This window comes from Actinorectispora metalli (assembly GCF_056323685.1).
On sequence record NZ_JBREYE010000001.1, the window covers coordinates 798516 to 854348 of the forward strand.

54 protein-coding genes, 2 pseudogenes and 1 riboswitch (1 of these 57 cut by a window edge) are annotated in these 55833 nt (G+C 69.3%); of the genes and pseudogenes, 25 read left to right on the top strand and 31 right to left on the bottom strand.

Features of this window, described 5'->3' with window-relative positions:
- Positions 1-326, bottom strand: the 5' portion of a protein-coding gene (locus tag ACU6XJ_RS03700) for an MOSC domain-containing protein (protein WP_476306881.1). It extends 316 nt beyond the left edge of the window; 326 of the gene's 642 nt are visible here — the first part of the coding sequence; its start codon is at positions 324-326; its stop codon lies off the left edge, out of view.
- 79 nt (positions 327-405) lie between these two features.
- On the opposite strand from ACU6XJ_RS03700, the gene ACU6XJ_RS03705 reads away from it, so the two are divergent.
- Positions 406-1854, top strand: a complete 1449-nt coding sequence (locus ACU6XJ_RS03705) for an amino acid permease (protein ID WP_476306882.1) — start codon at positions 406-408, stop codon at positions 1852-1854.
- Positions 1855-1909: 55 nt separating this feature from the next.
- Here ACU6XJ_RS03705 and ACU6XJ_RS03710 read toward each other — a convergent pair whose 3' ends face one another.
- Positions 1910-2971 (bottom strand): NAD(P)H-dependent flavin oxidoreductase, encoded by a 1062-nt coding sequence (locus ACU6XJ_RS03710; RefSeq protein ID WP_476306884.1) that lies wholly within the window; start codon positions 2969-2971, stop codon positions 1910-1912.
- A gap of 293 nt (positions 2972-3264) precedes the next feature.
- Here ACU6XJ_RS03710 and ACU6XJ_RS03715 point away from each other — a divergent pair, with 293 nt between their 5' ends.
- Positions 3265-3498, top strand: coding sequence for a hypothetical protein (locus ACU6XJ_RS03715; RefSeq protein ID WP_476306885.1), 234 nt, complete (start codon positions 3265-3267; stop codon positions 3496-3498).
- Between the two features lie 6 nt (positions 3499-3504).
- Here the strand turns inward: ACU6XJ_RS03715 and ACU6XJ_RS03720 are convergent, their stop codons facing one another.
- Positions 3505-3861 (bottom strand): Uma2 family endonuclease, encoded by a 357-nt coding sequence (locus ACU6XJ_RS03720; RefSeq protein ID WP_476306886.1) that lies wholly within the window; start codon positions 3859-3861, stop codon positions 3505-3507.
- A gap of 104 nt (positions 3862-3965) precedes the next feature.
- A complete protein-coding gene (lepA, locus tag ACU6XJ_RS03725) occupies positions 3966-5813 on the bottom strand; it encodes a translation elongation factor 4 (protein WP_476306887.1) in 1848 nt (615 codons plus the stop codon).
- A gap of 693 nt (positions 5814-6506) precedes the next feature.
- Between lepA and ACU6XJ_RS03730 the strand changes: the two genes are divergently transcribed.
- Positions 6507-7103, top strand: a complete 597-nt coding sequence (locus ACU6XJ_RS03730) for a class I SAM-dependent methyltransferase (protein WP_476313793.1) — start codon at positions 6507-6509, stop codon at positions 7101-7103.
- A 60-nt stretch (positions 7104-7163) separates the two neighbouring features.
- Here ACU6XJ_RS03730 and ACU6XJ_RS03735 read toward each other — a convergent pair whose 3' ends face one another.
- Complete coding sequence (locus ACU6XJ_RS03735; protein ID WP_476306888.1) at positions 7164-7547, bottom strand: VOC family protein; 384 nt, start codon at positions 7545-7547, stop codon at positions 7164-7166.
- 244 nt (positions 7548-7791) lie between these two features.
- Between ACU6XJ_RS03735 and ACU6XJ_RS03740 the strand changes: the two genes are divergently transcribed.
- The 3 genes from ACU6XJ_RS03740 (at position 7792) to ACU6XJ_RS03750 (ending at position 10013) form a co-directional block, all read left to right on the top strand.
- Entirely contained in the window at positions 7792-8706 is a 915-nt protein-coding gene (locus ACU6XJ_RS03740; protein ID WP_476306889.1) for an SPFH domain-containing protein, read from the top strand.
- 7 nt (positions 8707-8713) lie between these two features.
- Positions 8714-8917, top strand: coding sequence for a type II toxin-antitoxin system antitoxin (locus ACU6XJ_RS03745; protein WP_476306890.1), 204 nt, complete (start codon positions 8714-8716; stop codon positions 8915-8917).
- A 145-nt stretch (positions 8918-9062) separates the two neighbouring features.
- Complete coding sequence (locus tag ACU6XJ_RS03750; RefSeq protein ID WP_476306891.1) at positions 9063-10013, top strand: hypothetical protein; 951 nt, start codon at positions 9063-9065, stop codon at positions 10011-10013.
- Between the two features lie 295 nt (positions 10014-10308).
- Here the strand turns inward: ACU6XJ_RS03750 and ACU6XJ_RS03755 are convergent, their stop codons facing one another.
- The gene (locus ACU6XJ_RS03755) at positions 10309-11115 is read right to left on the bottom strand and encodes a TSUP family transporter (protein ID WP_476306893.1); all 807 of its coding nucleotides are present in this window, start codon (positions 11113-11115) and stop codon (positions 10309-10311) included.
- Positions 11116-11332: 217 nt separating this feature from the next.
- Here ACU6XJ_RS03755 and rpsT point away from each other — a divergent pair, with 217 nt between their 5' ends.
- The 3 genes from rpsT (at position 11333) to ACU6XJ_RS03770 (ending at position 12790) form a co-directional block, all read left to right on the top strand.
- Positions 11333-11593 (top strand): 30S ribosomal protein S20, encoded by a 261-nt coding sequence (rpsT, locus tag ACU6XJ_RS03760; RefSeq protein WP_476306894.1) that lies wholly within the window; start codon positions 11333-11335, stop codon positions 11591-11593.
- Positions 11594-11944: 351 nt separating this feature from the next.
- Positions 11945-12346 carry an SSI family serine proteinase inhibitor gene (locus ACU6XJ_RS03765; protein ID WP_476306895.1) on the top strand — a complete coding sequence of 134 codons (402 nt, stop codon included), beginning with the start codon at positions 11945-11947 and terminating at the stop codon, positions 12344-12346.
- A 48-nt stretch (positions 12347-12394) separates the two neighbouring features.
- A complete protein-coding gene (locus ACU6XJ_RS03770) occupies positions 12395-12790 on the top strand; it encodes a subtilase-type protease inhibitor (RefSeq protein WP_476306896.1) in 396 nt (131 codons plus the stop codon).
- A gap of 743 nt (positions 12791-13533) precedes the next feature.
- Here the strand turns inward: ACU6XJ_RS03770 and holA are convergent.
- Entirely contained in the window at positions 13534-14517 is a 984-nt protein-coding gene (gene holA, locus ACU6XJ_RS03775) for a DNA polymerase III subunit delta (protein ID WP_476306898.1), read from the bottom strand.
- A gap of 108 nt (positions 14518-14625) precedes the next feature.
- A riboswitch (SAM riboswitch) is annotated at positions 14626-14756 on the top strand.
- Between the two features lie 11 nt (positions 14757-14767).
- Here holA and thrC point away from each other — a divergent pair.
- The gene (thrC, locus tag ACU6XJ_RS03780; protein ID WP_476306899.1) at positions 14768-16024 is read left to right on the top strand and encodes a threonine synthase; all 1257 of its coding nucleotides are present in this window, start codon (positions 14768-14770) and stop codon (positions 16022-16024) included.
- Between the two features lie 358 nt (positions 16025-16382).
- Here the strand turns inward: thrC and ACU6XJ_RS03785 are convergent, their stop codons facing one another.
- From ACU6XJ_RS03785 to rsfS, 7 genes and pseudogenes are all read right to left on the bottom strand, one after another.
- The gene (locus tag ACU6XJ_RS03785) at positions 16383-17090 is read right to left on the bottom strand and encodes a class I SAM-dependent methyltransferase (RefSeq protein ID WP_476313795.1); all 708 of its coding nucleotides are present in this window, start codon (positions 17088-17090) and stop codon (positions 16383-16385) included.
- A 121-nt stretch (positions 17091-17211) separates the two neighbouring features.
- Positions 17212-19599 (bottom strand): annotated as a pseudogene (locus ACU6XJ_RS03790) (ComEC/Rec2 family competence protein); the annotation flags it as partial.
- Positions 19596-20378 carry a ComEA family DNA-binding protein gene (locus ACU6XJ_RS03795; protein ID WP_476306900.1) on the bottom strand — a complete coding sequence of 261 codons (783 nt, stop codon included), beginning with the start codon at positions 20376-20378 and terminating at the stop codon, positions 19596-19598. The gene ACU6XJ_RS03795 and the pseudogene ACU6XJ_RS03790, both read right to left, overlap by 4 nt.
- 271 nt (positions 20379-20649) lie before the next feature.
- A complete protein-coding gene (locus ACU6XJ_RS03800) occupies positions 20650-21498 on the bottom strand; it encodes a DegV family protein (protein ID WP_476306901.1) in 849 nt (282 codons plus the stop codon).
- Positions 21499-21568: 70 nt separating this feature from the next.
- Complete coding sequence (octT, locus tag ACU6XJ_RS03805; RefSeq protein ID WP_476306902.1) at positions 21569-22276, bottom strand: diglucosylglycerate octanoyltransferase; 708 nt, start codon at positions 22274-22276, stop codon at positions 21569-21571.
- Positions 22273-22887, bottom strand: a complete 615-nt coding sequence (locus ACU6XJ_RS03810) for a histidine phosphatase family protein (RefSeq protein WP_476306903.1) — start codon at positions 22885-22887, stop codon at positions 22273-22275. The genes octT and ACU6XJ_RS03810 overlap by 4 nt, the downstream gene beginning before the upstream one ends.
- Positions 22884-23273, bottom strand: a complete 390-nt coding sequence (gene rsfS, locus ACU6XJ_RS03815) for a ribosome silencing factor (RefSeq protein WP_476306905.1) — start codon at positions 23271-23273, stop codon at positions 22884-22886. The genes ACU6XJ_RS03810 and rsfS overlap by 4 nt, the downstream gene beginning before the upstream one ends.
- A gap of 167 nt (positions 23274-23440) precedes the next feature.
- Here rsfS and ACU6XJ_RS03820 point away from each other — a divergent pair, with 167 nt between their 5' ends.
- The gene (locus tag ACU6XJ_RS03820) at positions 23441-23758 is read left to right on the top strand and encodes a hypothetical protein (protein ID WP_476306907.1); all 318 of its coding nucleotides are present in this window, start codon (positions 23441-23443) and stop codon (positions 23756-23758) included.
- Here the strand turns inward: ACU6XJ_RS03820 and nadD are convergent.
- Positions 23740-24339 carry a nicotinate-nucleotide adenylyltransferase gene (gene nadD / locus ACU6XJ_RS03825; RefSeq protein WP_476306909.1) on the bottom strand — a complete coding sequence of 200 codons (600 nt, stop codon included), beginning with the start codon at positions 24337-24339 and terminating at the stop codon, positions 23740-23742. The genes ACU6XJ_RS03820 and nadD overlap by 19 nt on opposite strands.
- Positions 24340-24690: 351 nt before the next feature.
- Between nadD and ACU6XJ_RS03830 the strand changes: the two genes are divergently transcribed.
- Positions 24691-25317 (top strand): nitroreductase family protein, encoded by a 627-nt coding sequence (locus tag ACU6XJ_RS03830; RefSeq protein WP_476313797.1) that lies wholly within the window; start codon positions 24691-24693, stop codon positions 25315-25317.
- Here the strand turns inward: ACU6XJ_RS03830 and ACU6XJ_RS03835 are convergent.
- Complete coding sequence (locus tag ACU6XJ_RS03835; RefSeq protein ID WP_476306911.1) at positions 25314-25820, bottom strand: MarR family winged helix-turn-helix transcriptional regulator; 507 nt, start codon at positions 25818-25820, stop codon at positions 25314-25316. The genes ACU6XJ_RS03830 and ACU6XJ_RS03835 overlap by 4 nt on opposite strands.
- Before the next feature lie 90 nt (positions 25821-25910).
- On the opposite strand from ACU6XJ_RS03835, the gene ACU6XJ_RS03840 reads away from it, so the two are divergent.
- A complete protein-coding gene (locus tag ACU6XJ_RS03840) occupies positions 25911-27266 on the top strand; it encodes an MFS transporter (protein WP_476306912.1) in 1356 nt (451 codons plus the stop codon).
- A 133-nt stretch (positions 27267-27399) separates the two neighbouring features.
- Here the strand turns inward: ACU6XJ_RS03840 and ACU6XJ_RS03845 are convergent, their stop codons facing one another.
- Positions 27400-28677 (bottom strand): glutamate-5-semialdehyde dehydrogenase, encoded by a 1278-nt coding sequence (locus ACU6XJ_RS03845; RefSeq protein WP_476306913.1) that lies wholly within the window; start codon positions 28675-28677, stop codon positions 27400-27402.
- Between the two features lie 79 nt (positions 28678-28756).
- Here ACU6XJ_RS03845 and ACU6XJ_RS03850 point away from each other — a divergent pair, with 79 nt between their 5' ends.
- On the top strand, positions 28757-30868 hold the full coding sequence (locus ACU6XJ_RS03850; protein ID WP_476306914.1) for a RecQ family ATP-dependent DNA helicase: 2112 nt from the start codon (positions 28757-28759) through the stop codon (positions 30866-30868).
- Between the two features lie 4 nt (positions 30869-30872).
- On the opposite strand, the gene ACU6XJ_RS03855 is transcribed toward ACU6XJ_RS03850, so the two are convergent.
- Positions 30873-31019 carry a hypothetical protein gene (locus ACU6XJ_RS03855; RefSeq protein WP_476306916.1) on the bottom strand — a complete coding sequence of 49 codons (147 nt, stop codon included), beginning with the start codon at positions 31017-31019 and terminating at the stop codon, positions 30873-30875.
- A gap of 343 nt (positions 31020-31362) precedes the next feature.
- Between ACU6XJ_RS03855 and ACU6XJ_RS03860 the strand changes: the two genes are divergently transcribed.
- Positions 31363-32316, top strand: coding sequence for an FAD-dependent oxidoreductase (locus tag ACU6XJ_RS03860; RefSeq protein WP_476306918.1), 954 nt, complete (start codon positions 31363-31365; stop codon positions 32314-32316).
- Positions 32317-32926: 610 nt separating this feature from the next.
- Here the strand turns inward: ACU6XJ_RS03860 and proB are convergent.
- The 4 genes from proB to rplU all read right to left on the bottom strand — a co-directional run bounded on the left by proB (position 32927) and on the right by rplU (position 36183).
- Positions 32927-34048, bottom strand: a complete 1122-nt coding sequence (proB, locus tag ACU6XJ_RS03865; protein WP_476306919.1) for a glutamate 5-kinase — start codon at positions 34046-34048, stop codon at positions 32927-32929.
- Complete coding sequence (gene obgE / locus ACU6XJ_RS03870; protein ID WP_476306920.1) at positions 34045-35502, bottom strand: GTPase ObgE; 1458 nt, start codon at positions 35500-35502, stop codon at positions 34045-34047. The genes proB and obgE overlap by 4 nt, the downstream gene beginning before the upstream one ends.
- Before the next feature lie 100 nt (positions 35503-35602).
- Positions 35603-35860: a 50S ribosomal protein L27 gene (gene rpmA, locus ACU6XJ_RS03875; protein ID WP_476306922.1), complete on the bottom strand. Its 258-nt coding sequence runs from the start codon at positions 35858-35860 to the stop codon at positions 35603-35605.
- A 14-nt stretch (positions 35861-35874) separates the two neighbouring features.
- Entirely contained in the window at positions 35875-36183 is a 309-nt protein-coding gene (gene rplU / locus ACU6XJ_RS03880; protein WP_476306923.1) for a 50S ribosomal protein L21, read from the bottom strand.
- A 410-nt stretch (positions 36184-36593) separates the two neighbouring features.
- On the opposite strand from rplU, the gene ACU6XJ_RS03885 reads away from it, so the two are divergent.
- Positions 36594-37565 carry a lysylphosphatidylglycerol synthase domain-containing protein gene (locus ACU6XJ_RS03885; protein ID WP_476306924.1) on the top strand — a complete coding sequence of 324 codons (972 nt, stop codon included), beginning with the start codon at positions 36594-36596 and terminating at the stop codon, positions 37563-37565.
- Positions 37566-37697: 132 nt separating this feature from the next.
- Here the strand turns inward: ACU6XJ_RS03885 and ACU6XJ_RS03890 are convergent, their stop codons facing one another.
- The 3 genes from ACU6XJ_RS03890 to ACU6XJ_RS03900 all read right to left on the bottom strand — a co-directional run bounded on the left by ACU6XJ_RS03890 (position 37698) and on the right by ACU6XJ_RS03900 (position 43490).
- Positions 37698-40403 carry a translation initiation factor IF-2 N-terminal domain-containing protein gene (locus ACU6XJ_RS03890; RefSeq protein WP_476306925.1) on the bottom strand — a complete coding sequence of 902 codons (2706 nt, stop codon included), beginning with the start codon at positions 40401-40403 and terminating at the stop codon, positions 37698-37700.
- Between the two features lie 181 nt (positions 40404-40584).
- The gene (locus tag ACU6XJ_RS03895) at positions 40585-41478 is read right to left on the bottom strand and encodes a TIGR03936 family radical SAM-associated protein (RefSeq protein WP_476306926.1); all 894 of its coding nucleotides are present in this window, start codon (positions 41476-41478) and stop codon (positions 40585-40587) included.
- A 53-nt stretch (positions 41479-41531) separates the two neighbouring features.
- On the bottom strand, positions 41532-43490 hold the full coding sequence (locus ACU6XJ_RS03900) for a TIGR03960 family B12-binding radical SAM protein (protein WP_476306927.1): 1959 nt from the start codon (positions 43488-43490) through the stop codon (positions 41532-41534).
- Between the two features lie 25 nt (positions 43491-43515).
- Here ACU6XJ_RS03900 and ACU6XJ_RS03905 point away from each other — a divergent pair, with 25 nt between their 5' ends.
- Entirely contained in the window at positions 43516-44058 is a 543-nt protein-coding gene (locus ACU6XJ_RS03905) for a 6-carboxytetrahydropterin synthase (RefSeq protein WP_476306928.1), read from the top strand.
- Positions 44055-44780 carry an SDR family NAD(P)-dependent oxidoreductase gene (locus ACU6XJ_RS03910; protein ID WP_476306929.1) on the top strand — a complete coding sequence of 242 codons (726 nt, stop codon included), beginning with the start codon at positions 44055-44057 and terminating at the stop codon, positions 44778-44780. The genes ACU6XJ_RS03905 and ACU6XJ_RS03910 overlap by 4 nt, the downstream gene beginning before the upstream one ends.
- A gap of 3 nt (positions 44781-44783) precedes the next feature.
- Here the strand turns inward: ACU6XJ_RS03910 and ACU6XJ_RS03915 are convergent, their stop codons facing one another.
- Genes ACU6XJ_RS03915 through ACU6XJ_RS03925 form a run of 3 tightly spaced genes read right to left on the bottom strand, consistent with a single transcriptional unit; the run spans position 44784 to position 47382 of the window.
- Positions 44784-45635 (bottom strand): ABC transporter permease, encoded by an 852-nt coding sequence (locus ACU6XJ_RS03915; RefSeq protein ID WP_476306930.1) that lies wholly within the window; start codon positions 45633-45635, stop codon positions 44784-44786.
- Positions 45635-46450 (bottom strand): ABC transporter permease, encoded by an 816-nt coding sequence (locus ACU6XJ_RS03920; protein WP_476306932.1) that lies wholly within the window; start codon positions 46448-46450, stop codon positions 45635-45637. The genes ACU6XJ_RS03915 and ACU6XJ_RS03920 overlap by 1 nt, the downstream gene beginning before the upstream one ends.
- Positions 46450-47382 (bottom strand): ABC transporter ATP-binding protein, encoded by a 933-nt coding sequence (locus ACU6XJ_RS03925; RefSeq protein ID WP_476306933.1) that lies wholly within the window; start codon positions 47380-47382, stop codon positions 46450-46452. Before ACU6XJ_RS03925 ends, ACU6XJ_RS03920 begins: the two co-directional genes overlap by 1 nt.
- Before the next feature lie 143 nt (positions 47383-47525).
- Between ACU6XJ_RS03925 and ACU6XJ_RS03930 the strand changes: the two genes are divergently transcribed.
- Both ACU6XJ_RS03930 and ACU6XJ_RS03935 read left to right on the top strand, forming a co-directional pair.
- On the top strand, positions 47526-48176 hold the full coding sequence (locus ACU6XJ_RS03930) for an LppX_LprAFG lipoprotein (protein ID WP_476306934.1): 651 nt from the start codon (positions 47526-47528) through the stop codon (positions 48174-48176).
- A gap of 2 nt (positions 48177-48178) precedes the next feature.
- Positions 48179-49699, top strand: a complete 1521-nt coding sequence (locus ACU6XJ_RS03935; RefSeq protein ID WP_476306936.1) for an MFS transporter — start codon at positions 48179-48181, stop codon at positions 49697-49699.
- Here ACU6XJ_RS03935 and ACU6XJ_RS03940 read toward each other — a convergent pair.
- From ACU6XJ_RS03940 to ACU6XJ_RS03950, 3 genes are all read right to left on the bottom strand, one after another.
- Positions 49655-50230 (bottom strand): GNAT family N-acetyltransferase, encoded by a 576-nt coding sequence (locus tag ACU6XJ_RS03940; protein WP_476306938.1) that lies wholly within the window; start codon positions 50228-50230, stop codon positions 49655-49657. The two genes, ACU6XJ_RS03935 and ACU6XJ_RS03940, sit on opposite strands and share 45 nt — an antisense overlap.
- Positions 50231-50311: 81 nt before the next feature.
- Positions 50312-50722, bottom strand: coding sequence for a nucleoside-diphosphate kinase (gene ndk, locus ACU6XJ_RS03945; protein ID WP_476306940.1), 411 nt, complete (start codon positions 50720-50722; stop codon positions 50312-50314).
- A 276-nt stretch (positions 50723-50998) separates the two neighbouring features.
- Positions 50999-52525, bottom strand: a complete 1527-nt coding sequence (locus tag ACU6XJ_RS03950; RefSeq protein ID WP_476313799.1) for an alkaline phosphatase D family protein — start codon at positions 52523-52525, stop codon at positions 50999-51001.
- A 206-nt stretch (positions 52526-52731) separates the two neighbouring features.
- On the opposite strand from ACU6XJ_RS03950, the gene ACU6XJ_RS03955 reads away from it, so the two are divergent.
- The 5 genes and pseudogenes from ACU6XJ_RS03955 (at position 52732) to ACU6XJ_RS03975 (ending at position 55799) form a co-directional block, all read left to right on the top strand.
- A complete protein-coding gene (locus ACU6XJ_RS03955) occupies positions 52732-53406 on the top strand; it encodes a S1 family peptidase (RefSeq protein WP_476306942.1) in 675 nt (224 codons plus the stop codon).
- Positions 53407-53498: 92 nt separating this feature from the next.
- Complete coding sequence (locus ACU6XJ_RS03960; RefSeq protein ID WP_476306944.1) at positions 53499-54182, top strand: S1 family peptidase; 684 nt, start codon at positions 53499-53501, stop codon at positions 54180-54182.
- 332 nt (positions 54183-54514) lie between these two features.
- The gene (locus ACU6XJ_RS03965) at positions 54515-55186 is read left to right on the top strand and encodes a S1 family peptidase (RefSeq protein WP_476306945.1); all 672 of its coding nucleotides are present in this window, start codon (positions 54515-54517) and stop codon (positions 55184-55186) included.
- A 246-nt stretch (positions 55187-55432) separates the two neighbouring features.
- A pseudogene (locus tag ACU6XJ_RS03970) lies at positions 55433-55507 on the top strand (trypsin-like serine protease); the annotation flags it as partial.
- Positions 55508-55547: 40 nt separating this feature from the next.
- Positions 55548-55799: a hypothetical protein gene (locus tag ACU6XJ_RS03975; RefSeq protein WP_476314109.1), complete on the top strand. Its 252-nt coding sequence runs from the start codon at positions 55548-55550 to the stop codon at positions 55797-55799.
- The last annotated feature ends 34 nt before the right edge of the window (positions 55800-55833 follow it).

Sequence of the window (55833 nt, forward strand, 5' to 3'; positions counted from 1 at the left end):
ACATCGCCGATCCGCCAGCGCTCGCCCACCACGGTGTCGCCCGCGTCCAGACCGGAGATCGTCAGGTTCTCGCCGAATTTGCCGGGCTCCAGCGGCCTGCCCAACTCCTCGGACCACTCCGCCAGGTCCTCGACGCTGTAGGCGTAGACGGCGCGCAGGTCACCGCCGTGGTGCTTGGTGTCCTTGATGCGGTCACCGGCAAGACCCAGCGGACCGACCTCGACGGGGCCGGGCACCGGCCGCTTGTCGATCCCGGTGCTGCCCTGCTTGCCCACCCAGTCGGCCGTGATCAGCCTCGCGACATTCACCGATTCGACGCGTCCCATGGCATGACGCTAGCGAGGCCCGTCAACTGATTTGTCGGTTAACGTTCTGGCCGCAACCGGGGAACTACAGGAGGGCAGCGTGGCCATCTCTGAAGGCAATCCGAGCCTGTCCGGCGGGACGGGCATCTTCCGGCGCAAACCGATCGGCGAGATCGATCCGGCGAGCAGCGACGACCGGCTCAGCAAGACCCTGGGGCTGTGGCAGCTCACGGCGATCGGTATCGGCGGCATCATCGGCGCCGGGATCTTCTCCCTGGCCGGTGCCGTGGCGAACAAGACCGCGGGGCCCGCGGTGCTGGTCTCGTTCCTGATCGCGGGTGTGGCCAGCGCGGCGGCGGCGTTCTCCTACGCCGAGTTCGCCGGGCTGATCCCCAAGGCGGGCTCGGCCTACACCTACGGCTACGCGGCGCTCGGCGAGATCGTGGGCTGGTTCATCGGGTGGGACCTGCTGTTGGAGTACACCGCGATCGTGGCGGTGGTCGGCATCGGCATCTCCGGCTATTTCGGCTTCCTGCTGGGCCAACTCGGCATCGACCTTCCACTGTGGATGCTCGGGGCGCCGGGCACCGAACCGGCGGGCGTGCCGTCGGGCAGCTACAAGGTCGACCTGTTCGCCGCGTTGCTGTGCCTGTTCATCGCCTACATGCTCAACCTCGGCATCCGCAATGCGGCGCGTTTCGAGACCATCGTGGTGGTGCTCAAGGTCGCCGTGGTGCTGGTCGTGATCGTGGTCGGCTTCTTCTACATCAAGGGCAGCAACTTCCAGCCGTTCTTCCCGCCCGAGTTCGGCATCACCGGCGCCTTCACCGGCGCCGCCACGGTGTTCTTCGCAGTGTTCGGCTATGACGCGATGAGCACCGCCGCCGAGGAGTCCAAGGACGCCCAGCGGCACATGCCCAAGGCGATCATCTACTCGCTCGCCGTATCGATGGTGCTGTATGTGCTGGCCTGCCTGGTGCTCACCGGCATGCAGCACTACACGCAGATCGACCCGCGCAGCGGGTTCTCCTCCGCCTTCGCCTCGGTGGGGCTGTCCAGCCTGGCCACCGTGATCGCGGCCGGTGCGGTGATCGGCATCCTGACCGTGATGTTCACCTTCATGCTGGGCGTCACCAGGGTGTGGTTCGCGATGAGCCGGGACGGCCTGCTGCCCCGGTGGTTCGCGGGTGTGCACCCCAAGCGCCAGGTACCGCACCGCGTCACCTGGATCGCCGGTGCCGCCTCCGCGGTGATCGCGGGTTTCCTGCCGATCAACGAGGCGGCCGAGCTCACCAATATCGGCATCCTGCTGGCGTTCGTGGTGGTCTGCGCCGCGGTGATCGTGTTCCGCTACCGCCGCCCCGAGCTGCCCCGCACGTTCCGCTGCCCCGGCATGCCGGTGGTGCCGATCATCGGCATCGTGTTCTCGATCTGGCTGATCACCTTCCTGACGCCCACCACCTGGCTCCGCTTCGCGGCGTGGTTCGCGCTCGGTCTGGTGATCTACTTCGCCTACAGCTACCGCCGCTCCGCGCTCAACCGGAACTGACGCGTTCGGCGACCAGGGCTGCCTCCGCGCAAGCCCTGGTCGCCGAACCGCGTGGTCAGGTCTCCGCGGGGCCGAAGCGCTTGGCGGCCCTGCCGACGGCCGAGCGCAGCTGCTCGTCGAGGCGTCGCACGATGTCCGCGGCGGGCAGCGCTCGCGTCAGCGGGTAGGTCTGGCCCGCCCACAGGTGGACGGCTTCCGGGTCGCCCTCCTCGGCGGCGGCGACGCGGACCGGTTTGGTCAGGTGGTGCACCTGCGGGTATGCCGCGGGGGCGAGCTCCGAGTAGTCGCTGAGCAGGTCGTTGACCAGGCCGCGCGCCGGTTTTCCAGTGAAGGCCCTGGTGAGCGCGGTGCCGCGGTCCTCGGCCAGCGCGGCCCGGTGGATGGGACTGGTGCCCGCCTCAGTGCTCGCCAGGAAGGCGGTGCCCAGCTGCGCGGCGACCGCGCCGGCGGTGAGCACGGCGGCGATGTCCGCGCCGTGCGCGAGTCCGCCCGCGGCGATCAGCGGGGTGTCCACCGCGGTGGAGACCAGCCGCAGCGCGGCCAGCAGCCCGTAGAGCGGGCCGCCGCCCTCGGACTCCTCGTCGTCCTCGAACACCCCTCGGTGTCCGCCCGCCTCCAGCCCTTGGACGCAGAGCAGGTCGGCGCCGGTGGCCGCGGCCTGCCTGGCCTCCTCGGGGGTGGTGACGGTGATGACCACCTCGGTGCCGTTGTCCTGCAGCCGCCGCACGGTGTCGCGATCGGGACAGCCGAAAACGAAGGACACCACCGGCACCCGCTCGGCGAGCACCAGCTCCAGCTTCGCCGGGTAGCCGTCGTCCTCCCAGCGCGGATAGCCCAGCCGCACGCCGTAGACCCGGGCCAGCGGCTTGAGCAGATCGCGGTAGTCGGAAACGTCCACAGAGGTCTGCTCACCCGGCACGAACAGGTTCACACCGAATGGCCGGTCGGTCAGCGATCGGGTCTCGCGAATCCCCTCGGCAAGCGCTTCCACCGACACATATCCGCCGGGAAGGAAGCCGAAGGCACCGGTTTCGCTTACCGCGGCAACCAGTTGAGGTGTGGAAACCCCGCCTGCCATGGGTGCTGCCACGATCGGAATCCGCAGCTCGCTGATCATGATTCCCGACCCTACCCTCGCGGGATGCCGATGGGCACCCAATGCAAGTTTCGCCACGAAAGCCTTGCGATCGATCTTTTCGTTCTTCTCATTTGCGCCATATTGTTATGACCGGCATTCAGGTCATTGGCGCTGCCTCGGTTCGGTCCAACAGCCCCAGGACATGCCAGGTACTGTGTGTGTCTGCGACGCCGGGAAAAGTAGTTCCACCGGGTGGTTGGGCCGGTGGCCTCTTCCCTGGCGGGGACAGGGTCGTCAAGCTCAACGGATACGCACGAGCAGTAGGAGCACCATTGTCCGGTCCCGACCTCCCCGAGCCAGATGAGCCGTTCACGGCCGAGGTATGGACGCACCGTTGGCCGACCTCCGCGGAGAAGACGGAGCTCATCGACGGTGTCCTGCTGTTCCAAGGCGAGTTCGACGAACGTGACGTCGAGATCGCCGAACGCACCTACCCCGGCCGCGCCGTCGTCCTCAGCCAGTTCGGCCTGGAGATCCGCCCGGCGGGCCGCCACCGCGTGCGCTAACTTCGATCATTCGCGTCGGGACCTGCCGAGAAGTCGCCCCGGCGGAATGCGCACGGGGAAGGGCCGCTCGGTTTCGAAGCAGTCGTCAGCCTTGAACTCCCCGACCCGCACGTAGGTTCCGTCCTGGCCCAGGTCGAACACCGTGAGCTGAAGTTCCTGGGAATCGATCACCCAGTAGCTGGGCACGCCCAGCCGCTGATAAGCGGCCTTCTGGTTGTTGAGCAACATCACCTGGTGCGCCCAGCCCGGCACGGGGCTGACGAGGAGTGCCCCGTCGATAAGCTCGTAGCGACGCCCGTCCTCAGGCGTCCCCTCAAGGTCATGAACCGTGAAGGGACGGCTGCAATCAACATCCACTGCCATGTCGTGCCTCCAGTCGAGTCCGCGCCAACCCTGGCGGGCGGGAGCGACAAAAACGGGAGAAACTGGCGGCCGTCAGTCTGCGATCACTCGATCGAACGAATCGGCTACTTCTTGCCCTTGTTTTTGTCCGGGGACTCGTCGGTGGACAGGGCGGCGACGAAGGCCTCTTGAGGGACCTCGACGCGGCCGACCATCTTCATCCGCTTCTTGCCTTCCTTCTGCTTCTCCAGCAGCTTGCGCTTGCGGCTGATGTCACCGCCGTAGCACTTGGCGAGCACGTCCTTGCGGATGGCGCGGATGGTTTCGCGGGCGATTACCCTGGCGCCGATGGCGGCCTGGATGGGCACCTCGAACTGCTGCCTCGGGATGAGTTCCCGCAGCTTGGTGGCCATCTTGGTGCCGTAGGCGTACGCGGCGTCCTTGTGCACGATCGCGCTGAAGGCGTCCACCGGCTCGCCCTGCAGCAGGATGTCCACCTTGACCAGCTCGGCGGCCTGCTCGCCGGACTCCTCGTAGTCCAACGAGGCATATCCCCTGGTCCGCGATTTCAGAGCGTCGAAGAAGTCGAAGATGATCTCGCCGAGGGGCAGTGTGTAGCGCAGCTCGACGCGGTCCTCGGACAGGTAGTCCATGCCGCCAAGCTGGCCGCGCCTGCTCTGGCAGAGCTCCATGATGGTGCCGACGAAGTCCGCGGGCGCGATCACGGTGCACTTGGTGATCGGCTCGTACACATCGGCGATCTTGCCCTTGGGCCAGTCCGATGGGTTGGTGACGATCTGCTCGGTGCCGTCGTCCATCGTGACCCGGTACACCACGTTGGGCGCGGTGGAGATCAGGTCGAGGCCGAACTCGCGCTCAAGGCGGTCGCGGGTGATCTCCAGGTGCAGCAGGCCGAGGAAACCGCAGCGGAACCCGAAGCCCAGCGCCGCCGAGGTCTCCGGCTCGTAGGCGAGCGCGGCGTCGTTGAGCCGCAGCTTGTCCAGCGCCTCGCGCAGTTCCGGGTAGTCGGAGCCGTCCATCGGGTAGAGGCCGGAGTAGACCATCGGCCGCGGCTCGCGGTAGCCGGCCAGCGGTTCGGTGGCGCCCTTGCGTTCGGCGGTGACGGTGTCGCCGACCTTGGACTGGCGGACGTCCTTCACACCGGTGATGAGGTAGCCGACCTCGCCGACGCCGAGGCCGGTGGTGACCTTGGGCTCCGGGGAGATGATGCCGACCTCGAGCAGCTCGTGGGTGGCGTTGGTGGACATCATCCTGATGCGCTCGCGCGGGGTGATCTTGCCGTCCATCACCCTGATATAGGTGATGACGCCGCGGTAGGTGTCGTAGACCGAGTCGAAGATCATCGCGCGGGAGGGCGCGTCGGCGTTGCCGACGGGCGCCGGGACCTTGCGGACCACCTCGTCGAGCAGCTCGCGGACACCGAGGCCGGTCTTGGCGGAGACGCGCAGCACCTCGTCGGGCTCGCAGCCGATGATGTGCGCGAGCTCGGCGGCGTACTTCTCGGGGTCGGCGGCAGGTAGGTCGATCTTGTTCAGCACCGGGATGATCGTGAGGTCCCGTTCCAGCGCCAGGTACAGGTTCGCCAGGGTCTGGGCCTCGATGCCCTGCGCGGCGTCGACCAGCAGGATCGCGCCCTCGCAAGCCTCCAGCGCGCGGGAGACCTCATAGGTGAAGTCGACGTGGCCAGGGGTGTCGATCAGGTGCAGGACGATGTCGGTGTCGTCCAGCTTCCAGGGCAGCCGGACGTTCTGCGCCTTGATCGTGATGCCGCGTTCGCGCTCGATGTCCATCCGGTCGAGGTACTGGGCGCGCATCAGGCGGTCCTCGACCACACCCGTGAGCTGCAGCATGCGGTCGGCCAGGGTCGACTTCCCGTGGTCGATGTGCGCGATGATGCAGAAATTCCGGATCTGCTCCGGGGGCGTGAAGGTGGTGTCGGCGAACGAGCTCATCAAGTCCCTTGGTGAAACGAACGAGTGACGCCCTATAGTCCCATGCCACCCGGCGTGCTCGCCGAGCCCTTGGTCGTACGGTCCGTGCTCCGACCCAAAGGCGGCATTTGTCCGGCGTTGACCTCCACAAGCCGGGTTTGCCCGGACTGGGCAGGCGATCGAGGGCGTCACGATCACGTCAAAAACGACGCCGGAAACGGCATACGTCACGGTGAGTTTACCCGCTGTACGCCTAACCTCGATCAAGCCGAGTCCTCTCGGCGTGATCGCAACCGAGATGAACGGAAGTGAGGTGAGCGGCACATGACGAGTGACAGTTGCAGTCGATCACGTCGGCCGCTTGCCCGCCGCCCGGTTGTGCACTGATCTTGTCGGTGCCCGGTATCGGGCAATCGGCTGATCGACCTCTTCCCTCGTTTGTGCGCGCACCCCTCCGCTGAAGGAGGAGGACGTGTGATGGTCAACCACGCCCGGAATTCGGACCGACTGCGTGCTCGCTGGGTGGTGTGCTGGGACCCTCGGGACGCCGCCGGTTGGAGATGCGGTGGGAGAGCCGGTCGGCGGGTGCCGACCGGCCCGCGGCTTAGCGCCGACGACCGTGAGGTGCGGGGCAGCCCGCACCTCACGGCGATTTTCGGGGGAAACCCCGAGGCGGGTGATCCCGGAGCGTGCTGTGCTGGTGGGGTGCGCGAGATGATGATGCGGGTGTTGGACGCGGCCTTCTCCCGGCCGCGGGGGCTGGTCGGGCGGATCGGCGGCGCGGTGATGGCGCGGATGAACGAGGAAGCCGAGCTGTACGTGGTGGCACTCGCGCAGCTACAGCCGACCGATCAGGTGCTGGTCGTCGGGTTCGGCCCCGGGGTAGGGGTCTTCGCGGCGGCGGAGAAGGTCGCCCAGGGCCGGGTTGTCGGCGTCGACCCGTCACTGGTGATGCGTGACGTGGCCGCCGATCGCTGTGCGGCCATGATCCAGGAGGGCCGGGTCGAATTGCGCGACGGCTCCGCCGCGGACACCGGCGCCGCGGAAGCGTCGGTGGACAAGGTGATCTCGGTGAACAACGTGATCTTCTGGCCGGACCGCGCCGCGGGCTTGGCGGAACTGCACCGGGTTCTGCGGCCGGGCGGCAGGCTGGTGCTGTCCATGCATGAGCGTGGCCTCCGGTTCGCCGAGATCACCGCCGATGAGCTGCATGCGGAGGTGCGGGCGGCGGGCTTCGACCAGGTCGTCGTGTCCCGCCGCGAGTTCACCGGCAAGGTGGGGCCCGCGATCCAGGTCACCGCGGTCCGGTGACCGACGCCTGCTTCCTGAGGTTCTCCGCCGCCTTCGGTCGGTCAACACCGCAGGCAGCGGTCACGTCGGAGGCCGGAGGTCCTTGCGGATGGGGTGGTCCTCGGGGATCTGCACCAGCACGATCCGCAGGCCGTCGGGGTCGGCGATCCAGGCCTCGAGCAGCCCCCAGGGCTCACGCCTGGCCTCGCGGAGCACCGTGACTCCGCTGGCGGACAGTTCGGCCATCGCCGCGTCGAGGTCGCGCACCTGCAGCCAGAGTTCCACCGCGCCGTTGGGTTGGGCCGATCCGCGCCCCGAGACCTCCAGCAGACCCTGGCCCGTGAAGAACACCGTGCCGCCGGGGAACTCGCGGCTGATCGCCAGACCGAGCACGTCGCGGTAGAACTCGGTGGCCCGCTGCGGGTCGGGCGAACGCAGGATCACACGGCTGCTCAAGAACTCCATGCGTTGTTCCTAACCCGCGCCTGCCGGGTCAGGCCAGTTCCGACACGGCCATCAACCCGATGTCTTGTGCTTCATTCCCACCCGAACCGCAGGCGGCGGTGGTGGTAAGCCCAGCTCAGATCGCGTGATCTGCTGAAACGGGCTGCGAGGACACGGTTTGACGGCTTGCTGGCTCGTGGCCGGAAAAAGTGATATCACTTTGATAGTAGCCACGATGGCGTGGCTCCAGGGGAGGGAGACAGCCATGACCGAAGCGATCACCACGGACCTGCCCAGGCCCATCACGCCCGGGGTGTCCGAGCGCGACGCGTTCGCCGTCGCGGGTATCCCGATGTTTCTGTTCGCGCTGGCCGCAGTGGTGGGGGGAGCACTGCTCTTCGTGTTCGGCATCACCAACGACGGAGTGGTCCAATTCATCGTCGGTCTGGTGATCATGGTGGGAGGCCTCATCACCTTCGCGGGTCTCACCATGGTCGCGCCGGGGCAGGCCAGGGTGGTGCAGTTCCTCGGTCGCTACGTGGGCACCGTGCGGGAGCCCGGCCTGCGCTGGGTGAACCCGCTGACCACCCGCAAGGCGGTGTCCACCAGGATCCGCAACCACGAGTCCGCGGCGCTCAAGGTCAACGACGCGGACGGCAACCCCATCGAGATCGCCGCGGTCGTGGTGTGGCAGGTCGCCGACACCGCGCAGGCCAGCTTCGAGGTGGACAACTTCGTCACCTTCGTCGAGGTGCAGACCGAGACCGCGGTGCGGCACATCGCCAACACCTACCCCTACGACAATCACGGCGAGACCGGCCTCTCGCTGCGGGAGAACGCCGACGAGATCACCGAGAAGCTGTCTGCCGAGATCACGCTGCGCGTGCGGGCGGCGGGCGTCCGGGTCATCGAGTCCCGGTTGACCCATCTCGCCTACGCACCGGAAATCGCGCAGGCGATGCTGCAGCGGCAGCAGGCCAGTGCCGTGGTGGCCGCCCGAGCACGGATCGTGGAGGGCGCCGTCGGCATGGTGGAAATGGCCCTGCAACGCCTAGCCGAGCAGGACGTGGTGGAACTGGACGAGGAGCGCAAGGCGGCGATGGTGAGCAATCTGCTGGTGGTGCTGTGCGGTGATCGGTCGACGCAGCCGGTGGTCAACGCGGGCTCGCTCTACCACTGAGCCGGACATGCCTGATCGCAAGAGCTTCCTGCTGCGGCTGGACCCGGCCGTGCACGATGCGCTGACCCGCTGGGCGAACGACGAGTTGCGCAGCGTCAACGCCCAGATCGAGTTCCTGCTGCGGCGGGCGCTGGCCGAGAACGGCAGGCTGCCCGCCAAGGCGACTCCCCCGCGTCGGCCCGGCCGTCCCCGCAAGGACGAGAACGGCTAGGCGCACGGTCAGCTCATCCGAGGTTCGTCCGTCCTTCAATGTTCTGATATCGCAGCGATAAGCAGGCTTCATAGTCTCCCGTTGTCGCGTCGATTCTCCGGTGACGCGCATTCGGTGAATTTCCCTATTCACTCGGGAGACTCGTGTGCCTGCGACAAGAAAGCTCGGCCTGCTTTCCGCTTTCCTTCTCGCACTGACATCGGTCGTGGCCTCGCCGCTGCCCGCGGCGGCCGCGACCGATGCGGAGCTCGCGCAGTACTGGGCTCCGGTGCATTATCAGGACACCGACAGTTCCGATTACGACGCCGACTACGTCAGCACAGTCGATTTCGACGCCGAGTGGAACACGCTCAACAACTGGGAGCACCAGGACGACAACCCGGCCTGGCTGAGCGGCACCGTCTACTACTCGGTGGTGGAGACCTCGACACACTGGTTCGTGGTGTACGGCTACTACCACCCGCGGGACTGGGAGGACGTCTCCGACCCGTTCAACCTCTACACGCACGAGAACGACATGGAGGGCGTGCTGCTCACCATCCGCCGCAACGGCACCACCTACGGCGCGTTCGAGGCGATGGTCACCGTGGCGCACAACGACTTCTACTCCTACACCCCCGCAGGCAGCCCTTACCAGGGTGGCCAGGAGAACATCGACGGTTCGGTGCCGATGCGGTCTTACGGCGGCCACGCGCGACCGACCACGCGGCAGGAGGCCAAGGGCCACGGCGTGTACGCGTGGGACGGCGCGGGCTTCCCCGGCGGGGACGGCGTCGTCTACTACCCCAGCGGGACCGCGGAGGTCCCCTCCAGCGGCACCGACACCTTCGTCGGGTATCGACTGGTGAACATCTTCGACGCGGGCGGCATGTGGGCCCGCCGCTTCAACACCGAGACCTTCGCGAGTTTCGGCACGTTCCGCGGGGACAACGGCAAGGACAACGCCGCCAACGCCCCGTGGGGCTGGGACGACCAGAACGACGGATCGGCCCTGCAGCGCGGTCTGCTGGCCACCGTCCCGGCGAAGCTGGTGTCGATCTACTTCGCCAACGAAGGCGCCTTCTCGCTGTCCTACACCCGCAACAGCTACCGGTAGCGCTGTCAGTCCGGCCGCTCGGCGCCACGATCCGCCTGGGTCGTGGCGCCGAGCCGCCACAGCGTGCTCCGGCACAGCGCAGTCGCCTGGAGCTCCATCGACATCGGCCCAGCGGGGTCAGCCAGTCCAGCCCCCGAGGGACGCGGCTCGCTTTGGGCAGACATCACGACAGTCCCTGGGGCCGTCGCGGCGCGTCGAGACGACGAGCGACGCTCCGTGGCGGCATTCCGCGGAAGGCACCCCGGCCCACTGTGCTCGATCGCGTCGGTGTTGAGCCTTCGCCGTACCGCCTGGGTCAGCTTCCGGTCAGGAGGCGGACACCGAGGGTGGCACCGAGGCCTGCGACCACGGTGAGGAAGACCTTGCGCACGAAGGCGGAGCCGCGGCGCACCGCCACCGAGGCGCCGAGCACGCCGCCGAGCAGGTTGAACACGCCCATCAGCAGGCCGAGGCCCCACAGCACCTTGCCCTGCGGCACGAAGTAGAACAGCGCACCCAGATTCGTGCCGATATTCGCGATTTTCGCGGTCGCTGAAGCGGACAGGAAGCCGTAGCCGATCAGTCCGACCAGGAAGAACACCAGGAAGGACCCCGTGCCCGGCCCGGCGATACCGTCGTAGAAGCCCAGGACCACGCCGCCCAGCGCCATCAGCAGCAGTTGGGTCGGCCCGGAGTAACGCATCGTCTCGGTCATGCCGAACTGCGGTTGCCGCCAGGTGTAGAGGCCGACCACGACCAGCGCGGCGAGCACGATCATCAACAGCACCCGGGGCGGCAGCAGGTCGGCGACCCAGGCCCCGGCGAAGGAGCCGCTCAGCGCGGTGACCGCCATCGGCACCGCCACCCGCCAGTCGATGGTGGTGCGGCGGGCAAAGGTCGCCAACGCCGCCGAGGTTCCGGTGATCGAGGACAGCTTGTTCGTGGCCAGCGAGTACACCGGCTCGCCACCGGGCATGAACAGGAACAGCGCGGGCAGCTGGATCAGGCCCCCACCGCCGACGATCGAGTCGATCAGGCCCGCCGCGAACGCGGCGGTGATCAACACGAACAGAGCGAGCATCGACAGATCGGCGAAGCCAGGCCACCCCAGTGCGGTTGTCACGAGGAAACCCTAGGTTCGAGCTTAACCCGATCGGGTGACAAGAGACGCAGGTGACAGCCTTGCGGACCGCCGCGCATAGCTCATCCGGCCTGCTGTTAGCATTTGCGGTCAGTACCGTGCGGCATTCCGTCATGGAGGAAAGCCGTGCCTGCCGGTCGGCGGGCGCGGAGCCACTACGGCGCGGTGCGAACCCGACTCCTTCGAAAGAGGCATTGGCATGGCCAATATCAAGTCCCAGCAGAAGCGGATCAAGACCAACGAGAAGGCGCGACTCCGGAACAAGTCCGTGAAGTCCGCTGTCAAGACGGCCGTCCGCAAGTTCCGTGAGGCCGCTGCCGCCGGTGAGAAGGACAAGGCGATCGAGCTTGGCCGCGCCGCCAGCCGCGCGCTGGACAAGGCCGCCACCAAAGGCGTGATCCACGCCAACCAGGCCGCCAACAAGAAGTCCTCGATCGCTCAGCAGGTCAACAAGCTCTGACGTTCCAGCTTCGCGAAATGCCCCGTCATCCGACGGGGCATTTTTTGTAGGTGCAGACGTTTTTCCGCCGAACTCGCACGGTGACAGCCTCTGTTGCAGAAATCCGCCCTGAAGTCTGCTTTCCGGGCTCCGTGGCTCACCCTGCGCTGACCTCCGTGAGCCCGAACACACATTTCCCCCGTGCACTTACACCGTGTGGGTGCCTACCCACAAGCGTTACTGCGTGCACAGGATTACTCCTATGAACGTCCTCACTGTAAGTACAAGGCGATTCATACGTACCCCTCGTGAGGCGCTCACAAGCGCCGAGGAACACACTCCTTACGACGATCTCGAAGGGACGCATTCACCATGCTTCGCGCTAAGCTGCTGGGCCTTGCGCTGCTCGCGGCAGCAGGCACCCTCATCTCGGGTGTGCCGGCGTCGGCCGCGGCCGAGCAGGACACCTCGCTGGTGCTCACCGTGACCGAGGACTACGCCGAGCCGGCCACCACGCAGGTCTTCAGCCTGACCTGCGACCCCATCGGCGGGCAGCACCAGCAGCCCGGCCGTGCCTGCCGCGAGTTGGCGAAGGTCGACGGTGACTTCACCAAGCTGGAGGTCGCGCAGACCAGCGGCGGTTGCCCGTTCATCCTGTGGCCGATCACGGTCACCGCGAACGGCACCTGGAAGGGCAAGCCCGTCTCGTACCGGGAGACCTTCGCCAACTCCTGCGTTTTGGAGTACCACACCGGCCCGGTCTTCCAGCGCTGAATCCACTCCCACCAGCCTCCCGACTTCCACGCCTTGGAAAGGACGATCATGTACGCCAAGAAACTGCTGGGAATGGCCTTCATCGCCGCCGTCACGCTGACTCCCGCGATCGCCGCACCCGCCGCCGCGGCACCGGCCTCACAGCTCAGGTTGACCGTCAGCGAGGGCGAAAAGCCCGGGCAGAACGCCAAGCACGCCGTACTGCACTGCAAGCCCAACGGCGGCAACCACCCGAACCCGGCCGCGGCCTGCGCTGAGTTGGCCAAGGTCGCGGGCGACATCTCCAAGATGGATGTCGAGCCCGGCACCGCCTGCACGATGCAGTACGAGCCGATCACGGTGACCGCTCGCGGGCGCTGGGAAGGCAAGCCGGTCGAGTTCGTGAAGACCTACGGCAACCCGTGTGTGCTGCGCACCGCCACCGGGCCGCTGTTCTCCTTCTGAGACCCGCACCACAGCTACGAAAAAAATCGGATACCGGTGTGAGCACCGAGCGGCTCATCCGTACTGAACTACGGAGCGCAACGTACGACGGGCTGTTGCAGGGACAGTTCCGTTCGGAAAGCGCTCGGCGGGCGTTTCTCCTGCGCCCGCGATGGCCGCACAGGGAAAAACGAGGGCGGAAAGAGTTGGAGCTTGGGATGACTGCGTATTGCAGGGATACCCGGTCGGAAGTCCGTTAGCTTCACCACCGCTCGACTCGGGGTGTCTCGCTGGGGCAGGGCCAGCGAGGCACCCCGTTCCTGTGTGGTCCACCCTCCAAGACCCCCGGACGCCGCCGCCCCGTCTCGGTAGCGTGCACCGCCCGCGCGGCGATCTGTTTCCGTGCGGCCCGCTGCCAAAGCCACTCGAACGCGACCGTGACCTGCCCAGTTGTCGTCGTCACAAGCGTCAGTGATCTGTTTCGTGCGGCCTGCCGTCCAAGGCCCACCCGGAACGTGACCCTGCCTGTTCGGGTGCCGTGCTCATACCCGTCGGCGATCTGGTTCTGCGGGTCCGCCCCGACGACTCGGGTGCGGCCCGCTTCCATCGCCGTTGTTGCAAGGGTCAGCTACTTGTTCCCGTAGTCCTCTCGAACGCGGCCGTTATGCGAGCGTTGGCGATCTGCTTTCGGCGGGAAAGCGCCTCCGTGCGCGTTTCAGACCGCGCCCCGCACACCCGCGGACGACCCTGTATCGAAGGCTTGCTCAGTTGCTGTTGTTGCGAGCATCGGCGATCTGAAACACGGCGCGTTCCAGCGCGTAGTCGGCATTCGCGGCGACGCCCTTGACATCGGCGTTGAGCGCCGCGACGACCTGCATGGCTGCGGCGATGCCCGTCGGCGACCAACCACGTGACTGACCCTGCGCCTTCTTGATCTTCCAGGGCGGCATGCCGAGTTCACTGGACAGCCGGTAGGGGTCCGCGCGGCCAACCGCCGACACCCGCCCGATCGTGCGGACCGCATCGGCCAGCGCGTCAGCGATGAGCACATGCGGCACGCCGGACTGCAGCGCCCAGCGCAACGCCTCCAGTGCGGCAACCCGGTCGCCGGTGACGGCCTTCTCCGCCACGACGAAACCGGTAACCTCGGCCCGGCCGCGGTGGTAGCGGCGCACCGCGGCCTCATCCACCTTTCCGCCGGTGTCGGCGACCAGCTGGGACGCGGCGGAGGCCAACTCACGCAGGTCCGATCCGATGGATTCGATCAACGCGCCGACCGCGGCCGGTTCGACCTTGCCTCCCGCGCGCCGCACCTCGTTGCGGACGAAGTTCTCCCGATCCGACTGCTTGGTGACCTTCGGGCACTCGGTGACCTCGGCTCCCGCCTTGCGCAACACGCCCGGCAGATCCTTGGCCGCCTTGGAGCGTCCGCCCCCGGAGTGCACCACGACCAGCACGACCCCGTCGGCCGGGTTCTTGCTGTAGGCCAGCACCGCCTCTGCCAGCTCCTTGCCGATCTCGTGAGCGCCGTCCAACACGATCACCCTGCCCTCGGCGAACAGCGAGGGACTCAACAACTCGGCCAGCTCCGCAGGGGTGATGTCACTCACCTTCACCCGGCGCAACTCGGCCGCGGAATCAATCACCCGGGCGGTGCCGAGCGCGTCCGCGATCACGCGCTCCACCAGCAGCTCTTCCTCGCCGACAATGAGCTGGAGCTGACTCTGACGCACGGTTGGAGCGGTCACGCCGGACATCCTTTCACGTCGCGGGTCGGATCCCGTGGAAGCCGATGCGACTGTTGGCGGTGGCCATCCATATGGGTGTGCCGTAGCGTGAACGCCACAACCGAATATTGCTCATCCAGAGGGGTAGAGGGATCGGCCCTACGACACCCCGGCAACCGGCGCTGACGAATCCGTGTTTCTCACGCGAGGCCCAGCGATCACGGTGCCAAATCCGGCCCGCCGCGCGGGAAAGATGAGGAGAGACCTCGCGATGACGACTGTCCTAGAGACCCACTCGACCTTCGACCTCGGTCCGGCCCGTGCCCTGTCCTGTCGGGAGTGCGGTCACGAGATTCCCCTTGCCGCCGAGTTCGCGTGCTCGGAGTGCTTCGGTCCCCTCGAGGTGGCCTACGACTTCGGCAAGATCAGCCGCGAGGACATCGAGGCCGGTCCGCGGTCCATCTGGCGCTACCGCGGCCTGCTGCCCGTACCGTCCGATGTGGACTCCCACCCCAACACCCAGCCCGGCCTGACCCGCCTGGTGAAAGCCGACCGTTTGGCGCAGACACTGGGCGTGAAGAACCTGTGGGTCAAGGACGACACCGGCAACCCGACGCACTCGTTCAAGGACAGGGTGGTCGCGGTGGCTCTCGGCGCCGCCCGCCAACTCGGGTTCCGGGTGCTCGCGTGTCCCTCGACCGGCAACCTGGCCAACGCGGTCGCGGCGGCCGCCGCCCGCGCGGGTTGGGAGTCGGTCGTGCTGATCCCGTCCTCTCTGGAGCGGGCGAAGGTGCTCACCACCGCCGTGTACGACGGCGCGCTGCTCGCGGTGGACGGCAACTACGACGACGTGAACCGCCTCGCCACCGAACTCGCGGCGGAACACGAAGACTGGGCGTTCGTCAACGTCAACGTCCGCCCGTACTATGCGGAAGGCTCCAAGACACTGGGCTACGAGGTCGCCGAGCAACTCGGCTGGCGGCTGCCCGACCAGGTCGTGATCCCCATTGCCTCGGGCTCGCAGCTGACCAAGGTGGACAAGGCCTTCCGCGAGTTCACCCAGCTCGGCTTGGTCGACGAGCGGGCGTACAAGGTCTACGGCGCCCAGGCGACCGGCTGCTCCCCGGTGTCGGCGGCGTTCAAGTCAGGCCAGGACGTGGTGCAGCCGGTGCGGCCGGACACCATCGCACGCTCGCTGGCGATCGGCGCCCCCGCCGACGGCCCCTACGTGCTGGATGCCGTGCGTCGCACCGGCGGCGCCATCGAGGACGTCTCCGACGAGGAGGTCATCGAGGGCATCCGTCTGCTGGCCCGCACCGAGGGCATCTTCGCCGAAACCGCAGGCGGCGTCACGGTGGCGACCTTCAAGAAGCTGGTCGAAACCGGTCAGATCGACACCGACGCCGAAACGGTCCTGTTGATCACCGGCGACGGCCTCAAGACCCTGGACCCGCTGCAGGACCGCATCGGCCCCAAGGCCACCGTGGCCCCCACAGCCAAGGCGGTCCACGAGGCACTCGGCTTCTGACCCACCACCGGGCGGGCAAGACCCGAACCTCCAGGTCGGGGGTGCGAGGTCGGAGCCGCTGGGCTCCCCTCCCACCCTCGGCGCTGGTTCCACCAGCGTCCCGACGTTCGGCGCGGGTGATCCGTACTTGAACAGCCAAGTCGGACAAGCGCGGTGCGGATCTTGTCGGCCCGATGACGCAGGGCACCAGGCCATCGGAACCTCTCCGCCGGCATGGCGAGCCGTTCATGGGCTCACCGAAGGCGCCATCGGAAAATGATCTCCGTCAACGCGGAAACCTTGGCCACAAGGCGGTGGATCATCCCTGCCCACGGGACTTCGTCGTTCGCCCGATGTGGCGTTGCGGGTGTGGCGTTGGTCAGCGCTGGGTGAAGAAGAGCATGGGGTTGTCGCGGCCGGTGTGGACGTGCCCGGTCAGCCCCAGTTCCTCCTTCAGTGCGGTCAGCCTGCGGTTGACCGAGTGGGCCGCGGCGCGGGATGGCGTGAAGTAGCCGATCCCGCGGTCGGCCAGCCAGTTCAGCAGGACCTTGCCCTCGCTGATCGGCCAGGGCCGCCGGTGGTGGAAGACGTCGTGCACGCTGACCGGAGCGCCCGCGGGCACGGTCGGGAACAGTTCGGCCGTGTACCAGCGGGCGAAGCTGGTCGTGTGCGCGGCGTCCACGTACAGGTAGTCGATCTTGTGGGGGTGGTCGGCGAGCGTCTCGCGGGCGTCTCCGTGCACGAAGGTCCACCGGCCCTCGGCGAGTTCGGCGGGCACGTTCCGCTCGGCGTTGTCGATCAGGTCGTGGGTGAAGAGATGACCGGTCCCGTTGTCCCGCAGCGCCCGCAACATCCACGTGGTCGACCAGCCGTGCAGGGAGCCGATCTCCACCACCGTCTCCGGGCGGTGCTCCCGGATGAGCAGATAGGTGATCTCCGCTTCGAGGTCGTCCAGCTGCGCCTTCATCGTGGGGCGGGTCGCCCGCATCGCGCGCTGCTCCTCGCGCACGGTGCGTAGATCGTCGGCGAACCTCCGGTACAGGTCCTCGATGTGGTCGACGGTGAACTCGTCCGCTCCGGAAGTCATGCCTCAGCTCTACCCGCTCGCCTGGTTCGTCCCTGCTGGTGAACGCCGACGATACTGGACCGAATCCGCTCGGCGGTGCTCGTGCTCCGTGCCGTCTGCCCGCCCTGGGACCGGCTCTGGCCACCTCCATTCCCTTGTCGGTCGACAGCACCGCCACCGAGCCGTCGACGTCGGTTCGCAACACCATGGCGCCCAAGCCCTGCAAGGCGCCCACCACCAACGGGTTGGGGTGGCCGTACCGGTTCCCCGCACCGACGCTGACCAGCGCCACCCTCGGCCGCACCGCCGCCAGGAACTCCGGTGCGCTGTACCGGGAACCGTGGTGCGGCACCTTCAATACCTCCGCTCTGATGTCCACGGCCGAGCTCAGCAGCGCGGCCTGTCCCGCCAGTTCCACATCGCCGGTCAGCAGCACCCGCCCAGCCGCGGTGTGCGCCCGCACCACCAGCGAGGCGTCGTTGATCAGCGTTCCGTCCTCCCCTGTTCCCTCCCGTGCCCGCCGCGCCGGTTCCGGGCCGGGCCCCAGCACCTCGACCAACAGGCCTGGAAGCTGCATCCGCTGGCCAGACTGAAACTCGGTCAGCTGGATCCCGGCCGCAACCGCGAACCGCTCGACCTCCTCGGCGGCCCAGCGCGGCTGCCGAATCCCGCCGGTGGCGAGCACGCCCACCCGCCTGCCTTCCGCGACTCCTGACAGCCCTCCTATGTGATCGGCGTGCAGGTGCGTCAAGATCACCAACGGCACCGAGGTGATCCCCGCGTGCCGCAGGCAGGTATCGATCGCCAACGGCTCCGGGCCGGTGTCCACGACCACCGCCTGACCGGGGTGACCGGTCGCGAGCAGCACCGCGTCTCCCTGTCCCACATCGCAGGCCAGCACCGCCCAGCCGGTGGCGGGCCACGGCACGAGTGCCTGCCGGACCGGTACCAGCAGCAGAGCGACCACCAGCGCGAGCAGCGACAGCAGCCGCACCCGCGGGCTGCGCATCGCCAGCACCAGCGCCGTCAGCAGCACGGCCATGGCCAGCCCGCCGCCCACCCCGCCCGGCCACGGCACCTGGGTGCCGGGCACGGCCGCCACCCGGCGGGCCACCGTGATCAGCCAGCGCAGTTCGGGTTCAGCCAGCCTGACGAGCAGGCCTGCCATGCCCTCGTGCACACCCGCGGTCACCGTGGCCAGCACGCCGAGCACGGTGGCCGGTGCCACCACCGGCACCGCGACCAGGTTGGCGACCACCGCGAGCACACCCAACTGCCCGGTCATGCCCACGATCAGCGGTGCGGTCACCAGGAACGCGACCAGCGGCGCGACGAGCAGTTCGGCCAAGCCCACCGGCACGCCACGGTCCCGCAGGCGCTGCGCCCAGTTCGGGGCCAGCACCACCAAACCCGCGGTGGCCACCACCGACAGCGCGAAGCCGAGGTCGACACCGAGTCCCGGCTCCACCAGGAGAAGCACGATCACCGCACCCGCCAGCGCGGGCAACGCCGACCGCCGCCGTCCCAACACCAGCGCCAGCAGGGTGATGCCGCCCATCACCGCCGCCCGCAGCACGCTGGGCTGCGGTCTGGCTATGATCACGAACCCGACCAGCACCATCGCCGCCACTACCGCGGCCAGACGCGGGCCTGTGCGCAACATCCGGCCGAGGAGCAGCACGGCCCCGCACACGATCGCCACATTGGCACCGCTGACCGCCATCAGGTGCGACAGTCCCGAAGCTCGGAACTCCTCGATCAGCCTGGGCGAGAGGCCGCTGGTGTCCCCGACCACCAATGCGGGCAGCAGGGCTGCGGGCTCCGGAGGCAGGACCGCCGCGGCTCGCACGAGGCCTGCGCGGAGGTCACCGGCCCAGCGTTGCCACCACGGAGGGCGGTCCAGCAGCGTCGGCGGGCCGCGTACCCGCAGCACCGCGACGGTGAGGTCGCCCCCGCGAGCCGGTGCAGGCGCCGCACGGGCACGCACCAGCTGGCCTGGCAGCAGGCCCTGCCAGCCGACGGTCGGAGTCAGCAGGAGTGCCTCGGCGCGGCGGCTCACCACCCGCCCGTTGACGTCGGCTCTCTCCACGACCACCGGCACCGCGAGCGTGACGGCACCACCGGGACGGGAGCCGTAGCCCGCCGCCTGGAGCGCACGTGGGTCGTCCCGCACCCTGGCCTCCACCGTGACCTGGTGGCCGCGGCTGTTCTCGGTGGCTGCGTCCTCGGCCGCGGTGCGCAGTGGGTGGGTGGCCGACCGCCAGGCCACGGTCGCGGTGACGGTGCCAGCCGCGGCGGTCAGCGCCAACACGATCAGCAGACCCGCGGTCGGGCCGCCACGTGGTCCGCTCGACCATCGGTGCCAGGTCAGCAGCAACACCGTCACCAGCACGGCCGAGAAGGCAGCCGGTATGGCTGCGAGCGACCAGCCGCCGAGCAGGCCACCCAGGGTCACCGCCCAGACCGAGAGAGCCGCCGGGATCAGTCGCAGATCGGTCCGGCCGCGGGGCGACCTGATGGGGCCGGTCATACCGTCACCAACTCCCTGAGCTTGGCGAGCTTGTTCTCGCCGATTCCCTCGATCTCGCGAAGCTGGTCCACCGTCCGGAATCGCCCGTGCCGAGTCCGCCAGTCGACGATGCGCTTGGCGGTGACCGGGCCGATGCCGGGCAACGCGTCAAGCTGTTGTGCGGTGGCCGTGTTCAGATCCGCCTTGGCCGGGGTCGCCCCCGTGCCGTCCGACTCGGCGGCCGCCGCCGGTGCGGGAACGCCGACATGCACCTGCTCGCCGTCGGCGAGACGCCGTGCCAGGTTGAGTGAGCTCAGGTCGGTGTCCGGCAACGCGTTTCCGGCCGCCTGCACGGCGTCCGCGACCCGCGCGCCAGCCGCCACCGTGACCAGGCCGGGTCGGGCGACCCTGCCCACCACGCTGACGACAAGCTCGTTGGTCGGTGTGCTCGGCGGGCTCACGGCCGACGTCAGCGCGACCGGCACGGCCGCGGCCACCGGGGTGACGGGTTCACCGCCAGAGCCCCTGGGCCACAGCGTGATCGCGACGATCGCGATCACCACCGCGGCGAGTGCCGAGGCGGCGGCAGCGCTGGTCCGGCTTGGTGCGAAACGTGTCTCCGGGCGCCAGCGCTGGGTCAGACGGGCAAGCCAGCCTGCCGAACATGCCGTGGCGGGCGGCGGATCGCCTGGTGGGCTTTCCGCCTGCTGTTTCTCGGATCTGGCTCGGGCCATCATGCCTGCGAGCCTGCGCTGGGCTTGGTCGGTGGGAACGTCGGAGATTCCGGGGTGTCTGCTCATGTCCACGACGCTAGGACCGACGGGGGGCCTCCGCCTCCCTTCAAGATCAACTTGTGGAGAACGGGGTGTCTTGTGGACAACTTCGAGGCCGAAGGCCATGTCTCGACACGTTTCCGCAGGTGAATGCGTTGGGGCGGTTGGCAAATGCGGTGCATGTTGCGCCGAACGCGGGTAAGCATCGGACATAGGGACACGCCGGGTGTGCGAAACACCGGCGTTCAGGCCGGAAGTCTTTGTGCGATCGGGGGATCGCCGGGGCGGTCCGATGCGGTCAGTAACCGCCGGGGAGGATGACCACGCCGAGCATGCCCGGGCCGGTGTGCGCGCCGATCGCGGCGCCGACCTCGGAGACGAGGCAGCCGCCCGCGGCGGGCAGCCGCTCGTCGAGTTTGGTGGCCAGGTCGGCCGCGCGCTGCGGTACCCCGAGGTGATGCACGGCGATCCCCACCCGCGAATCCGACTCCGCGGCTTGGGCGGCCAGGTCCACCAGTCGCAGCACGGCACGGCTGGATGTGCGCACCTTCTCCAGCGGCTCGATGCGGCCCTCGTGGACGTGCAGCACCGGCTTCATGGCCAGCGCGGTGCCCAGCAGTGCCGCCGCGGCGCCGATCCGACCGCCGCGCCGCAGGTGCTCCAGTGTCTCCAGGCAGAAGTACGCCTTCGCCCGCTCCGCCACCGCGGCCGCCACCGCTTCGACATCGGCGGGCGCGGCGCCGTCCTCGGCGGCGGAGGCGGCGGCCAACACGGCGAAGCCGAGTCCCATCGCGGCCGAGCGTGAGTCCACCACCCGGACCCGGTCGGTGCCGATCTCCTCGGCGGCCAGCACCGCGGCCTCCCAGGTTCCGGAGAGCTTGCTCGAGATGTGCACGCCCACCACACGGTCGGCGTCGGCGAGCGCCTCCCGGTATACCGCGCCGATCTCCGCGGGCGTGGGCCGCGAGGTCGAAACCGTTCTGTGCTCGCGCATCGCCGCGGCCAACTCGGCGGAACCGAGGTCAACGCCGTCGAGCCTGGTCTGGTCGTTGACGGTGACATGCAACGGCACCACCCTGATCCGGTTCCGGGCGGCGAAGCCCTCCGGAAGGTAGGCGGTGGAGTCGGTGACCACTGCGACGCGCACGGTGGACGAGCCTAGATCCGACGACTGCGGGGACGGCACCGGGGAGAGCTCCTAACCTGCACCGAAACGATTACGACGCGCTGATCCGCACGAGCCCGGCGAGTGCCTCCCCAACCGCCTCGTGCGCCTGCCATCCCCAGTGCATACCGTCCGGATTGCCCTCGCCCGCGCGTATGTGCGCGCCGACCAGCAGCGGCAGGTCCAGCAGCGGGACATCCCGCGACCGTCCCCATTCCACCACCGCGGCGACCGCCCTGGCGTGTCCGGTGTGGACGAATCCGTACTCGGCGCTGTGGTGCACCGAGGGCACCACCCCGACCACCGGCAGATCGGGGCGCACGCCCCGCAACGCGGCCAGCGACCGGTCCAGGTAGTGCACGGTCAGTTCCGCGGGCAGCGCCACCGGATGACCACGCAGCATTCTGGACAGCGCGGGCAGCATCGCGAGGTAGGCGTTCCTGGCCCACCGCCGCAGGCCGTCGGGACGCAGGTAGCGCAGGCCTTCCCGCAAGTAAGTGGGCAGCGGTGAGGGCAGCGTGTCCATGCTTCCCGTGGCGAGCACCACGGCGTCGACCTTCGGCATCAGCGCCCACACCCGTGGGTCGCGGGTGATCGCCCACCAGGCGTCCCGCGCCGTCCAGCCGAATCCGGCGACGATCTCGGCGCTGCCGCCGAGGCGGTTCGCGGCGACCTGCGGCCACAGTCGTGGATCGTCGGCGGGGCGGGCGTCGGCGGGGCCGTGAAAGGTCAGCGAGTCGCCGACGACCAGCAGCCTCAACCCTCGATACCCGCGTTATGCGAGATCAGCCGCCATTGGGGCTCGTCGGCGGAGCGCCGGGCGAGCACCGTCCACCGGCAGTTGCCGGGGCCGGAGAAGTTCGGCCAGCACTCGACCGGAAGCCCGAGCAGCCTGCAAGTCAGCCCCATGATCAGGCCGCCGTGCGCGCACAGCAGCGCGGTGCCCTCGTACAGCAGGTCCAACTCGGCGACGACCTCCGCCGCACGGGTGGCCACATCGATCCTGGCCTCGCCGCCGGGCGGCGCCCAGGTCGGGTCCGCCCGCCAGGTTGCGATGCCGCCCGGCCAGCCCAGTTCGACCTCGTCATGGGTCAGGCCCTGCCACTTGCCGACGTGGGTTTCCCGCAGCCGCTGGTCGAAGGCCACCGGGATGCCGGTGGCCTCGGAGAACGCCGCGGCCGTGGCGGACGCCCTGCGCAGGTCGGAGCTCAGCACCACGGTGGGCTCGAAGATGGCCAGCACCGGGGCGGCCAGCCGCGCCTGGTCGATGCCGACCGCGGTGAGCTCGGAGTCGAGATGCCCCTGGATGCGGCCCGCCGCGTTGTGATCGGTCTCGCCGTGCCGCCATAAAACCAACCGTCGCAGGGTCACTCTTCGCTGTCCTCGTCGGCCGGACCGCCCTGGTCGGTGAACTCGATGCGGGGGCAGTCCTTCCACAGCCGCTCCAGGCCGTAGAAGCTGCGTTCCTCGTTGTGCTGCACGTGGACCACCACGTCGACGAAGTCCAGCAGCACCCACCGGCCCTCGCGCGCACCCTCCCTGCGCACCGGTTTGGTGCCCGCGTCGCGGAGTTTCTCCTCGACGTTGTCCACGATCGCCTGCACCAGCCGCTCGTTGGGCGCCGATGCGATCACGAAGCAGTCGGTGATGACGAGTTGATTCGACACGTCGAGCACGACGACGTCCTGGGCCTTCTTGTCGGCGGCCGCTTGCGCCGCGACCAACGCCAACCGGCGCGCCTCGTCGGTGGCTGTCACCTTTCTCCTCCCCGCGCGGGACCGTGAATGGACCCACACGAGTCAGAGAGCCTACTCGGGAGTCGGACGAGCGCTGTGGTACGGCCCGTGGGGTGCGGCAAAGGTCGTTCGACAACCAGGACGAAAACATGACCGGGATGAAATGTTGCGGTCGGAACATTTAAGACATGAGTTCTTCCGAGGACAACCTGGAGCCCGACGACAGCCACCTCTGCTGGAGATCGGCGGGCATGGTCGAAACCTGTCTCAGCTCGGCGCCTGAAACCGTTCTGGTGCAGGCGGAGTACCATGAGTTCCCGGGCAGCCCGCCTGCTTGTTACGTCACCGTCTCGCGGGTCGTGGACGGCCGGGCGCAGGACCCGATCCTGCTGGCTCCCTCGGCGGCTCGAAGCCTGGCCCGGCTGCTGCTCGACACCGAGGAGAAGGCCGCGCAGAACAACTGCCTGTGCGACCGGCGCGGCGGGGCTCAGTCCTCCGCGGCCTGATACAGGCTGCGCTTGTTGATGTACTGCACCACGCCGTCGGGCACCAGGTACCAGACGGGTTCGCCCGCGGCGACCCTGGCCCGGCAACTGGTCGAGCTGATCGCCATCGCGGGGACGTCGACCAGCGAGACCGTCCCCGCGGGCAGGTGGTCGCCGTCGAGGTGGTAGCCGGGGCGGTTCACCCCGACGAAGTGGGCGAAGTCGAACAGCTCGTGCACGCGGTGCCAGGACAGGATCTCGGCCAACGCGTCCGCGCCGGTGATGAAGAACAGCTGCGCGTCGGGGTGCTGGGCGTGCAGGTCCTGCAGCGTGTCGAAGGTGTAGGTCCGGCCGCCACGGTCGATGTCGACGCGGCTGACGGAAAACCGCGGGTTGGACGCGGTGGCGATGACCGTCATCAGGTAGCGGTCCTCGGCTGGGCTGACCACGCGGTCCGGCTTGTGATAGGGCTGGCTGGTGGGTACGAAGATCACCTCGTCCAGCTCGAATCGGGTCTGGACCTCGCTTGCCGCGACGAGGTGTCCGTGGTGGATGGGATCGAAGGTTCCGCCCATCACGCCGATTCGCCGCCCGTCAGCCATAGCTGATCAGCCTAAACGAACGCAGGGACCGCGGGGTGCCCACGTGCTGGGGGCCACGTCGGGCGCCCCGCGGTTTCCAGGGAGGTGCCCGGCGGACAAGGGAGGCGTCCGCCGGGCGTTGGGCCGGAACCCATTTCGCGAAGAAGAGACGCCTTCGTCCCCAACGCATGACGGCAGGACGAAGTGACGTGGCGCACTGTTCGATTACCGAACATGTTCGTGCGAATAATTGTGTCCGAAGCCTTCAGTTCGCCACACGGCGTCGGCATACTCGATCGGGTGACGAACGCGACACAGTGGAAGCCGATCCACGGGCAGCCCTACGAGCCGGTGCCCTACCACCCGCCCCGGATGCCGGTCGAGGAGTCGCTGGCGACCGCGGCCCGGTTGCGCGAGCGCATGGACGAGCGCCGCACGGTGCGGATGTTCTCCCCCGACCCGGTGCCCGAGCAGGTCGTACTGGACGCGATCGCGGTGGCCGCCACCGCACCCAGCGGCGCGCACCAGCAGCCGTGGACGTTCGCGCTGGTCAAAAACCCCGACGTGCGCCGGGCGATCCGGGAAGCCGCGGAGGAAGAGGAGCGCATCTCCTACGCCGGGCGACTCGGCGAGGAATGGCTGGGCGCGTTGCGGCCGCTGGGCACCGACGACGTCAAGCCTCACCTGACCGACGCGCCCTGCCTGATCGTGGTGTTCCAGCAGCGGTTCTTCATCGAGCAGGACGGCACCACCCACAAGCACTACTACGTCGACGAGTCGGTGGGCATCGCGGTCGGCATGCTGCTTACCGCGCTGCACCTCGCCGGTCTCGCCGCGCTCACGCACACCCCGTCACCGATGCGGTTCCTCGGCGAGGTGCTCGACCGACCGCGCAACGAGAAGGCGTTCGCGGTGATCCCGGTCGGTTATCCCGCCGAGGATTGCGTGGTGCCCAACCTGGTGCGTAAGTCCCTGGACCAGGTGATGGTGACCGTCTAGGGCTCTCGCGGCAGCGTCACGTGCGCAGTCTCGGCCATGATCTCCTCGATCGGCTGGGTGAAGCGGTCGAGCAGCCGGGCGAACTGCTCGCGGTCCTGCGGGCTCCAGCCCGCCATCAGCCGTTCGAAGTAGGAGTAGCGGTACTCGCCCATCGTCTCGGCGAGCTTTTCGCCCTTGTCGGTCAGGCGTAGGCAACTGCGCCTGCCGTCCTGCTGGGAGGCCACCCGCTCGACGTAGCCCGCCTCGATCGCCGAGCTCACCTTGCGGCTGGCCCGTGACTGGTCGCAGCCCAGCAGCGCGCCGATCTCCCCGACGCTGATCTCGGTGGCGGGGTCGCGGCGTGATTCCCTGCTGAGCACCCAGACCACGCCGAGGTCCTCCGCGAACACCCGAGGTCCGCCGTTGAGTACCGCCCAGCGGGCCGCGGTCTGCCTGGTCTTGCTGCGGAAGATGCGCAGCAAGGCCACATCGATCAGGTTCAGCAGCGCCCGGTCCGTGCTCACGAGGCCAAGAATATCGCTCGACGCATGTCATCGGCACTTATATGCTCACAGCATTCATTTTCTTGATGCTGGGGGCTTTGAGTGACAACCGTGACGCAGCGCCAGGACAGCAGCCGGATGGTCGTTTTCGCAGGTCTGCTGGTGGCGATGCTGCTGACCGTGCTGGACACGCAGATCATGGCGAGTGCGCTGCCGACGATCGTCGGCCAACTCGGCGGGCTCGACCAGTACTCCTGGGCCACCACGGTGTACTTCCTGGCCTCCAGCGTGACCATGCCGATCTACGGCAAGCTCGGCGACCAACTCGGCCGCAAGCGTGTCTTCCTCTTCGCGGTCAGCACGTTCCTCATCGGTTCGGCGGCCTGCGGCTTCGCCGACTCGATGTGGCAGCTAGTCGTCTTCCGCATCGTCCAGGGCATCGGTAGCGGTGGGTTGATCGTCCTGATGTTCGCGATCATGGCCGACCTGTTCGAACCGCGGGAGCGGGCGAAGTACCAGGGCTACAGCTCGGTCGTGCTGCTGGTCGGCAGCCTGCTCGGGCCACTGCTGGGCGGAGCGCTGACCGACCACGTCGGCTGGCGGTGGATCTTCTGGATCAACATCCCGCTTGGCGTCCTGGTGCTGGCCGTGGTCACGCTGAACCTCAAGGGCAGGCAGGAGATCACCCGCAAGGCCATCGACTACGCGGGCGCGGGGCTGATCGCAGGCTCGGCAGGCTCCCTGCTCGTACTCACCAACCTGAGCTGGGACTCCCCAGAGGCGTTGGTGATGCTGGTGGCCACCCTCGCACTCGGCGCGGGCTGGCTCTTCTCGGCGGGCCGAGCCGCCGATCCGGTGCTGCCGCTGCGGCTGTTCCGCAACCGGGTGGTCGCGCTCGCCACCGCCATGGGCTTCCTCAACGGTTTCACGACGCTGGGCCTGCTGTCCTTTCTGACGTTGTTCGCGCAGGTGGTGCTCGGCTCCTCTGCCACCGGTTCGGGGGCGGCGCTGCTGCCGATGGCGGTTGCCATGACGGCCGCGTCATCGCTGGCGGGGCGGGCGATGTCCCGCACCGGCGACTACCGCTGGTACCCCATTGCCAGCGCGGGCGCAGGCCTCACCGCGGTCCTGCTGCTGTCCACCGCGGGTCGTGGTGACTGGGGGATCGTGATCACCGCGCTGCTCCTGCTCGGTTCCTCGGCAGGCCTGTCGAACCAGGCGCAGTTGGTCGCGACGCAGAACGCGGTGCCGAAAGCTGACCTCGGGGCGGCGACCGGGCTGGCCACCTTCGGCAGGCTGCTCGGCGCCACGCTGGCCACATCGCTGCTGGGTGTCGTGCTCACCGTGGGGCTGCGACACGGTGATCAGACCGCCGCACTGTCCTGGGTGTTCCTGGCGGCCGCGGTGCCCGGCGTGATCGCGCTGGTCACCACGTTCTTCCTGCGCCCCGCACGATTGGCGGCGTGAGCTCGGCCGATCCACCCCGGGTGAGCGCTCGGCGGTCTACTGACAGCCGGGGTTCCCACCCGCGTGCCTGGGTTCGGCACGCCCGAAAGGCGGTGCCGGGGCTCAACGCGATCGTGCTGGTCGGCGGGCGCGGCTAGGAGGCGGAGCGGACGTGCCCGTCGCCCCACACGATCCACTTGCTGGAGGTGAGCTCCGGCAGTGCCATGGGCCCGCGGGCGTGCAGCTTCTGGGTGGAGATGCCGATCTCGGTGCCCATGCCGAACTCGCCACCGTCGGTGAACGCGGTGGAGGCGTTGACCGCGACTGCCGCGGCGTCGACCCTGGCGGAGAACCGGCGGGCCGCGGCGACATCGTTGGTCACGATGGCCTCGGTGTGACCCGACCCGTGGCGGTCGATGTGGGCGATGGCGTCGTCGAGTGAGTCCACCACCGCGGCGGCGATGTCCATCGACAGGTACTCGGTGTCCCAGTCCTCGTCGCGGGCGGGCACCACCGGGCACATCGCCAGCGCGGCCGCGGCGAAACGCTCGTCGGCGTGCACGGTGACCCCGGCCGCGCCCAGTTCGCGAGCGGCCTCGGGGATGAAGTCGGCGGCGATGTCGGCGTGCACCAGCAGCGTCTCCGCCGAGTTGCACACGCCGGGCCTGCGCACCTTGGAGTTCAGCAGGATGCGCACCGCGGTCGGCACATCTGCCGCGCGGTCGACATAGACGTGACAGTTGCCGACACCCGTCTCCAGGGTCGGCACGGTGGCGTGTTCGACGACGGCCGCGATCAGTCCCGCGCCGCCACGCGGGATGACCACATCGACCAGCCCCCGAGCGGTGATGAGGTACCGCACGGAGGAGCGGTCCTCACACGGCAGCAACTGCACCGCGTCGGCGGGCAGCCGAGCGCTCTCCAGGGCGTCGCGCAGGATGGCGGTCAACGCGGTGTTGGAGTGCTGCGCAGAGGAGGATCCCCGCAGCAGCGCGGCGTTGCCGGACTTCAAGGTCAGGCCCGCGGCGTCCACGGTGACATTGGGGCGCCCCTCGTAGACCATGCCGACCACACCCAGCGGAACCCGCACCTGCCGAAGCTCGAGGCCGTTGGCGAGCACGCCGCCGCGCAGGACCTCGCCGATCGGGTCGGGCAGACCCGCGACGGTGCGCAGGCCGTCGGCGATGCCGTCCAGCCGGGACTCGGTGAGCGTCAACCTGTCCAGCAGCCCGTCGGACATGCCGTCCGCTCGGCCCGCTTCGACATCGCGCTCGTTGGCTTCCAGGATCTCCTTGGCCCGGTCGAGCAGCGCCTGCGCCATGGCCGCCAGGCCCGCGTCCTTCTGCTCGCGGGTGGCCTGGGCGAGGTCGGCGGCGGCGATGCGGGCCCGGCCCGCCGCCTCGTGCACCTGATCGCGGATCTCGGTCGTCACAGGGCAAGCCTACGGGTGCGCGCCAGGCCGTTTTGCTCCCCGCCGCGAAGTTGTCAGAGCCATGCGGCAGGGTGGGGGCATGACCCAACTCGCCCTGCGTGAACTGGCGGAAGAGCGGCTGCGGGCACTCGCCGGGAGTGATGCCAAGCTGCGCGAGGACCAGTGGACGGCGATCGAGGCGCTGGTGGAGCAGCGCCGCAGGGCGCTGGTGGTGCAGCGCACCGGGTGGGGCAAATCGGCGGTGTACTTCCTGGCCACCGCCCTGCTGCGAGCCCAAGGCGCCGGGCCCACGGTGATCGTCTCGCCGCTGCTGGCGTTGATGCGCAACCAGGTCGAGGCGGCGGCGCGGGCCGGTGTGCACGCGGCGACGATCAACTCGGCGAACATCGGCGAATGGGACGGCATCCAGCAGCGGGTCAACGACGGTGCGGTGGACGTGCTGCTGGTCAGCCCCGAACGCCTGAACAACCCCGACTTCCGGGACCAGGTGCTGCCGAAGCTGACCGCGTCGGCGGGGATGCTCGTGGTGGACGAGGCGCACTGCATCTCCGACTGGGGCCACGACTTCCGCCCCGACTACCGGCGGTTGCGCACGTTGCTGGCCGAGTTGCCTGACGGCGTTCCGGTGCTGGCCACCACGGCCACCGCGAACGACCGGGTGGTGCATGACGTCGCAGAGCAGTTGGGCATCGGCGACCAGGCGGCGCTGGTGCTGCGCGGCACCCTGGACCGGGAGAGCCTGCACCTGGCGGCGCTGCGGCTGCCGTCGGCCGAGCACCGGCTGGCCTGGCTCGGGGAGAAACTGGCAGAACTGCCGGGTTCGGGGATCATCTACACGCTGACGGTGGCCGCGGCCGAGGAGATCGCGGGATTCCTGTCCTCCCAGGGGCATCCGGTGGCGTCCTACACCGGGCGCACCGACGCCGCCGAACGGGAGCAGGCGGAGGCCGACCTGCTCGCCAACCGGGTCAAGGCGCTGGTCGCCACCTCGGCGTTGGGCATGGGGTTCGACAAGCCGGACCTCGGGTTCGTGGTGCACCTCGGTGCCCCGAACTCGCCGATCTCCTACTACCAGCAGGTGGGTCGCGCGGGCCGTGGGGTGCGGCGGGCGGAGGTGCTGCTGCTGCCGGGTCGGGAGGACGCACAGATCTGGGCGTACTTCGCCTCCTTGGCGTTCCCGCCGGAGCAGGTGGTCCGCACCCTGCTGGCGGTGCTCGCCCAAGCGGACCGCCCGCTGTCGACGGCGGCGTTGGAGCCGCATGTGGAGCTCAACCGCACCCGCCTGGAGGTGGTGCTGAAGGTGCTCGACGTTGACGGCGCGGTCCGCAGGGTGCGCGGCGGCTGGGAGTCCACGGGGCGGGAGTGGAGCTACGACGAGGCGCGCTATGGGCGGATCGCGGTGGCGCGCAAGCAGGAGCAGCTCGCCATGCTGTCCTATGTGGACACCGAACGCTGTCGGATGGAGTTCCTGCGGTCGCAGTTGGACGATCCGGAGGCGGCGCCCTGCGGGCGGTGCGATAACTGCACGGGACGCCGCTGGTCGGAGGAGGTGTCCCAGCAGGCACTGGACGCGGCCAGGCAGTGGCTTGGCCGTCCTGGAGTGGAGATCTCGCCGCGCAAGCAGTGGCCGAGCGGAATGGACGCGCTGGGAGTGCCGGTGTCCGGCCGCATCTCGGCGGACCACGCGGCGCAGCCGGGTCGTGCGCTGGGCAGGCTGACCGACGTCGGCTGGGGCAACCGGCTCCGTGACCTGCTGGCGTCCGACGCACCGGACCAACTGGTGTCCGATGAGCTGTTCACCGGATGCATCCAGGTGCTGGCCAAATGGGACTGGGAGCAGCGGCCCGCGGCGGTGATCGCGCTGGACTCACAGCGCAGGCCGAAGCTGATCGGCAGCCTGGCCCAGCGGTTGGCCGAGATCGGCAGACTTCGGTTCTTGGGCACGGTCGGCTACGCCGGGCCGGACGGGGTGCGCGGCGGCTCGGCCAACTCGGCGCATCGGGTGGCCGCGGTGTGGTCGGCGTTCCGGGTCGACGAGGAACTCCGCGCCCGGTTGGCCGAGGTCGACGGGCCGGTGCTGCTGGTGGACGACTGGGTGGACACCGGGTGGACCATGACGGTGGTGGCCAGGCGACTCCGGGAAGCGGGCGCGACCGCCGTGCTTCCCTTCGTGCTGGCCACCACCGCCTAGCGGGTCAGCGCATACCCCGACCGCGGTAGTTGGTGTTCTTCGCCGACACCTGGGAGGCGCGGCGGGACTGGGCGGCGTTGCCGCCGTTCTTGTTCGCCATGGCCTTGGCCCAGTACGGCGGTACGGCGGAATCCTTTTTCTTGGCAGGCATGAGTCCTCCTCGCGGGAATGTGCGGCGCGAGCCGCGAAGCAACGGGCGATGCGAGTAGGTGAGTTCGAATGTGAATCACCGCGTGCGGCCTGCTGGCAGCGCACACCTGATGAGCGTCAACTAGACGCTGGGAAGCCCGACCGGCTCAGAGAAAAAGCAAAGTGCCCATGGACTGCATGGTAGAGGGCGGACGGCGGGGGCGCATCCGATTTAACGGTTCGCCGTCACGGCCGAGTTCGAGTGGCGACTCGCCCCGGCTTCGGCGGTCGGCCCGCGGGGTGCCGCAGTGCGGGTCGGCGAGGGCAGGTGTCGCCGTCCGGGGCCGGTGACTACCGTCGGGCGGGTGACGATCGGAGAGCGGGACATCATCGTTGTCGGCGCGGGCGTCATCGGCCTGACCACCGCGATCACCCTGGCGGAAGCAGGTGAGCGGGTGCGCGTGCTCAGCGCGGACCCTTCCAGGGACACCACCTCTGCGGTGGCGGGCGCGGTGTGGGGCCCGGTGTTCGCCGAACCTCACGACAAGGTGATGAAGTGGGCGCGGCAATCGCTGCGTGAGCTTCTCGCCCAGGCCGAGGAACCCGGCACGGGCGTCCGACTGGCGGGCGGCATCGAGGCGGCCCGCACGTATGGCGTCGAGGCTCCGCCCTGGCTGGCCGACCTGGGGTCGGTCACCACCTGCGCGCCCGAGGATCTGCCGCCAGGTTTCGTCAGCGGGTACCGGTGCGTCGCGCCCGTGGTCGACATGCGGCGGTATCTGGACCACCTGGGCGAACGGCTACGGGCCGCGGGTGGGCACATCGAACAGCGGCGGCTGACCGGTCTTGCCGAGGTTGCCCACGAGGCGGCGGTGGTCGTGAACTGCTCCGGTCACGGGGCCCGCGCCCTGGTGCCGGACCCGGAGGTCGATGTGCTGCGCGGCCAGCACGTGATCGTGGAGAACCCGGGGCTGACGGAGTTCTTTGTGGAGAACCCGGCGGTATCGGAGTGGATCAGCTTCTTCCCGCATGAGGACCGCGTGGTGCTGGGCGGCATCGCGCTGCCCGGCGAGTGGGGCACCGAGCCCGACCCGGCCACGGCGGAGCGGATCCGACGGCGCTGCGCGGAGGTCGAGCCGAGGCTGGCGGAGGCGAAGGTGCTCGCCGACGAGGTCGGTTTCCGTCCCGTGCGGCCCTCGGTTCGGGTGGAGGCGACGCGGCTCAACGGCAGCACGCTGATCCACAACTACGGCCACGGCGGCGCGGGCGTCAGCCTCGCCTGGGGCTGCGCCGCGGAAGTGGCGGGTTTGCTGCCGTGAGAACGCACCGGGAGACCACAAGCCCGCCGACTCCGCGAAACCGCATCATGTCGCCGGCGGGGCGCGTCATGTCGCCGCGGGGGCGCATGATGTCGACCTGGGGCGACATCATGGCGACTGGTGTGCAGGCGCCCCCGAATCGAGCCTAGAGGCACGGCGGGGAGCGGAGATGGATCGGCACGCGGAAGCTGACTCGCGGTCCTGTGTCGCCCGTTGCCGGTAGCCGGCCGAGTTGCGGATCATCGACGGCGCGATCGCCCGCCCGCGCCGTCGCGCCCACCGCACCCGGGTGCACGAGGCGGATCTCGGTTACCGCCGCCCAGCGCTGTGCGCCACCATGGCCGCCACCAACCGCTACGCCACTAGGAAATCGGGACCGAGTGCCTCCAACTGGCGCAGAAGCCCTCACTCCGGCCCGTACGCATCACAGGCAGGCCCGGTCCCGCCGGCGGGTGGGCGGGCGATGCAAGAGCGGGCGTCAGCATGCGGGGCGGCGGTTGGTGGAAGGGCGAGACGGTCAGCGCACAGGTCGCAAGCAGGGCGAGGGCGCGAATGGGGAAGGCGGCATCTCAGGCGAATCACCCCGCGCCCCGGTGCACGGGCGAGGCGGTCAGTGAAGGGGGACGAGGTCGTCGGCGTGGACTACCTCGCGGCGTTGGTCTTCGGGGAGTTGGTGGGTGGAGCGGCCGATGAGGTCGGGGAGTTCGACCGCGTCGAAGGCCACCACTCCCCTGGCCACGACGGTGCCCGTCGGGTCGAGGAGGTCGACCACGTCGCCTGCTTCGAAGTCGCCGTCGAGGCCGACGATGCCCGCGGCCAGCAGGGAGCGGCGGCGGGCCACTACGGCCGAGACGGCGCCGTCGTCCAGGCGGAGGCGGCCTGCGGCGCCCGCTGCGTAGCCGAGCCAGAAGCGGCGGGCGGACATGCGGCGGCCGGTGGTGGCGAAGGCGGTGCCCAGGTCGGCGGTGGTGAGGGCCTTGGCCGCGTCGGCGGCGGCGGCCAGCAGGACCGGGATGCCCGCGGAGGTGGCCAGGCGGGCGGCGGCCAGCTTGGTGGCCATGCCGCCGGTGCCCAGGCCTGCCGCGCCCGCGCTGCCTGCGTTGACGCCGTCCACCTCGGACCAGTCGGTGACCTCGGGGATGCGCTGGGCGCCGCCGCGGCGAGGGTCGCCGTCGTAGAGGGAGTCCACATCGGACAGCAGGACCAGGGCGTCGGCGCCGACCAGGTGGGCGACGAGGGCGGCGAGGCGGTCGTTGTCGCCGAAGCGGATCTCGTCGGTGGCCACCGTGTCGTTCTCGTTCACCACCGGCACCGTGCCCAGGGCCAGCAGTCTGGAGAACGTGCGCTGGGCGTTGCGGTAGTGCGCGCGGCGCACCACGTCGTCGGAGGTCAGCAGGATCTGGCCGACGGTGAGCGAGTAGCGCGCGAACGAGGACTGGTAGGCGTGCGCGAGTTGAAGCTGGCCGACGCTGGCGGCGGCCTGCTGGCTGGCCAGGTCACGCGGTCTGCGGAGCATGCCCAGCGGGGCGAGGCCCGCGGCGATGGCGCCGGAGGAGACCAGCACCACCTGGCTGCCCGCGGCGACCCGCGCGGCGACCGCGTCGACCAGCCCGCCTAGCCGGTCCGGGTCAAGGCCGCCTTCCGCCGTGGTCAGCGAGGAAGATCCGACCTTCACCACGATCCGGCGGGCGGCGCTCACCGCTGCCCGCGTGGGAGAGAGCGGCTGGCTCATTGCTCCTCGTCATCCTCCTGCACGTCCAGACCGCGTCGGGCCCGGTGGGCCGCTTTGCGGTCCGCGGCGCTCGGCCGGTGTGCCAGGCCCGCGCCCTCCAGCCGGGGATCGCTGCCCCTCCCGGTCATGGTCATCGCGATGCCCGCCGGTGTCGACGGTTCCCAGTCGAATGTGACCGGGCCGATGGTGACCGGGCAGCCGGGTTGGGCGCCCATCTCGGCGAGCACGTCCTCCACGCCGAGCCTGGCCAGCCGGTCGGCGAGGTAGCCGACGGCCTCGTCGTTGCCGAAGTTGGTCTGCCGCACCCAGCGCTCCGGCCGGGAGCCGCGCACGATGAAGCCGCCCTCCTGCTCGGGGTCGGCCTCGACGGTGAAGCCCGCCTCGTCCACGGCGGTGGGGCGGAGCACGACCCTGGTCGCCTCCGGGGCGGGCTGCGCCGCCCGATGCGCCTCGACGATCTTGGCCATCGCGAAGGTGAGCTCGCGCAGGCCCTCGCGGGTGGCGGTGGACACCGCGAACACCGGCAGGCCGCGAGCCTCGAAGTCGGGGCGGACCAGGTCGGCGAGGTCGCGGGCGTCCGGCACGTCGATCTTGTTGAGGACCACCATTCGCGGGCGGGAGGCCAACTCACCGCCCAGCGACGGCGTGTAGCGAGCGAGTTCCTCCTCCAATGCCTCGAAGTCCGACACCGGGTCGCGGTCGTTCTCGTAGGTGGCGCAGTCGATCACGTGCACCAGCACCGCGCAGCGCTCGATATGCCGCAGGAAGTCCAGGCCGAGGCCCTTTCCCGCGCTGGCGCCGGGGATCAGGCCGGGCACGTCGGCGACGGTGAACACCGCCTCGCCCGCGGTGACCACGCCCAGGTTGGGCACCAGCGTCGTGAACGGGTACTCCGCGATCTTGGGGCGGGCCGCGGACAGCACCGAGATCAGCGAGGATTTGCCCGCAGACGGGAAGCCCACCAGGCCGACGTCTGCCACCGACTTGAGCTCGAGCACCAGGTCGCGGGCCTCGCCCGGCTCGCCGAGCAGCGCGAAGCCGGGCGCCTTGCGGGCCTTGGAGGCCAGCGCGGCGTTGCCGAGCCCGCCGCGGCCGCCTTGGGCCGCGACGAAGCGGGTGCCCGCGCCGACCAGGTCGGCCAGCACCTCGCCGTCCTCGGTGAGCACCACGGTGCCGTCGGGCACTTTCAACTCCAGAACGTCACCGTTGGCGCCATCGCGGTTGGCGCCCTGGCCTTGGCGGCCGTTCCCACCGGCGGCGTTGGGCCGGTAGTGGAAGTCCAGCAGCGTGTGCACGCCGGGGTCGACGACCAGCACGACATCACCGCCGTTGCCGCCGTTGCCGCCGTCCGGGCCGCCCAGCGGCTTGAACTTCTCCCGGTGCACCGAGGCACACCCGTTGCCACCCGCGCCTGCGGCAACGTGGATCACTACCCGGTCCACGAATCGGGACACCGGTCCTCCAAAGTTTCTGTGCTGAAAAAGCGGCGAGGGGCGGGTACCGGATGACCGGTCCCGCCCCTCGCCGGGGTCTAGCAGAGCGTTCCGGGCCGGATCAGGCCTCGGCCGGAACGATGTTGACGGTCTTGCGCCCACGCTTCACGCCGAACTCGACCGCGCCGGGGGCGAGGGCGAACAGCGTGTCGTCACCGCCGCGGCCGACGTTGACGCCCGGGTGGAACTTGGTGCCGCGCTGCCGGATCAAGATCTCGCCCGCACTGACGACCTGACCGCCGAAGCGCTTCACACCGAGGCGCTGGGCGTTGGAGTCACGGCCGTTGCGGGAGCTGGACGCGCCCTTTTTGTGTGCCATGGCTGCTCAGGTCCTCACTTCTTGATGCTGGTGACCTCGACCTTGGTCAACCGCTGGCGGTGACCCTGGCGCTTGTGGTAACCAGTCTTGTTCTTGAACTTGTGGATGCGGATCTTGGGGCCCTTGGTCTGTTCGACGACCTTGCCGGTCACCGAGAACTTTCCGAGAGCGGCGGCATCGGTGATCACATCGTCGCCGTCGACGACGAGCAGCGCCGGGAAAGAGACCTCGGCGCCGGCCTCACCATCGAGCTTCTCGACCTCTACGACGTCACCGACAGCCACCTTGTACTGCTTGCCGCCGGTCTTGACGATCGCGTACACGGGTCACCTGCCTGACTGCATGGGAGCCGGCTCTGTGACCGGCATTCGGGCTTTCGCGTCTGCGCAGACTCGTCGTTCTACCGGCGGTCGCGCGACGCAGAGCTCAGCCCACCGAACGGCGGGCCGACGACTAGGTTACGTGGCGCCCCGAACCGAGGTCAAACCGGCCCCCCGCTCGCCCGTGACCAGGTTGTCAGCGGTCTCTCAGGTGCCATGTCGAAAGATGGTGTTTGCGCTGGCAGTCGGTTTCGTCGCGGCAGGTGGGAGTAACGGGATGATCACAAGGACGGGTGGTCGGAGTCGTCCACTGCACCCCATGAGGTCGATTGCTACCGTGACGGGACTCATCAGCGACAAGCGGCATGACAGTAGCGAAACAGCAGCGAAGGCGGGCATGGCATGACTGGTCCTTGCCGGAACCGGCTCACCGCACCGTGCGGATGACGGCAGGCGTGGACACTCCCCCGGCCCCGCCGGTACGGCGGTGGCGGGCCGACCTGCTCGGCGGTGCCTTCGTGCTCTGCGCGGTCGTGCTGGCGGGCTGGGCACTGCAGAACCGCAGGGACGAGATGCTCTCCGCGGTCTCCACCATCGGCTGGGGCCGCATGATCCTGTCAATCGTGCTGGTCGCCTCGGGCCTGGTGGTGACCGCCCAGGTGTGGCGGGCCAGCCTGGCCGCGCTGGGCCAGGAGGTCAGCGGCCGGGTCGCCCGGCAGGTGTTCTTCCCCGCCCAGGTCGGCAAGTACGTGCCAGGATCGGTGTGGCCGTTCCTCGCCCAGATCCGCCTCGCCCACCAGCATGGCGTGCCCGCGAGCACCGCAGTGCTGGCGGGCACCGTGTTCATGGCGGTGCACGCGGTCACCTCCGCGATCACCGCGGCGATGCTGCCGCTGGCGGTGCCCGCGTTCTCCGACCGCCTGCACTGGGCCGCGCTGTTGCTGCTGCCGGTGATCGCGTTGCTGCACCCCAAGGTGCTGCTCTTCGTCATGCGCAAGCTGCCGCAGAAGGCGGATGTGAACGGCGAGCGGCCGCCGCCGCCCGAACTGGGCTGGACCAGCCTCATGCGCCCCATCGCCTGGATGTTTCCCGCCTGGGGCCTCTACGGCGCGGGCGCCTTCGTGCTGGCCTCACCGCTGACCCAGGACGACGCGCGGCTGGCCGTGGTGTGCACCGCGGCGTTCGCACTCGCCTGGATCGTGGGCGTGCTGGTGGTGATCGCGCCCGCGGGCGTCGGCGCCCGCGAGGCGGTGCTGGTGCTGGCCATGGCCCCGCTGATCGGCGCGGGAGCGGCGACCTCGGTGGCCCTGCTGTTGCGGGCCAGCCACACCGTCGCCGACATCGTGCTGAGCCTGCGCTACGGCCTGCTGCGCCGCCGCCCCTGACCCTGAACACACCGCTGCCCTGCCGGCTGGTTTCCGGCAGGGCAGCGGTTGTCATGGGTCCAACGAGCTCCAGATTCGGCCTGCCTCCGTGAGCGTCCGGCTCAGACGCTCACGGAGGTTGCCGATCGCTCTTCAAACCTCTTTGACGGCGTGCTGCGGCGGGCCCGCGGGGCGGGAGGCGGCGCGACGGCGGCGGGTGCCGGTAAGCACGGACACCGTGGCACGCTGCTCCTGGGACTCGGCCTGTTCCGGCGTCGCCGGTGCGGCTTCGGGCTGCTCCGACGAGGCGGGCTGCGGCTCGGGCCGGGACTCGGTCTCGGGCTTGGACTCGGTCTTCGGCTCGGGTGCCTCGTCGCGGTCCGCGGGCTGCGGGGCAGGCTCGGAAGCCTGCTCAGCTGCCGTTTCCGGCGCCGGGGCGGCGGGGGTCTCCTCCGCCTCCTCCGGCTCCTTGCGGACGGCCTCGGCCACCTGCTCCGGGCCGCTGCCACGGCCGCGGTGCCTGCGTCGGCCGCCACCGCCACCGCTGTTGCCGCCGCTGCCGCCACCCGACTGCTGCTGGGCGGCACCGTTGGACTGGTTGCCCGCGGCGGGCGTGATCGACACGGGCTCGGTGGAGACCAGGACACCACGGCCGCGGCAGTGCTCGCAGGTGGTGCTGTAGGCCTCCAGCAGGCCGGTGCCGACGCGCTTGCGGGTCATCTGCACCAGGCCGAGGGAGGTGACCTCGGCGACCTGATGGCGGGTGCGGTCCCGGCCGAGGCATTCGGTGAGCCTGCGCAGCACCAGGTCCCGGTTGGACTCCAGCACCATGTCGATGAAGTCGATGACGATGATGCCGCCGATGTCGCGCAGCCTGAGCTGGCGGATGATCTCCTCGGCCGCCTCCAGGTTGTTCCTGGTGACGGTCTCCTCCAGGTTGCCGCCGGAGCCGGTGAACTTGCCGGTGTTGACGTCGATGACCGTCATGGCCTCGGTGCGGTCGATCACCAGGTAGCCGCCGGAGGGCAGCCAGACCTTGCGGTCCAGTGCCTTCATCAGCTGCTCGTCGATGCGGTGCTCGGTGAACACATCGAGCTTGCCGACGTGCTTGCGCAGCCTCGGCACCAGGTCGGGCGCGACATGCCGCACATAGGCCTCGATGGTGTCGTAGGGCGCGCCGCCCTGGACGACCAGGCCGGAGAAGTCCTCGGTGAACAGGTCGCGGATGACCTTGATCAGCAGGTCCGGCTCTTCGTACAGCAGCGCGGGCGCGGAGGCCTTCGGCTGGCCGTCGGTGCCCTCGGCGCGGCCCTTGATGACCTCCCACGAGGCCTGCAGCCGACGCACGTCGCGGTCCAGTGCCTCCTCCGCGATGCCCTCGGAGGCGGTGCGGATGATGACGCCCGCGTCCTCCGGGACGATGCGCTTGAGCAGGTCCTTGAGCCGCTTGCGCTCGGTATCGGGCAGCTTGCGGCTGATACCGGTGGCGCCGCCGCCTGGCACGTAGACCAGGAAGCGGCCCGGCAGGCTGATCTGGGTGGTCAGCCGGGCGCCCTTGTGGCCGACCGGGTCCTTGGTGACCTGCACCAGCACCGAGTCGCCGGTGGACAGCGCCTGCTCGATCTTGCGGGCCTTGCCCTCCAGACCGGCGGCGTCCCAGTCCACCTCGCCCGCGTAGAGCACGGCGTTGCGGCCGCGGCCGATGTCGACGAACGCCGCCTCCATGCTGGGCAGCACGTTCTGCACCCGGCCGAGGTAGACGTTGCCGACCAGCGAGCCGCTGCCCTGGGCGGTGACGAAGTGCTCGACGAGCACCCCGTCCTCCATGACGGCGATCTGGATGCGGTCATCCTGCTCGCGCACCACCATGACCCGGTCCACCGCTTCGCGGCGGGCCAGGAACTCGGCCTCGGTGAGGATCGGCGCCCGGCGGCGACCCGCCTCGCGGCCGTCCCGGCGGCGCTGGCGCTTGGCCTCCAGGCGGGTGGAGCCCTTGACGGCGCGCACCTCGTCGTCGGAGCTCATCAGCGCGGGCTCCGGCCGGACCTCGCGGACGTGCACCACCGTGTTCGGCGGGTCGTCCTCGCGGTTGGGGGCCTCGTCGTCCCCACCGGCCTTGCGACGACGGCGGCGGCGCCTGCGGGTGCCCGCGAGGCCACCCTGGTCGGCGTCGGAGTCCTCGGCGTCGGCGCTCTCGGCGGCCTCGCCCTCGCCACTCTCGTTGTCGTCGGTGTCGCCGTCGAACTGGCCGCCCCGGCCGCGTCCGCGGCCCCGGCGACCCCGACGACGGCGGCGACGGGTGGAGTCGGCGGAGCCGTCATCGTCCTCGTCGTCGTGCTCGTCGACGACAGGACGGTTGGGGGCCTCGTCCTCGACGACAGCGCGCTTCGCGGCCTTGGCGGGCTTCTCCGCGCGGTCCGGCTTCGCGGCCTTCTCGGGCTTGGCCTGCTTCTCCGCCTTTGCGGGCTTGTCCGGCCTTGCCGCGGCGGGCTGGGCGGGCAAGAACAGCGGGTCCGGCGCGGCGAACAGCGGGACCAGCGGCGGGGCCGCACCCGAGGTGGGTGCCTCGGCCGCCTGCTCCGCGGTCTCGACCGGCACCGCGTCGGCCTCCAGCAGCTCGGGGCGCAGCGCCGCGATCACGCGGATCGCGGTGTCCCGGTCGATGCTGGACTGGGCACTGCGCACGGCCTCGCCCAACTCGGTCAGCACGGTGATGACCTGCTTGCTGTCCGAGTCGAGCATTTTCGCCAGGGCGTGTACCCGCAGCTTGGAAGGAAGGTCGGTGGCGAACCCGCCACCGGTCATGGATGTGGTGGAATCCCCGCCGATGCTTTCGGCGGGTCCCTCGTTGTCCGACATGCAGCTCCTCCGCCCCCGGGCGCGTCCCTTATGGCTGGAACGCGGCCGCGCAGGGGCCTTTCTTTCGTCTTTCGTCTCCACCGCGCCGTGCGCGGCGAGAATCCTGCCGTCCACCCGGTCCCCGGAAGCTTCGCCGGGGCGCACAGGCGGCTGGGTCTACAACGACGCGCTGGCCCGACTTCTAGGCTCCCGCACCAAGGGCTCCCCGCCCCGGCAGGGATACCACACGATCCGCAGCGAGCGGATCGGCGAGGCCTCCACCATCGTCGAGCCGACCCTGCGCCAACCGGGTCGCCTTTGCGGCTACCGGCGGCTCCAAATCGGCGACCACGCGAAGCGCGCTCAGCACATCGTCAGGTCGAACTGCAGGTGTGCTCTGCCGAACGACCGTCATGAGTATCCCATACGGTCCGACCTGGTTGAGCCAATCGTCCACTCGGGGGGTTGTCGCAGTCACCGGATCGTGGTCAACGTCCCGGTCTGCCCCCGATTCAGCTAATTCCGGTGCGGCCATTTCGGTGAATGCCGTGTGTCTCACATCTCGCGGCGGGTCGGGCGGTCCAAGATTGGAAGGTTGTCCCCCCGCGATCACCTCCGCGCTGACAATCGCGGGGCGCGCGTCGATCGGCTTCCGCCCGTTCTTGGTGAGCTTCTGCACCTCGATGTGCTCGGCGGCCAGCAGCCGCTCCGCGGCCACCCGCAGCGCCGCCGCGGACACCCCTGGCAGTTCGATTCGCCACAGGCTGGCGTCGATGCGCTCGGCCAACGACCCGGCGCTCGCGGTCACCACCTCGAGCACGACCAGACCCGGGGGCAGCGCCGTGTCCAGTTCGGCCAGCAACGCCGCCGGGTCGACCGCCTCCACCAGCGAGATCTCCACGTACTCGGCCTCGCTGGCCGCCCCGGTCGGCGCCGCACCCACCCAGGAGATCTTGGGGTGCGGGCTGAAGCCCTGCGAGTAGGCCATCGGCACACCCGCCCTGCGCAGCGCGCGCTCGAACGCCCGCGCCACATCGCGGTGCGAGATGAATCGCAGCGGGCCCCGTTTGGCGAACCGGATCCGCAGCTTCTGCACCGCCGACGCGGACGGGTTGGGCCGATCTTGCGTGCTCAGCGAGGTTCTCCTTGTCAGGTCAAGGCCGGGTTGCGGACCGGGGTGCCCTTGCCCACCGGGCTGATGGGCAGGAGCTTGCGGTCGGTGGGGCCGATCTGGATGTCGGTGTCCATACCGGGGCAGACACCGCAGTCGAAGCAGGGTGTCCAGCGGCAGTCGTCCTGTTCGCGCTCGTCGAGGGCGTCCTGCCAGTCCGCCCACAGCCACTCCTTCTCCAAGCCGGAGTCGAGGTGGTCCCAGGGCAGGATCTCGGTCTCGCCACGCTCACGGGTGGTGAACCACGGCAGGTCGACACCCAGCGGTGTCAGCGCCGCCGCCGCGGAGTCCACCCAGCGCCGGTAGGAGAAGTACTCGCTCCAGCCGTCGAAGCGGCCGCCGTCGCGCCAGACGGCCTCGATGACGCGGCCGACGCGTCGGTCACCCCGGGAGAGCAGTCCTTCGATCAGCGTGGGCTGGCCGTCGTGGTAGCGCATGCCGATGTTGCGGCCGATGCCGCGGTCGGAGTTGATCGCGGTGCGCAGCTTGCGCAGCCGGTCGTCGATGGTCTCCGGATCGCACTGGGCGGCCCATTGGAACGGGGTGTGCGGCTTGGGCACGAACCCGCCGATGGAGATGGTGGCGCGGATGTCCTTGCGGCCGCTGGCCTCCCGGCCCGCCCGGATGACGTTCTGGGCCATGGTGGCGATCTGCAGCACGTCCTCGTCGGTCTCGGTGGGCAGCCCGCACATGAAGTACAGCTTCACCTGTCGCCAGCCCGCCGAGTAGGCGGCCGAGACGGTGCGGATGAGGTCTTCCTCCGACACCATCTTGTTGATCACGCGGCGGATGCGCTCGCTGCCGCCCTCGGGGGCGAAGGTCAGCCCGGAGCGGCGCCCGTTGCGGGACAGCTCGTTGGCCAGGTCGATGTTGAACGCGTCGACCCTGGTGCTGGGCAGGTTGAGGCTGGTGTTGGTGCCCTCGTACCGGTCGGCGAGGCCCTTGGTGATCTCGGCGATCTCGGTGTGGTCGGCCGAGCTCAGGCTGAGCAGCCCGACCTCCTGGAAGCCGGTGGCCGCCAGCCCGTTCTGCACCATCTCGCCGATGCCCTGCAGGGACCGCTCGCGCACCGGGCGGGTGATCATGCCCGCCTGGCAGAACCGGCAGCCTCGGGTGCAGCCGCGGAAGATCTCCACGCTCATCCGCTCGTGCACGCTCTCGGCGAGCGGCACCAGCGGCTTCTTCGGGTACGGCCAGTCGTCGAGGTCCATGGTGGTGCGCTTGACCACCCGATCGGGCACCCGCTCCCGGTTGGGTGCCACCCGATCGATCTCGCCGTCGGCGCGGTAGGAGACTTCGTAGAAACGCGGGATGTAGACGCCGCCGGTCTCGGCGAGCCTGGTGAGCAGTTCGTCGCGTCCGCCGGGGCGGCCCTGCTCCTTCCAGGCCCTGATGATGCCGGTGACCTCCAGCACGGCCTCCTCGCCGTCGCCGAGGACGGCGGCGTCGATGAAGTCGGCGATGGGTTCGGGGTTGAACGCCGCGTGTCCGCCCGCGAGGACGACGGGGTGGTCCTCGGTGCGGTCGGCGGCGTGCAGCGGCACCCCGGCGAGGTCCAGCGCGGTGAGCAGGTTGGTGTAGCCGAGTTCGGTGGCGAAGCTGACCCCGAGCACGTCGAACGCGCCCACCGGACGGTGCCCCTCGACGGTGAACTGCGGCACCCCGTGTTCGCGCATCAGCGCCTCGAGGTCCGGCCACACCGCGTAGGTGCGCTCGGCGAGCACATCGGGCAGCTCGTTGAGGATTTCGTAGAGGATCATGACGCCCTGGTTGGGCAGCCCGACCTCGTAGGCGTCCGGGTACATCAGCGCCCAGCGGACCGTGGCCGAGTCCCAGTCCTTGACGGTGGCGTTCAGCTCGCCGCCGACGTACTGGACCGGCTTGGAGACCTGCGGCAGCAGCGTCTCCAACTTGGCGAATACCGACTCCACACTCACAACGCCCCAGGGTAACGGCAGTGGGATGGGGGTCGGTTCCCCGGTGGCGGCCGCCTGCTCGGCCGGACCGTGGCGATGCGACCGCTCGATAGGGTACGAACGTAACGAGACTTCCGTGCACCCGCGAGCGATACCGGAGGAGAAACCGGTGACCGATGTCTGCGTTACCCGGCGGGAAACGTTCAATTCCGGCCACCGGTTGTTCAACCCCGAGTTCTCCGATGAGAAGAACTGGGCCACTTTCGGCAAATGCAGCAACCCGCACGGACACGGCCACAACTACGTGCTGGAAGTCACACTGCGCGGCGCCATCGACCCGGCCACAGGATTTCTGTTCGACCTGGACCGATTGGGCACCATCATCAAGGAACAGGTGATCGACGAGCTGGACCACAAGAACCTCAATGTCGAAGTCCCGTGGCTTTCCGGCCAGATTCCGACAATCGAGGTACTGGTCGAGAACATTTGGCAGCGCCTGGACGAAGCGGTGCCCAATGGATTGCTGTTCAGCGTTCTGCTGCGGGAGACCGAATTCAACTGGGCGACCAGATACCGGGGTGCGGAGTGACCCAGCGGTCCTGGTTGCCGGACCGAATCGGCATCGTCACCGGAGCGAGTAGGGGAATCGGCCGCGCCATCGCGGTGGCACTCGCGCGGGCGGGCGTCCGGGTGGCGTTGGCCGCCCGCGACGAATCGGCATTGCGGGAGGTGGCGGCGGAGATCGACGCGGCGGGCGGCCACGCGCTTCCGGTGGCCTGCGATGTCGCGTCCGCGACGGACGTCGAGTGGCTGTTCGGGACCGTCGAACGCGAACTGGGCGATCCGACCCTGTTGGTGGCCGCCGCCGGTGTGCTCGGCAAGCACCCCGTGTCCGAGGTGGACGAGCCCCGGTGGGCGGGCGTGCTGGAGGTCAACCTCAACGGAGCGTTCCGGTGTGCGCGTCGGGCGTGGGAGCCGATGACGCGGGCGGGCGGCGGGCGGATGCTGTTCGTGTCCTCGATCGGCGGCATCTACGGCACCGACAAGTTCCCCGGCCTCGCCGCCTACACCACCAGCAAGGCCGGTCTGGTGGGCATGGTGGAAAGCCTTGCGACAGAGGGCAGGGACACCGGCATCAGCGCGATCTGCCTGTCCCCTGGCGCCGTCGACACCGCGATGCTGCGTGAATCCGCCCCGGACCTGCGCGCCGGGCTCACGCCCGCCGAGGTGGCCCCGGTGGCGTTGGCGATGATCGACCACCTGCTGCCCGCGGCGAGCGGGGCCAACGTGCCGCTGTTCTCCAACCGCTGACGCTCACTTGAGCAGCAGCTTGTGCAGTCGGCGGGCCGCCACGACGGCTCCCACCGCGCCCATCACGACGAAATAGGAGAGGTGGCCGAGCAGGCCCCAGCCGAGGATGCCGGTGGTGAGGCCGCGCATCAGCTCGATGGCGTGGTACAGCGGGAACACCTGAACCAGCACCTGGATGGCCCTCGGGTAGATCTCCAGCGGGAAGAACGTGGTGCTGAACAGGAACATCGGCAGGGTGGCCAGGATGATCAGGTCGAAGTCCTGCCAGGTGCGCAGGAACGTCGCGCAGGCCATGCCCGCGGCGGCGAAGCCGAAGGCCACGATGAGGGCGGCGGGCAGGGCCAGCAATGCCCACGGCGAGTGGGTCAGGCCCATGCCGAACATGACGGTGATGAAGCCGACCGAGTACATGCCGCCGCGCAGCACCGACCACCAGATCTCGCCGATCGCCACGTCCACCGGGCCCAGCGGGGTGGCGAGCATACCGTCGTAGACCTTGGCGTACTTGAACTTGAAGAACACGTTGAAGGTGGATTCGGCGATGGCACCGTTCATCGCGGAGGCGGCCAACAGGCCGGGCGCGACGTAGGCGGCGTAGCTGATGGGGCTGCCGTCGGGGCCGGTGAGCCCGCCGCCGACCATGCTGCCGAAGCCGACGCCGAGCGCGAACAGGTAGAACAGCGGCTCGAAGAAGCCGGTGACGAAGGAGTACCAGCTTCGGCGGTTCACCATCAGGCTGCGTTCCAGCACCGCGTGCGGGCGTCCGACGTACAGGCCGGGCGGCACGATGCGCAGCAGCAGGCCTGCGCGCTGCTGCCCGCGCCTGCCCGCGGGGCGGGTGATCGTGTCGGTCATCAGGTCACCAGCCGAACTCGGAACCGCCACTGGCACACCGCCGCACCCACCGTGACCATCGCGATCAGGTAGGCGAGGTGCCCCAACGCGGGGACCGCGCCCAGGCCGCCCAGCACCAGGCCGCGGGCCAGTTCGTTGCCGTGCCACAGCGGGGTGATCCAGGCCAGCGGCTCGATCCAGGCAGGCAGGCGGGAGACCGGGAAGAAGGTGCCGGCGAACAGCATCATCGGGAGCAGCACGAACCGGTACAGCACCTCGAACGCACCGCTCTCGCCTTTCAGCGTGGCCGAGAGCGCGACGACCGGCGCCGAGAAGGCCATCCCGGTGAGCACGGCGATGAAGACCGTGCCGACCGCGGCGAGGTTGTCCATGGCGCCGAGCAGGTAGGCGATCACCAGGTAGGCGATGGCCGAGGTGAGCAGGCGCAGCGCGATCCACAGCAGCAGCCCGTTGGCCAGTTGGGCCGGTGTGATGGGCGTGGCGGTGACCGCGAAGTACTGCCGGTGCCATTTGAAACCCGCGTTGATCGCGTAGGTGGATTCGAAGGTGGCGTTCTGCACCGCGGCCGCCACGAGCAACGCGGGTGCGAGGTAGTGCAGGTAGGTCAGTCCCGGGTAGCCCTCGACCTCGGTGACCAGCGCGCCCATGCCAAGGCCCATAGCCAGCAGGAACAGCACCGGCTGCACGACGTCGGAGACCACCGTGGCCCGCCAGCCGCGCCGGTACCAGGTCCAGGACCACTCCACGATCAGCAGAGCGGCCTTGACCGGGCCGACGACGCGGCCCCCCGCGCGGGTGAGCACGGTCGCGGTCATCAGTCGACCAGCCTTCGGCCGGTGAGGCGGAGGAACACGTCCTCCAGGGTGCTGCGGCGGACCAGGCTGGAGATCGGCTGCACCCCGCGCTGGTGCGCGGCGGCGAGGGCGCCTTCGCCGTCGGCGGTGTAGAGCAGCAGCCGGTCGGGCAGTTCCTCCACCCGGTCGGCCAGCCCGTCGACCTTGGCGAGCACCCCGGTCTGCTGTCCGGGCGGGAAGCGCAGTTCGAGCACCTCGCGGGTGGAGTAGCGGGCGATCAGCTCCGCCGGGGAGCCTTCGGCGGCGATCTGGCCGTCGTTCATCACCACCAGCCGGTCGCACAGCTGCTCGGCCTCGTCCATGTAGTGGGTGGTGACGATGAGCGTCACGCCCTGCTGCTTGAGCCGGAACAGCCGGTCCCACAGCACATGCCGCGCCTGCGGGTCCAGCCCCGTGGTGGGTTCGTCCAGCAGCAGCAGTTCCGGGTCGTTGATCAGCGAGCGGGCGATGGTAAGCCTGCGTTTCATGCCGCCGGAGAGCGGGTCCACGCTCGCGTCGGCACGCTCGGTCAGCTGCGCGAATTCCAGCAGCTCGGCGGCCTTGGCGCGCACCTCGGAACGGGAGAGCCCGAAGTAGCGGCCGTAGATGTGCAGGTTCTGCCGCACGGTCAGCTCGTTGTCCAGGCTGTCCTGTTGAGGCACCACGCCGATGCGGGCGCGGATCGCCGGGCCCTCGGTGTCCGGGTCGAGGCCCAGCACCGACAGCGTGCCCGCGGTGCGCGGCGAGACGCAGCCGATCATCCGCATGGTGGAGGACTTCCCGGCGCCGTTGGGCCCGAGGAAGCCGAAGGCCTCGCCGCGTCTGACCGAGACGTCGATCCCGCGGACCGCGTCGAGGTCCCCGAAGCGCTTGGTCAGGCCTTCGGCGTGTACGAGGTGTCCGTTGTCCCCCACGACGCACACGATAGGCAGGAGCACCGACAAAATCGCGTCGTTTATGACTACTTCCGGCGGCACCGCCGTTCGAGCTGGTGCCATCACACCCGGTCGGGTCTAGGCTCCCGGGTGTGTTGATCAGGCGAATCGGATCCGTTTTGATGCTCACGGCTCTGCTCGGGGCCTCCGCGTGCACCGGTGACGACGCCGGTAGCACCACCAACGTGCCCGCGGGCGGTGAGCTGCTGCAGAAGTCCTCCGCCGCGATGAAGGAGGTGCGCTCGACGCACCTGCAGATCCGCACCGAGGGCAAGCCGTCGCTGCCGCTGCGCGAACTCGACGGCGATCTCGCCGACAACGGCGACGCCAAGGGCACCGCCAAGCTGGACCAGGTCGGCCAGCTGATCGAGTTCCAGTTCGTGCTGCTCGGCGACAAGCTGTACCTCAAGGGCGCCACCGGCGGCTACCAGCAGTTGCCCGCCTCGGTGATCGGCACCGTCTACGACCCGCGCAAGCTGCTCGCCCAGGGTGGGCTGTCCACGCTGATGGCCAAGGCCAAGGACGCCAAGACCGAGGCCAAGGACAGCATCGACGGCACCGACACCTACCGGATCACCGCGACGGTGGACCGCGAGTCGCTGTCGGCGTTGATCCCCACCGCCACCTCGGACGTGACCTGCCAAGTGTGGACGGATGCGAACAACAGCCAACTCCTCCGTGCCACCTGTCCGCTGCCCGGTGAGGGCGCCAAGCTCACGGCCACGTTCACGGACCTGAACAAGCCGGTCACGGTGACCCCGCCGGCAGGCTGAGGATGGGCAGTCGCCGGGCCACCGCCATCGGCGTCGGCGGGGTGGCCGTGCTGCTGGCCGCGCTGGACGCCTACGTGGTCGTGACCATCCTGGTGGACATCGTCCGCGATCTGAGCATCCCGCTGAACCGGCTGGAACGCGCGACCCCGCTGGTCACCGGGTATCTGCTCGGCTATGTGGCGGCCATGCCGCTGCTGGGGCAGCTCTCCGACCGGTACGGCCGCAAACCGCTGATCCACCTGTGCCTTGCGGGTTTCGCGCTCGGCTCGGTGCTCACCGCGGCCGGTGACTCGCTGACGCCGGTGGTGGTGGGCCGCGCCATCCAGGGCATCGCGGGCGGCGCGCTGCTGCCGGTGACGATGGCGCTGGTCGGCGATCTGTGGGCGGACCGGGGCCGCGCCACGGTGCTGGGCGGGCTGGGCGCGGCCCAGGAGCTGGGCAGCGTGCTCGGACCGCTCTACGGCGTGGCCGTCGCCGCCCTGGTGGGTTGGCGCGGGCTGTTCTGGCTGAACGTGCCGCTCGCGGTGATCGCCATGATCGCCGTGCACTTCTCCGTGCCCGCGGGCACCCGCGCCGAGACGCGGCGGGTGGACTACGTCGGCGGGCTGCTGCTGGCGTTGTCGTTGGGGCTGATGGTGATCGGGTTGTACAACCCCGATCCCGCGCGGGGTGTGCTGCCGTCCTGGGGCCTGCCGGTGCTGCTGGCCGCGGTCGCGGTGCTGGTGCTGTTCGTGTGGTGGGAGCGGCGGTCGACGGTGCGGCTGCTGGACCCGGCGGGTACGCGGATGCGGCCGCTGCTCGCCGCCTTGGGCACCAGCCTCGCCGCGGGCGCGGCGCTGATGGTGACGCTGGTGGACGTGCAGCTGTTCGCGCAGACGCTGCTGGGCCGCGACGCCGCGGGCGGTGCGGCGCTGCTGTCCCGGTTCCTCATCGCGCTGCCGATCGGCGCGGTGCTCGGCGGGCTGCTCGCACCCCGGCTGGGCAACCGCCTGGTCACGGTGGCAGGTCTGCTGATCGCCGCCGCGGGCTATGTGCTGATCGGCCGCTGGCCTCGGGAGGTGCTCGCGGCGACGCACGACCTCGGCGTGCTGCGGCTGCCGGTGCTGGACACCGATCTGGTGATCACCGGGCTAGGCCTCGGGCTGATCATCGCGCCGGTGGCGGCGGCGACGCTGCGGGCGGTGGACGCCGCCCAGCACGGGGTGGCCTCGGCGGCGACGGTGGTGGCGCGGATGGCGGGCATGCTGATCGGCATTTCGGCGTTGTCCGCCTACGGTTTCGCCCGGTTCCAGCAGCTCACGGCGGGGCTGAACACCCCGCTGCCGTTCGGGGTGCCGCCGGAGGAGTTCCAACGGCAGCTCAAGGCGTATCAGGACGCGGTCAGCCAGGCGCTGCTCACCGAGTACCGGGAGATCTTCCTCGTCACGGCCGCGATCTGCGTGCTGGGGGCGCTGGTCGGGCTGCTGCTGGATGGCCGGTCAGGCGTATCGCGTCCGGCTGAGGACGCAGCCGTCGGCGGGTAGCGGGTCCACCCGCTGGTAGAACCACACCTCGTCGCGGTCGTCGCCCTTGGCGACGCGGACGCCGCCGGGGAAGCGGCCCACTTCCTTCCAGCCGCGCCGCGCGTAGTACTCCGGCAGGCCGGTGCCGTCGCGGGCCGAGAGGTACAGCTGTTCCAGGCCGAAGTCCCTGGCCAGGTCGAGACAGGCGGTGAGCAGCCGGGCGCCCCACCCCTGGCCCTGGATGGCCGGGTCCACCATGAGGCGCTTGACCATCGCGCGATGGCGGACCACGTCGTGCGAGCCGGGCTCCAGCAGGACGACGCCGAGCAGGTCGGTGGTGCTGGTCAGCACGAGCAGGTGCGAGCGGCGCTCGGTCACCTCGGCGACGACCCGGACGGAGGCGGCACGCACGGCGTCCGGGTCGACATCGGGGCGGAAGTCCACCGCGCCGCCGCTGCGGGACACCCGCAGCCACAGTTCGGCGAGGTCTTCGACGAGACCCACCGGCGGGTGGTCCAGATGCGTCGGTCCGAGGATGGCGGCGGTGGTCATGGCGCCTCCGCCGGTACCGAGGCGGAGGCGTGTGCGGCGCCGTCGCGTAGACCAGGCACGTCGGCGCTTCTCATCAGAGGCTCACAGGTCGGGGAACCACAGCTTGATCTCCCGTGCGGCGGATTCCGGCGAGTCGGAACCGTGGACCAGGTTGAACTGGACCTCCAGACCGAAGTCACCGCGAATGGTGCCGGGGGTGGCCTTGTCGACCGGGTCGGTGCCGCCCGCCAGCTGGCGGAACGCGCTGATCGCCCTGGTGCCCTCCACCACAGCGGCCACCACGGGGCCGGAGGTGATGAACTCGACCAGCGAGCCGAAGAACGGCTTGCCGTCGTGCTCGGCGTAGTGCTGCTCGGCGAGTTCACGGTCGACCGTGCGAAGTTCCAGGGCGGCCAGCCGCAGGCCCTTGCGCTCGATCCGGCCGATCACCTCTCCGACAAGCCCGCGGCTGACACCGTCGGGCTTGACCAGAACAAGAGTGCGCTCACTCACGGTCTCGGGTTCTCCTTCGTGAAAAGTCCTTCGAACGCGCGCAGCGTAGCCGGGTGTACCCGGGGTGTGGGTAGGCGACCCGACAGTGAATATGTGCGCTGCCGTTCCATACCGACCTCCCCGTCGGCACGGTCTGTGAAGTCGGGGGCACGCTAACACCGCGTGCTGTGCGTTGTCCGCGTCAAACCAGGGAGAACGACCAATAAAGTCGTTGAACGGACAACTTTGTCAGTCGAGCGGACAGACCGATTCTCCGCACAACAACAACGACGCCAACTAATCGGCGCTCAGCGTTGTGCTCCACAGCGATTTTCCGATTCCGTCCCGCAGATGGACGGTGAACTCCCCGTGTGCGGAGATCTCCACCTCGCCGAAATGCAGGTAGCCGTCGAGCGGCGAGGCGTTCTGCGTCGGCGGCGCCCGGTGGTAGACGACCTCGGGTCCAAAGGTGGGGTCCAGCTTGCCGGGACCGAAGGCGCCCGCGTTGGCAGGTCCGGACACGAACTCCCAGAACGGCGCGAAATCACCGACCGCGGCGCGCTGCGGCGAGTAGTGGTGAGCCGCGGTGTAGTGGACGTCCGCGGTCAGCCAGACCACATTGGACACCTCCGCGGTGTTGCGCAGCACCCAGGCGATCTCCGCCTCCCGGCCGGTCGGCACGCCCGGCCGGTTGTTGGCCACCGCCTCGATCGCGGTGCCGTCCGGCACGACCAGGCCGATCGGCATGTCCGCGGCGACGACCTTCCAGGTGGCGCGGGAGCGCTTGAGCTCGCGGACCAGCCAGCGGGCCTGGGCATCGCCGAGGATGCGCTCGTAGGCGGCGGTGCCGGGCGAGTTGGCGTCCCGGTAGGTCCGCATGTCCAGCACGAACACGTCCAGCAGCGGACCGTGGCCGACCTTGCGGAAGATCCGGCCGTCCACCGCGTCTTGGCGGCGCACCGGCATCCACTCGTGGAAGGCCTGGAAGGCGCGCTCGGCCAGCACGTCGACCCGCTTCTCGGTGTAGCGGTCGTCGGCGAGCACCTCACCGGGGTACCAGTTGTTGACCACCTCATGGTCATCCCATTGCATGATCATCGGCGCGGTGGCCATCAGCTCGCGGTAGTGCTTGTCCAGCAGGTTGTAGGCGAACTGGCCGCGGTACTCGGCCAGCGTCTCGGCGACCTTGGACTTCTCCTGCGTGACCAGGTTCCGCCAGATCCGCCCGTCGGGCAGCGTGACCTGCTCGGTCAACGGGCCGTCGGCATAGACGGTGTCGCCGCTGTGCAGGAAGAAGTCGGGCCTGCGGGCGGCCATGGCGGAGAAGATGGTCATGCCGCCGAGGTCGGGATTGATGCCGTAGTTCTGGCCGACCACGTCACCGGACCACACGAAGCGCACCGGCTGACCAGACCGCGGCCGGGTGCGGAAGCTGCCGGTCAGCGGTTCGCCACCGCCGCGCCCGTCCAGCCCTTCGGCGGTGACCCGGACATGCAGTTCGCGGCCCGGCGGCAGACCGGGCAGCAGTAGCTCGCCGGTGCCGTCGGTGCGCGGGGTGAGCAGCGGTCCCCGCAGCCTCCGGGCGCGGCGGAACTCGGGATTGTCGGCCACCTCCACCAGCAGCGAGGACGGCTGATCGGCGCGGGCCCACACCACGACGCCCTGCTCGGACCGGCCCAGTTGCAGGCCGTGGGTCAACACCGGGCGGTCGCCGCGCACCAGGCTCGCGGCACCCGCGGGCGCGGCGGGCAACAGGCTTGCCGCGCCCGCGAGGGCCGCGGCCTTGAAGATCGTCCGGCGGTCGACGGTGTTCTCCCCAGGAATTCGCACGGCCCGGTTCTACCTGATCAATTCGACCAATGCGAGACCGTCAGATGAACTGGGGTCGACTCTCGGCGCGAGCCGAATGGCAGAGCGGGCGCGGCAAATGTCGTAACCGAGAAGCGAATCATTTCGCAGGACACTTTCTCGACCTATTTTTGGCCACAGTTCGCCTCCGGTGTTCGGCCGCCGCCATCACAGGAGTTGCCATGCGTGCGTTACTGATCGCGTTGACCTGCGCGGCGCTGGGTGCGGGCGGCACGGCGGCCGCCGCTCCCGCGGGAACCTACATCGTCGGCGGGAACGAGGCTACCTCCGCGCCGTGGGCGGCCGCGGTGCTCTACGAGGGCCATTTCGGCTGTTCCGGCACGGTCATCGCACCGGAATGGGTGCTGACCGCCCGCAACTGTGCCCGGTCCGGCGCGCTGACGGTGCGGGTGGGCAGTGTGCGGCACGCCGAGGGCGTCGAGGCGGTGGTGGCGGGCTTCGAACTCGGCGAGAACGGCGCCGACGCGGCGTTGTTGCGACTGGCCACGCCCGTCGAGGCGATCCCCGTGCGCCTTGCCGAAGTGGACCCGCCGGTGGGTGCGGTGACCGAGTTGTTCGGCTGGGGCGCGACCAAGGTGGACGATCCCGCCGCCTCGCCCGTGCTGAAGGTGAGCAGGGCCAAGGTGACCAGCACCGAGTGCCGGGACTGGGACCGCAAGGCGCGGGCGATGTGCAACGAGAACCTCGACGGCGCGCCGACGGTCGGCGACGACGGCGGACCGCAGTTCCACGAGGGCAACCAGGTGGGCTTGGCGTCCTGGGGCACCGAGAAGGAGTCCTACTACGTCAGCATCGCGGGAATCCGCCCATGGATTCGCAGGATTTCGGGTGTGTAAATCTGTGAAATCGGTCTGATGCTCGGAAGTTTCCCGGCACAACGTTATGGTACTTGCATCCCTGCAACAATCGAATACAAGGAGCGCTCATCATGCGTTTCAGGACGATCGCGGGCCTTGCCGCGTTGTTCTCGGCCATTCTGCCCGGTACCGCGAACTCCGTTGTGGACGGCACGACGGCATCGGAGGCGCCGTGGGCGGCGCACGTGCTGGCCAAGGAGTTCGGGCCCTGCTCGGGCACCATCATCGCCGCCGACTGGGTGCTGACGGCCCGGCACTGCATCGAAAGCCTCAAGACCGGCGAGAACTCGAAGTCGGTCAGCGTGCGCGTCGGCAAGGTCCGGCACGCCGAGGCGCAGTCGGTCGCGGTGGCCACGATCATCGAGCACACGGGCGCCGACCTCGCGTTGTTGAAGCTGGCCACGCCGGTGCAGACCACCTACTCGAAGCTCGCCGACACCGAACCCGCGGCAGGCGCCACCAACCGAATCTTCGGCTGGGGCCTGACCGCCTGCACCAACGGCGGTCTCTCCCCCGCCCTCAAGACGGCGGATGTGAAGATCAGGTCTGTCACGGACAAGGACTGGTACGGCGGCTCCGCGATCGGCAGCGTCGGCGTCACCGGCCACGCCCACACCGGCGATTCCGGCGGACCGCAGTTCTCGGACGGCGTGCAGGTCGGCGTGCTGTCCACCGGAAACTGCGGCCAGAAGGCGCAGTACTACACGAGTGTGCCCAAGTACCGACAGTGGATCACCCAGCATTCGGGCGTGTGATTTCCCTTCCTACGCCGACGTTATCGGGAAGAGTTATCGCGTTTGCCTGACCGTTTCCCGGTGCGTGCCAGGCCCGGCACGGTCGTCCCGGCGTGCCCCTCGCGCCGGGACGACCTCCGGTGCCCGCTAGGGAAAATGTCCGAATCCAATTCCGGGGATTTGTCGACGAAAGGCGGTATAGGGCACCGGCGATATCGCCTTCCGTCGGCCTTATACCGGTTTTCTCGCGCCGGGGCGTGCATTACGTTCCAGTCATCCGTCGAGAGACGGTGTAACCCTGCACAGACGATTTTCCGGCCGCAGCCCTCGCGTGGCCGGGAAGGGAGTCTCCCTTGCGTCGCACACTGTTCGCCGCGATCACCGCCACCGCACTCGGGCTGTCCCTCGCCATGCCCGCCACCGCCACCGAAGTCGAGCCCTACATCGTGGGCGGCGAGAACGTCAGCTCCGCTCCGTGGGCGGCGGCCGTCTACATCAACGGGCGCTTCAGCTGTTCCGGCAGCGTCATCGCCGCCGACTGGGTGCTCACCGCCCGGCACTGCCTCGGACAGAGCATGAGTGTCCGGGTGGGCAACGTGGTCAAGGAGCAGGGCCAGCAGGCCACCGTCGCCTCGACCCAGGCCTACTCCAGCGGTGACCTCGCCCTGCTCAAGCTCGCCAACTCGGTCAGCGCCACCCCCGTGCGGCTGGCCGACCAGGACCCGCCGACGGGCTCCACCAACTACATCTACGGCTGGGGAGGCCAGGACTGCAACGGCACCCTGCCCGGCCAGATGAAGCGCGCCTCGGTACGGGTGGACGGCATGGACACCGACGCCTACAACGGTCCGGCCATCGCCACCACGGGACAGAACGGATACGCCTGGAAGGGCGACTCCGGCGGCCCGCAGATGTACAACGACACCGTCGTCGGCGTCGCGTCCACCGCCGACTGCTCCGGGCACCAGTGGTACGCCAGCGTGGCCCGCGGGCATTCCTGGATCCGCCAGATTTCCGGAGTCTGAGTTTCTCCGCGGCGCCCGGGACTTTCCGGGCGCCGCTTTTCGCGCACAGGCCGCCGCCGAATCGCGATGCGTATCGCGTGAGCGAGGAGTTGCCTTGCGTTTGACAATCAGCACGGCCTTGGTCGCACTCGGCCTTTCCGCGGCCGCACCCGTCTCGGCGAGCGAGGACATCAAGCCCTACATCGTCGGCGGGGAGACCGTGTCCTCCGCGCCGTGGGCCGCGCCATCTACTGGGATGAGCAGTTCGTGTGCTCCGGTTCCGTGCCCGCCAAGCAGTGGGTGATCACCGCGCTGCACTGCTTCAAAGAGACGATCAACGTCCGCGCCAGGAAGCGACCGCGAGCAGGGTCAGCGGCTCGCGGTGGCGTCCTTCCGCAAGCACCACGCGGGCGACCTGCTGCTGTTGAAGCCGGCTGCGCCGACCGATGCCACGCCGATCCGGATGGCTACGCAGAACCCGCCGGTGGCCTCGATCAACCAGATTTACGGATGGGGGTCGGACAACTGCGACACGGTCAACCCCCTCGGTGATGAAGACCGCCAGGAGCAGATGCAGTGGTACGCGAGCGTGGCGGGCAACCGTTACTGGATCGACTGGGTGATGGGCGGTTGAACGAGGTGTTCAACTGTTGAATCATCGTCGATTC

Excerpts from the sequence above, each read along its gene's own strand:
- ACU6XJ_RS03960 (WP_476306944.1), top strand. The coding sequence starts at position 53,499 with ATGCGTTTCAGGACGATCGCGGGCCTTGCCGCGTTGTTCTCGGCCATT.
- ACU6XJ_RS03795 (WP_476306900.1), bottom strand. The coding sequence starts at position 20,378 with ATGAGCAGACACCCCGGAATCTCCGACGTTCCCACCGACCAAGCCCAG.
- lepA (WP_476306887.1), bottom strand. The coding sequence starts at position 5,813 with ATGAGCTCGTTCGCCGACACCACCTTCACGCCCCCGGAGCAGATCCGG.
- ACU6XJ_RS03710 (WP_476306884.1), bottom strand. The coding sequence starts at position 2,971 with ATGATCAGCGAGCTGCGGATTCCGATCGTGGCAGCACCCATGGCAGGC.
- ACU6XJ_RS03855 (WP_476306916.1), bottom strand. The coding sequence starts at position 31,019 with ATGCCTGCCAAGAAAAAGGATTCCGCCGTACCGCCGTACTGGGCCAAG.
- ACU6XJ_RS03770 (WP_476306896.1), top strand. The coding sequence starts at position 12,395 with ATGTACGCCAAGAAACTGCTGGGAATGGCCTTCATCGCCGCCGTCACG.
- ACU6XJ_RS03745 (WP_476306890.1), top strand. The coding sequence starts at position 8,714 with ATGCCTGATCGCAAGAGCTTCCTGCTGCGGCTGGACCCGGCCGTGCAC.
- ACU6XJ_RS03935 (WP_476306936.1), top strand. The coding sequence starts at position 48,179 with ATGGGCAGTCGCCGGGCCACCGCCATCGGCGTCGGCGGGGTGGCCGTG.
- rpmA (WP_476306922.1), bottom strand. The coding sequence starts at position 35,860 with ATGGCACACAAAAAGGGCGCGTCCAGCTCCCGCAACGGCCGTGACTCC.
- ACU6XJ_RS03740 (WP_476306889.1), top strand. The coding sequence starts at position 7,792 with ATGACCGAAGCGATCACCACGGACCTGCCCAGGCCCATCACGCCCGGG.
- ACU6XJ_RS03915 (WP_476306930.1), bottom strand. The coding sequence starts at position 45,635 with ATGACCGACACGATCACCCGCCCCGCGGGCAGGCGCGGGCAGCAGCGC.
- ACU6XJ_RS03785 (WP_476313795.1), bottom strand. The coding sequence starts at position 17,090 with ATGACTTCCGGAGCGGACGAGTTCACCGTCGACCACATCGAGGACCTG.
- ACU6XJ_RS03820 (WP_476306907.1), top strand. The coding sequence starts at position 23,441 with ATGAGTTCTTCCGAGGACAACCTGGAGCCCGACGACAGCCACCTCTGC.
- ACU6XJ_RS03850 (WP_476306914.1), top strand. The coding sequence starts at position 28,757 with ATGACCCAACTCGCCCTGCGTGAACTGGCGGAAGAGCGGCTGCGGGCA.
- nadD (WP_476306909.1), bottom strand. The coding sequence starts at position 24,339 with ATGGCTGACGGGCGGCGAATCGGCGTGATGGGCGGAACCTTCGATCCC.
- ACU6XJ_RS03735 (WP_476306888.1), bottom strand. The coding sequence starts at position 7,547 with ATGGAGTTCTTGAGCAGCCGTGTGATCCTGCGTTCGCCCGACCCGCAG.
- ACU6XJ_RS03890 (WP_476306925.1), bottom strand. The coding sequence starts at position 40,403 with ATGTCGGACAACGAGGGACCCGCCGAAAGCATCGGCGGGGATTCCACC.
- ACU6XJ_RS03955 (WP_476306942.1), top strand. The coding sequence starts at position 52,732 with ATGCGTGCGTTACTGATCGCGTTGACCTGCGCGGCGCTGGGTGCGGGC.
- rpsT (WP_476306894.1), top strand. The coding sequence starts at position 11,333 with ATGGCCAATATCAAGTCCCAGCAGAAGCGGATCAAGACCAACGAGAAG.
- ACU6XJ_RS03920 (WP_476306932.1), bottom strand. The coding sequence starts at position 46,450 with ATGACCGCGACCGTGCTCACCCGCGCGGGGGGCCGCGTCGTCGGCCCG.
- thrC (WP_476306899.1), top strand. The coding sequence starts at position 14,768 with ATGACGACTGTCCTAGAGACCCACTCGACCTTCGACCTCGGTCCGGCC.
- ACU6XJ_RS03720 (WP_476306886.1), bottom strand. The coding sequence starts at position 3,861 with ATGGCAGTGGATGTTGATTGCAGCCGTCCCTTCACGGTTCATGACCTT.
- ACU6XJ_RS03930 (WP_476306934.1), top strand. The coding sequence starts at position 47,526 with ATGCTCACGGCTCTGCTCGGGGCCTCCGCGTGCACCGGTGACGACGCC.
- ACU6XJ_RS03830 (WP_476313797.1), top strand. The coding sequence starts at position 24,691 with ATGCCGGTCGAGGAGTCGCTGGCGACCGCGGCCCGGTTGCGCGAGCGC.
- ACU6XJ_RS03905 (WP_476306928.1), top strand. The coding sequence starts at position 43,516 with ATGGGGGTCGGTTCCCCGGTGGCGGCCGCCTGCTCGGCCGGACCGTGG.
- proB (WP_476306919.1), bottom strand. The coding sequence starts at position 34,048 with ATGAGCCAGCCGCTCTCTCCCACGCGGGCAGCGGTGAGCGCCGCCCGC.
- ACU6XJ_RS03730 (WP_476313793.1), top strand. The coding sequence starts at position 6,507 with ATGATGATGCGGGTGTTGGACGCGGCCTTCTCCCGGCCGCGGGGGCTG.
- ACU6XJ_RS03940 (WP_476306938.1), bottom strand. The coding sequence starts at position 50,230 with ATGACCACCGCCGCCATCCTCGGACCGACGCATCTGGACCACCCGCCG.
- ACU6XJ_RS03765 (WP_476306895.1), top strand. The coding sequence starts at position 11,945 with ATGCTTCGCGCTAAGCTGCTGGGCCTTGCGCTGCTCGCGGCAGCAGGC.